This window comes from Streptomyces sp. CA-251247, from assembly GCF_050952975.1.
Lineage (GTDB): Bacteria > Actinomycetota > Actinomycetes > Streptomycetales > Streptomycetaceae > Streptomyces > Streptomyces achmelvichensis.
Genome location: NZ_CP191861.1, coordinates 284,299 through 341,763, shown reverse-complemented (window position 1 = coordinate 341,763; position 57,465 = coordinate 284,299). Strand labels below are relative to the sequence as shown.

Sequence of the window (57,465 nt, the reverse complement as noted above, 5' to 3'; positions counted from 1 at the left end):
ACTGCCCATCGGTGCCACCCTCGCCTTCGGCCCCGCAGCCGACCTGCTGGGACCCGGCTCGCACGGCACCACCTTCGGCGGCAACCCGGTCGCCTGCGCCGCCGCCCTCGCCGTCCTGGACACCATCGCCGGCGACAACCTCCTGCCGCACGTCGTACGACAGGGCGAGACACTGCGCCGCGGCATCGAAGTCCTCGCCCACCCCTTGGTCGCCGGCGTCCGCGGAGCGGGACTGCTGCGCGCGATCGTGCTCACCGAGCCGCTCGCCGTGGCGGTGCAGCAGGCGGCCGAGGCCGCGGGCCTGCTGGTGAACGCCGTCGCCCCACAGGTGATCCGCCTCGCCCCGCCGCTGACCGTCACCGACCAGGAGATCGCCGCATTCCTGCACACCCTGCCCCGGGCCCTGGACCAGGTCCACGCCCGGTGGCAGCAGACGACCGGGGCCGCGGCGCCGGTCGCCGGGCAGCTCGCCCACCGGTGAGAGCCGTGCACAGCACCACGCAAGGTGGCCGTCGCGGACGGGCACCACACCAGTCCCGCAACGGGGGAGAAGTCATGACCGTACGAGCAGCAGTGGCAGGAGCAAGCGGATACGCCGGGGGAGAAGTGCTGCGTCTGCTCCTGGCGCATCCCGAGGTCGAGATCGGCGCCCTGACCGGCAACGCCAACGCCGGCCAGGACCTGGGAGCGCTTCAGCCGCACCTGTCGCCGCTGGCCGGCCGTGTCCTGGCGGAGACCACCGCCGAGGTTCTGGCGGGACACGACGTGGTCTTCCTGGCCCTGCCGCACGGCCAGTCCGCCGCCATCGCCCGGCAGTTGGACCCCGGCGTCCTGGTCGTCGACATGGGCGCCGACTTCCGGCTGGACAGCGCCGACGACTGGGAGGCGTTCTACGGCACACCGCACGCCGGGACCTGGCCCTACGGTCTGCCCGAACTCCCCGGCGCCCGCGCCGCGCTGGCCGGCACCCGGCGCGTCGCGGTCCCCGGCTGCTACCCCACCGCCGTCGCGCTCGCCCTGTTCCCGGCGTACGTCGGCCGGCTCGCCGAGGCCGACGCGGTGGTCGTCGCCGCGTCCGGGACCTCCGGGGCGGGCAGGGCCGCCAAAGCGCATCTGCTGGGGTCCGAGGTGATGGGCTCGATGAGCCCGTACGGCGTCGGTGGCGGCCATCGGCACACCCCGGAGATGTCCCAGAACCTCAGCGCCGCGGCGGGTGAGAAGGTCACCGTCTCCTTCACCCCCACTCTGGCGCCGATGCCCCGCGGCATTCTGGCCACCTGCTCGGTGCGGGCGAAGGCGGGCGTGACGCAGGAGACCGTACGGGCTGCCTACGAGAAGGCGTACGCGGACGAGCCGTTCGTGCACCTGCTGCCCGAGGGGCAATGGCCGGCGACCGCGGCCGTGTACGGCTCCAACACCGTGCAGGTGCAGGTCGCCTACGACGAGAACGCACAACGGATCACCACGGTCAGCGCCATCGACAACCTCACCAAAGGCACCGCCGGCGGTGCGGTGCAGTCGATGAACATCGCCCTCGGCCTGCCCGAGGAGACCGGCCTGCCGCTCACCGGAGTGGCGCCCTGACCTCCGCCCCCTGCGGGCGCCTCTCAACAGCTTCCGAGCCTCCAAGGTGCCCCGGCCCGGGGCGGCTCGGGCCGAACGCCGCCGCGTGCGGCCTCCCACAACGCGCCGTCATCCACGACGCAGTACCAAGGTGCCCGGCCACGAGCCGGGGCGCCGCAGCACGGCACCCCACCCACGGCGTGCCGCACGCGTGGCAGGCCGGCATCCGGATCGCACCACGGACCGGGTCGTCCTCCACCGCCGCAGTAGCCGTCGCCGGGCCCGGCTCGCAGGACCGGCCCCGGCGACGGCTGCAGGCCGTCCCGTCCCGGTCGGGTCACCCCGACCTCAGGGCGGGCCCCACAACAGCCGTCCACTGTGTGGTAGTTCGCACAGCGTTCGGAGTCTCACGACGGATGGCCGGAAGGGGACTGGCGGCTAGCTAAAAAACCGCGACGCTGGTTTTATATGTCTCAAGTTCCCCCCTGCGCGCGGCTCTTCGGCCGCACGGCCACACTGTTCGAGAGGTTTCCTGATGGAACGTCATCCGCGACGCTGGCTCATCCTGATCGTGCTCTGCCTCAGCACGCTGGTGCTGGTCATCGACAACATGGTGCTCACGGTGGCGGTTCCGCCCCTGGCGGAGGACCTGTCGGCGAGTGCCCAGGACATTCAGTGGATCATCGAGTCCTACATGCTGGTCTTCGCCGGCCTGCTGCTCTCCGCGGGCAGCCTGTCCGACCGGTACGGCCGCCGGAAGATCATGATCATCGGCCTGGCGGCCTTCGGCGCCGCATCGGTGCTGGCCACCTGGGCCGACAGTCCCGAACAGCTCATCCTCGCCCGGGTGTTGATGGGTGTGGGCGGTGCGCTGGTGATGCCGAGCACCCTGTCCATCCTCATCACCGTCTTCGACGACGAGGAGCGGCCCAAGGCGATCGCCGCCTGGAGCGCGGTGGCCATGGTCGGCCTGGTCGGCGGCCCGGTCCTCGGCGGTGTGCTGATCGCCCACTTCTGGTGGGGCGCCGTCTTCCTGATCAACATCCCGATCGCGGTACTCGCCATCATTGCGGCCCTGATCCTGATGGAGGAGTCCAAGGGGCCCTGGCGCAAGGCCGACCCGGTCGGCATGGTGCTCTCCATGGTCGGCATGGCCGCACTGGTCTGGACGATCAACGAACTGCCCAAGGACGGACTCGGCCACACGAGCACGCAGGCCTCGCTCGCACTGGCCGTCCTCGGTCTGGGGGCGTTCGCGATCTGGGAGAGCCGCGTCGAGTCGCCGATGGTCCCGCTGAGCCTGTTCCGCAACCGGATCTTCACCGGCGCCAGCTTCTCCCTGGTCCTGCTGACCTTCGCCAACGGCGGACTGATGCTGGTCCTCACTCAGTACCTGCAGTACGTCCTCGAATACACGCCCACCGAGACGGGCCTGGCCTTCACCCCGCTGGCGGTGGCGACCCTGGCCTTCAACGGCGTCGGGGCCGGCCTGATCCCCAAGACCGGCAACCGGCCCGTCGCGGTGGCCGGACTGCTCCTGATCGCAGCCGGGTTCGGCGTGCTGTCCACCCTCGCGGTCGGTGACGGCTGGGGACCGCTGATCACCGCCATGGTGCTGATGGGCGCGGGCAGCGGCCTGGCGATGCCCGCCGTCATCGCGGCCCTGATGGGTGCGGTGCCGGAGGAGCACGCCGGCGTCGGATCCGCCCTCAACGACACCATCCAGCAGGCCGGTGCCGCGCTCGGTGTGGCGGTGCTGGGCGCCGTCCTGTCGGGCACCTACACCGCCGCGATGCCGGGCTCGGCGCCCGGGCCCGCCAAGGACTCGATCGTCGACGCGCTCGCCATCGCCGCCCGCGACGGCAACACCACCCTGCTCGACCAGACCCGCGACGCCTTCTCCGACGCCATGTCCGCCAGTTTCCTGTCCGGCGCGGCCGGCGTCGTCGGCGCCGCCGTACTCGCCCTGTTCCTCATCAGGGGAGGCAAGGCGGCCGCCGCCGACACCGGGGCCGGTGCGCAGCCGGCCGGTACGGGGGAGGAGAGCGTGCAGAAGGAGGCGGCGGACAGCACGGCCGGCCGCTGACCGCCGCGGCCGCTCGCACGTATCACGGCTCGAATGGACGCTCCGTCACCGTGCCTGAATCTGTGACACACCGTCACCGAGTCTGAAACCCGGCCCGGTTCCGCCTCCCGCGGAGCCGGGCCGGCGGCCTGCCACGCCTTCCCGGACCGGATTCCGGAGGCGCGCTCGAGGCTCGCTGGAGGTCGCCTGGAGGCAGGCTCTCGGCGCTTGAAGCGCCCGGCACTCCCGCCCTACCCTGAGCGAAACCGCTTACGCGGTTTGTTCGCGTGTGCCCTGCCCGCATGTCCGACCCGCGCCGTCATCGTCCTCGTCCGTGTTCATGTCGTGTTCGTGTGCCTCGTGACGTGCGTGTCCGCGGGTTCGTGTGCCGCGCCGCGTTCCGTCTCCGTGCGTCCCCGCCGATCCCCATGGGAGTCCTTTCGCCGTGGCTACCTTCCTGTACAAACTGGGCCGTTTCGCCTTCCGGCGGCGCGGCCTGACCGCGCTGCTGTGGGTGTTGGTCTTCGGCGGGGCGGGCTTTGCGGCCTCCACCGCCCCACCGCCTCCCGCCGACACGTTCTCGATGCCGGGCACCGAGTCGCAGAAGGCCTTCGACCTGCTGGAGGACTCTTTCCCGGCCGCTTCCGCCGACGGTGCCTCCGCCCGGGTCGTCGTCCGCGCACCGGACGGCGGGAAGATTTCTGCCCCCGAGCACAAGGCCCGCGTCACCGCACTCGTCGCCGACCTGTCCAAGAGCCCGCAAGTGGCCCGCGTCAGCGACCCGTTCGCGGCGAACGCCGTGAGCAAGGACGGCACCACCGCCTACACCGTCGTCACCTACAAGGTCGCCGCCCCTGAACTGACCGATGCGGCGCACGATGCGCTCACCCGGGCGACCGGCACGGCCCGCACCGCCGGTTTGAGTGTCGAGGCCGGCGGTGACGCGGTCGCCGTGGACGCCACGATGAGCGGCACCGGGGAGAAGATCGGCATCGCCGTCTCCGCCGTCGTCCTGCTGATCACCTTCGGCTCCGTGATCGCCGCCGGCATGCCGCTGCTCACCGCCCTCATCGGCGTCGGCGTCGGCATCTCCGGCATCACCGCCCTCGGCACCACCCTGGGCCTGTCGAGCACGACCTCCACCCTGGCGCTGATGCTGGGACTCGCGGTCGGCATCGACTATGCGCTGTTCATCGTCTCCCGCTACCGCGCCGAGATCGCCGAGGGGCACGAGCGCCAGGAAGCCGCGGGCCGCGCCACCGGCACCGCCGGCTCGGCCGTCGTCTTCGCCGGTCTCACCGTCATCGTCGCCCTCGCCGGCCTGACCGTTGTGAACATCCCGATGCTCACCAAGATGGGCCTGGCCGCGGCCGGCACGGTCGCCGTCGCCGTCCTCATCGCCGTCACCCTCGTGCCCGCCCTGCTCGGCTTCGCCCCGGTCAAGGTGCTGCGCCGCCGTGACCGGCGACAGCACTACGGCAAGCCGCTCTCGGCCCGCAAGCAGCGCAAGGCCGCCAAGAGGGCCGCGAAAGCCAAGCCCAACCTCGGTGCCCGCTGGGCGGGTTACGTGCTGCGCCACCCCGTGGCGGTGCTGCTCGTCGGGGTGGTGGGACTCGGCGCCGCCGCGGTGCCGGCCGCGAGCCTGGAGCTCGGACTGCCCGGCGAGGGCACGATGGCTCCCGACACCACCCAGCGCAAGGCCTACGACATCCTCTCGGAGTCCTTCGGCGACGGCTTCAACGGCCCGCTCACGCTCACCGTCACCGCGAAGGACGCCGCCCCCGCGGCCGAGGACGTGAGCCGGAAGCTGGCCGGTGAGGAGGGGGTTGCCTCGATCTCCCCGGCCGCAGTCAATGAGGCCGGCGACACCGCCATCCTCAACCTCATTCCCGACACCGGGCCGGGCGACGGCCGCACCGAGGACCTGGTCCGCTCGATCCGTGACGCCGCCGGCGGCCTGGAGACCGACACCGGCGCCGAGATCCTGGTGACCGGCCAGACCGCGATGTTCATCGACTTCTCCCAGACCCTCGACGACGCCCTGCTGCCCTACCTCGCCCTGGTGGTGGGCCTGGCGTTCCTGCTGCTGATGGTGGTCTTTCGCTCCGTCCTCGTCCCGCTGAAGGCGGCGCTCGGCTTCCTGCTGTCGGTGAGCGCGGCACTGGGCGCGGTCGTCGCCGTCTTCCAGTGGGGTTGGCTCGCCGACGTCTTCGGTGTCGATCAGCCCGGCCCGGTGATGAGCACCATGCCGATCTTCATGATCGGAGTGGTCTTCGGCCTGGCGATGGACTACGAGGTCTTCCTGGTGACCCGGATGCGTGAGGCGTACGTCCACGGGGCGCGCCCCGACGAGGCGGTCGTGACCGGCTTCCGGTACGGCGGGCGGGTGGTGGCTGCCGCCGCGATCATCATGGCGAGCGTCTTCTCCGGCTTCATCATGGAGGAGAACGACCTGATCAAGATGATCGGCTTCGGTCTGGCGATCGCCGTCCTCTTCGACGCCTTCATCGTCCGGATGGCGATCGTGCCCGCCCTGTTCGCCCTGCTCGGCAAGGCTGCCTGGTGGCTGCCCCGCTGGCTGGACTGGCTGCTGCCGAACGTGGACGTCGAGGGCGGGAAGCTGAGCCGCACCCCGCAGGCCCGGCGCGTGGCCTTCCCGCGCCGGGAACGCGAGCTCGTCGACTGAGACCCCTGCGCCCCCACTGTCTGCGGCCCGGCGGCCGGTGAGCCGCCGGGCCGCAGGCATGCAGGGGCACGTTCCAGTCCGTACAGCGTGCGCTCTTGCGTACATTGTACGTCATGGCATACGGTGTTCGTCAGGCCGGTGCGCTGCCGTCCCCCGTCGGCGCACCGGCCTGCTCGTGCTCCCGTTCCGCGGCGTCTGCTGGATCCGTATCGCCGGCATCGCCCTCGTCGAGGAGGGTGAGGGCGCCGGCGGGGCACAGGCCGGCCGCCAGACGCACCGCGGGCCGCTGCCCGGCCGGAACACGGGCGGTCAGCAGGACGACCCGGCCGTCCCCGGGATCCTGGTCGAACACCTCCGGCGCACTCAGTGCGCACATTCCGGCACCCTGGCAGCGTTCGCGGTCGATGCCGATCCGCATCGCGCTCACTGCCCGTCCCAGGCGACGGGCAGCCGGTGCACCCCGTGGATGTTCATGCCGGTGCGCAGCGGCACGTCCTGTGGCGGGACGGCGAGCCGCAGTGCGGGGAAGCGGGTGAACAGGGCCGGCAGGGCCACCCGCAGCTCCACGCGGGCCAGTTGCTGGCCCAGGCACTGGTGGATGCCGTGCCCGAAGGCGAGATGGCCGGTGGCTTTGCGGCGCAGGTCGAGGGTGTCGGGGTCGGCGAACTTCGCCGGGTCACGGTTGGCGGCCTGCACCGAGACGGTGACCGAGTCGCCGGCGCTGATCAGCCGGCCCTCCAGCTCGACGTCCTCCAGCGCCGCCCGCACGCCGGTGTGGGCGATGCTCAGATAGCGCAGCAGTTCCTCGACCGCCGTCTCGGCCAGGGCGGGGTCGGTGCGCAGCGCGTCGGCCTGCGCGGGGTGGCTCAGCAGCGCGAAGGCGCCGAGCCCGATCATGTTGGCGGTGGTGTCCAGGCCGGCGGCGAGCAGGAAGCCGCCGATGCCGGCGAGTTCGGCGTCGCTGAGGTCGCTGTTCGTCAGATCGCTGAGCAGGTCGTCGGTGGGCCGGGCCCGCTTGGCCGCCACCAGCTCGCGCATCGTGTCCTGCAGCGCGGTGCAGGCGGCGAACTGCTCCTCCTCGGTGACCTCCAGGCCGCTCACCGCGGCGGCCAGGGTCTGGAACGCCGCACGGTCCGCGTCCGGCACGCCGAGCAGCTCGCAGATCATCAGAGCCGGGACGGGGTGCGCATACGCCTGCACCAGGTCCACCGGCCCGCCATGGCGTTCCATCGCGTCGAGATGGTCGGTGGTGATCTCCTCGACGCGTGCGGTGAGTGCGCGCATCCGCCGGACGGTGAACCGGCCGGCGAGCAGCCGGCGGTAGCGGGTGTGCTCGGGCGGGTCGATCCCGGTCAGGTCCCCGACCGGCGCGGGCGGCAGCTCGCTGACACCCGCGCCGGGGAAGGGGTAGTGCAGGAGCTCGTAGCGGGAACTGAAGCGGGGGTCGGCGGCTAACGCGCGGACCGCCGAGTGGCCTGTGGCCAGCCAGCCGATGTGCCCGTCGGGGTAGCGCATCGGGCGCAGCGGGTCCTGTTCGCGGAGCCGCGCCAGTTCGCCGGGCGGGTCGAAGGGGCAGCCCGCCGGGCGGTCGATGGGCAGCTGGACCGGCTCGGCGGCGGGAGCCGCGTCCGTTTCCCGGGAGTTCGGCAGGTGTCGCATGGTGTCCTCCGGTGCAGCGTGAGGTGACGGTGCACCGTGCGGTGCACCGCGGTCGGAACAGTGCGGTCGGATGGGGCGTAGCCGGGGAGCAGGCATGGCTGTCCCGTCCCCCGGCATGAGCGGGTGGTGTCGCAGGTGGTGTGAGGTGGCGACGTGAATGAGCTGAGGCGGCGGCGGTCCGCCTGATCGCAGTCGGCCCTAGCGGACCCGGCTCGTGCAGTCCGGCCGCCCCAGGTGCCGGTCGAGTCCGGCCGGCCGACCGGACTCGGGACCCGTCAGGGCGCCGGCAACGGCTCGCACCAGCCACGCATTGACGGAGAGGCCTTCCTGCCCCGCCGCGCCTTCTATTCGGTCCTTCAGCTGGGCGGGCAGGCGGAAGTTGATCCGCGCCGTAGCCCCGTCCTCCGCGTCCGCCGGAGCGGGCGTCGGCGCCGTGCGCACTCCGGGCTCGTGCTGATGCAGGTCTTGGTGTATCTCGTGGGCGGGTGGCGCGGTCACCACGAACTCGGGGTCGAGCCCCCGCAGCCGTACGTCGACCGAGCCCGGCGCCAGGTCACGGGTGACCTCGGCCATGGCGGCGGACAGGGCGTTCAGAAGGGTGAGGCGGGTGGCCGACTCCAGCGGTGCGGTGAGCCGTTCCGCCACGGCCCGGACGTCGTCGCCGCCGGCCTCGACGGTGACCGCGAGCTCGTGGCGGAGGTGGTCGACGTAGGGCGTGAGATCCATAACGCCATAGTGGCACCACTATGGCGTCATGGCAAGCGTGTCATGGCGTCGTTGTGGTGCCGCGGTGCCTTATGGCTGGATCGGGTACGGCACAGGGCCGGGGGAGAGGCGGTACCTGTGCGGCTGCGCACCCGGAGTCGTAACGCCCGGTGCTGCTACCGGAGTTGACGCGTTGACGATTGCCCGACCTGCCCTGCCTCGGCCTGGGTCACGGAACCGGGGGTCCGGGTGCTGGTCCGGTGGGTTCTCGGCCGGGTCAGGCGGCGGTGCCTTGGGGGAAGTGGCGGGCGGCGCCGCCGATGGCGAGGCCTGTGTCGGGTGTGGCGGTCAGTGGGGTGCCGGTGATGTGGAGGAGCCGGGTCAGGTGGTCGGGGATGTTGCGCACGGTGAGGTGGGTGCCGCGGCGGGCGGCGGAGTTTTTCGCGGCGACGAGTGCGCCGATGCCGGAGCAGTCGCAGAACGCGAGGTCTGTGAGGTCGATGACGACGTGGCGGTATGCGGTGACTGCTGCGGCGAGTGCCGCGCGGATGTCTCCGACGGTGGAGATGTCCAGCTCTCCGGTCAGTTTCATTACGGCGTGCCCCGGGCCCGGCCCGGCAGTCGTCGTGATGTCCATGTGACTGCCTCCCGCATGTGCGCCGTGGGGTGGCGCGTGACAGCCGTCGTCCAAGGCCGTGGCCTGTGTCGGACGACCGCTCGACATTCCGACGTGGCATCCATACAAACCGGGCCAGAAGTGATTTGTCCAGAGGTGACGGGCCGGTGCTGTCCGGGGGGTCGATATTGGCATCCGGTGCCGGTCAGCTCTCGGTTCCGGCACCGGATGCCAGGCTGTGTGGGGTGCGGGTGACGTGTGCCCCGGCTGCGTCGGCGAGGTGGGCGAACGCCACGGCGTCACGGACCGCGGCCCCTCCCGGTCGTGGCGGGTCAGTGGCCGGGCGGGTCGCCGGTCACGTCGTCTTCGTCGACGTCCACGCCCCTCACCGAACTCGCCCAGTACGGCGCCTCGCCCCAGGCCGGTCCTCAGCCGACCAGGCGGCGGCGCCACTCCAGGGGCGTGACGGTGATGGCCCGGCCGGGGTCACGGTCCCAGTCGGCCCGGAGACCGGCCGCTTCCAGTGCGGCCACGACCTCGTGGCCGATGGTTGCGGTGGTCTCGGCCGAGCCGTCGAAGCCTCCGTAAAGGAGCATCAGACCGTGACCCGCAGCCGCGGAGTCGGTGCACTGGGAGTGGAAATAGACGAAGCCGCGGGCGTCGGGCCCGCCTTCGGCGCCGATCTCGGATTGGCCGCAGCTGCGGCAGCAGGTGAAGTTCTCGCGGGCGGTGATACCGACGTCCTGGAGGCCGGTGAACGCGCGGGTGAGCCGTTCCGGGTCCGTCTCGCCCTGCCATTCGCTCTGCTCCGCGACGCGCTCCAGCCACATCCGGTCAGCCAGCGCCTCCGCCTGCTCCCGCGATACCGGCCGCCGGTCAGCGGTGACCAGGTACTCCTCGGCGAGCTCAGCCAGTTCGGCGCGGTCGGCGTAACCGCCGACCAGTACCTCGCGGATGCGCTTCTCCAACTCCGAGCGCTCGTCGTCGTCGAGGTCGAGCGGTGGGACGTTGCGGGCGGTGGGGCCCATGTCCAGCAGCGACCAGGCCAGATCCGTGCCCCAACCGGAGTCCCGCCGGGCCCAGCCGGTCATCGCCGCAATCACGGCCTCGGAATCGTCGACCAACACCTGGAAGTGCCGGTCGGCGGCACCGTCGCGGTGCTCCAGCGTGTAGTCCCCGCCGGCCTCGTGCCAGACCTGAGCGAAGACGTCGGGCAGGTCGGGTATCCGATGGGCCACCAGGAACCGGTCACCATCACCGCCGATGCGCCGGACCAGCCCGGCCAACTCCTCGGCGGACACACGAACGCGCCGATCCCCGTCCTCCGACTTCACCACGATCTCGAGCATGCGCCGACTCTGGCACACCCCTGTGACAGCAGAGACGGTGCCCCAACGTCATTCCGGTCCCAGTCGCAGCCCGCCGACGGCTCGTTCGAGTTCCGCGACGCGATCGGCGAGGGTGACGGCATCGAAACCGCTGGCTTCGCGCAACAGGAGCTCGATCTGGGTCAGTTGTTCGCCGATCCCGGCCAGCCTTGCCTCGGTCCGTTCAGTCGCGGCAGGCGGTGATGGCGTTCCCTTCTCGCGGCGTTGGGCGGTGCCTTCGGCCGCCTCCGTACGGCCGCTGAGGGCGGTGACGGCCCTGGCCTCGGCGAAGAGATGCCGCAACTGCTCGGCCTGGGCGGCCAATTGGCGGTTCTTCCGAAACAGGTCGAGGAAGACGCAGATCTTGGTACGCAGCAGCCACGGGTCGAAGGGCTTCGTGAGGAAGTCTGCTGCGCCGACCGAATACCCGCGGTAGGCATAGTCCGTCTCGACCTCGGTGCCGGTCAGGAGGATGATCGGCACGTCTTTGGTCTGGTCCAGACGCTTGATGTTCGCGGCGGTCTCGAAGCCGTCCATGCCGGGCATCAGGACGTCGAGCAGTACCACGGCGAACTCCTGCCGCAGCATGGCTTTCAGGGCTTCCTCGCCGGAGTGGGCGCGCACCAATTCCTGATGGAGCGGTCCGAGCAGGGCTTCGAGCGCGACGAGGTTCGCCTCGATGTCGTCGACGATGAGGATGCTGCACTTCTCGGGCGTGTGTGTGCTCATGGCTTCTGCCTCGACGTGTCTTCGTCGGCGACGTCCGGCGCCTGCACGGGCCGCGGCCCGGCGGGGCGCCCCTGCGGGTCGAGCAGATCACAGGCCACGGACAGCAGGTGGTCCACGTCCACGGGTTTCGGAATGTACTCCGAGGCGCCCGCTTCGAGCGCCTTCTCCCGGTCGCCCGGCATGGCCTTGGCGGTCAGCGCGATGATCGGCAGGTCGGAGAGGTGGGGCGAATCCCGCACAGCGCCGATCGTCTCGTACCCGTCCATCTCGGGCATCATGATGTCCATCAGGACCAGAGAGATGGCAGGAACACGGTCCAGCATCTCCAGACCTTCGCGTCCGTTCTCGGCGTACTTGACGGTGATGCCCACGCGGCCCAGTACATGCATGAGCGCGAAGACGGCACGGATGTCGTCGTCCACCATGAGAATCGTGCGCCCGGCCAGCACTCTGTGCGGCCGGCCGGTGATCCACTCCTTGAGCCGCGTTGTCTCCGGCCAGCTCGATGTGTCCCTGCCGGTGGCCGCTGCCGCCATGTCGGCGGGGAGCTCGGGGGTGCTTGTCGGGCGGGGCGCCGGGGGAGCGGCAAGCGGACCCGCCGGCAGCAGGGGGACCGTCGACGGCGTGTTCTCCGCCCTGGGGCCCGCAGGGATCGCCGGGGTTTCGGTCATGGGCGCAGACGCCTCGGTGTGGTGCGCGGGCACGTACAGCGTGAACCGGGAGCCGACGCCGGGTTCGCTGTCCGCGACGATCCGGCCTCCCAGCATGCTGGCGATCTCCCGGCTGATGGAGAGCCCCAGCCCGGTGCCGCCGTACTTGCGGCTGGTGGTGCCGTCGGTCTGCTGGAACGCCTCGAAGATGACGCCCAGCTTCTCCCGCGGGATGCCGATGCCGGTGTCCTCGACGCAGAACGCGAGGATCGGCTCGCTCGTCGGCATCGCCGTCCCCTCGATCTCCTGGTCCGCTGCGCGCTCGACCCGTAGCACCACGCTGCCCGACGAGGTGAACTTCACCGCGTTCGACAGCAGGTTCCGAAGAATCTGCTGGAGCCGCTGCTCGTCGGAGTACAGCTCGCTGGGCACGCCCTCCCCGACCGTGACATCGAAGGACAGTCCACGCTCGCCCGCGAGGGGCCGGAACATGGCATGCATGTAGTTGAGCAGCTTGGACAGTGGGAGTTTCCTCGGATGGACGTCCATGCGGCCCGCCTCGATCTTCGACAGATCCAGGATGTCGTTGATCAGCTGGAGCAGGTCCGATCCCGAGCGGTGAATGGTCGCCGCGAAGTCCACCTCCTGTTCGGCGAGGTTCCCGTCCGGATTGTCGGCCAGTAGCCGCGCCAGGATCAGCAGTGAGTTGAGCGGGGTGCGCAGCTCGTGCGACATGTTGGCCAGGAACTCGGACTTGTACTGGGACGAGCTGGCCAGCAGAGTGGCCTTGTCCTCCAGTTCCGCGTTGGAGCGCCGCAGTTCCGCGGTGAGTCGCTGGGACTCGGAGAGCAGGGCCTCGGTGCGCGCGTTGGAGAGAATCGTGTTGATCGAGACGCCGATGGTGTTCACGAACTGGTCGATGAAGGCCAGATGGACCTCGTTGAACCTGCTGAACGAAGCGAGTTCGATGACACCGAGCACCTTGCCCTCGAACAGGATGGGGAAAATGACGATGCTGGTCGGCGGTGCCGAGCCGAGCCCGGACTCGATGCTGATGTACCCAGCCGGAACCGCATCGACGAGAACGCGCTTCTTCTCCAGGGCCGCCTGGGCGATCAGCCCTCGAACCGGCTTGCTGGTGTCGTTGTTCGGGCTGTTGTCCGGGCCCTCGGCGCAGCCGTAGCCGGCGATGAATTGCAGGCCCCGGCCGGGTTCGGCACCGGCCTCGGCCATGAAGAACGCTCCGAACTGCGCGTTGACCAGTGGGGTGAGCTCACGCAGGATCAGGTCCGCCACCTCGACCAGGTCGCGGTGGCCCTGCATCAGGCCGGCGATACGGGTGAGGTTCGACTCGAGCCAGTCCTTGGCCCGGGTGGTCTCGCGGAGGGTGGAGACCATGAGATTGACGTTGTTCTTCAGCTCGTTGACCTCGCCGCTGGCCTCGACGGCGATGGAGCCGGTCAGGTCGCCCTGGGCCACCGAGCTGGCGACTTCGGCGATCGCGCGCACCTGGGTGGTCAGGTTGAGGGCGAGTTCGTTGACGCTCGTGGTCAGCCGCTTCCAGGTGCCGTAGACGCCCTCGACCCGTGCCTGGCCGCCCAGTTGTCCCTCGCTGCCGACTTCGCGGGCCACACGCGTGACCTCGGCGGAGAACGAGGACAGCGTGTCGACCATGGTGTTGATGGTCGTCTTGAGTTCGAGTATCTCGCCGCGTGCGTCCACGTCGATCTTCTTCGACAGGTCGCCCTGGGCGACGGCGGTGGCGACCTGGGCGATGTTGCGGACCTGGGAGGTGAGGTTGTCGGCCATGAAGTTGACGTTGTCGGTGAGGTCCTTCCAGACGCCGGAGACGCCGCCGACCTGGGCACGTCCGCCGAGTTGCCCGTCGGTGCCGACTTCGCGGGCCACGCGTGTCACCTCGTCGGCGAACGCCCGCAGCTGGTCGACCATCGTGTTGACGGTGTCCTTGAGTTCGAGGATCTCGCCGCGTGCGTCCACGGTGATCTTCTTCGAGAGATCCCCGTCGGCGACGGCGGTGGTGACCTGGGCGATGTTGCGGACCTGGCTGGTGAGGTTGGACGCCATGAAGTTGACGTTGTCGGTGAGGTCTTTCCAGACACCCGAGACGTCCCGGACGTGTGCCTGGCCGCCGAGTTGTCCTTCGGTGCCGACTTCGCGGGCCACGCGTGTCACTTCGTCGGCGAAGGCGGACAGTTGGTCGACCATGGTGTTGATCGTCGACTTCAGTTCCAGGATCTCGCCCTTCGCCTCCACGGTGATCGTCTTGCCGAGATCGCCGGTGGCGACGGCGGTGGCGACCTGGGCGATGTTGCGGACCTGACTGGTGAGGTTGTCGGCCATGAAGTTGACGTTGTCGGTGAGGTCCTTCCAGACGCCGGAGACGCCGCGGACCTGGGCGCGTCCGCCGAGTTGTCCTTCGGTGCCGACTTCGCGGGCCACGCGTGTCACTTCGTCGGCGAAGGCGGACAGCTGGTCGACCATCGTGTTGATCGTCGACTTCAGCTCCAGGATTTCGCCCTTCGCGCTCACGGTGATCTTCTGACTCAGGTCGCCGGTGGCCACGGCGGTGGTGACCTGGGCGATGTTGCGGACCTGGCTGGTGAGGTTGGACGCCATGAAGTTGACGTTGTCGGTGAGGTCCCGCCAGACGCCGGATACGTCCCCGACGTGTGCCTGGCCGCCGAGTTGTCCTTCGGTGCCGACCTCGCGGGCCACGCGTGTCACCTCGTCGGCGAACGCCCGCAGCTGGTCGACCATCGTGTTCACCGTGAGCTTGAGTTCCAGCACCTCACCGGTGGCCTCCACCGTCACGTGCTGCGTGAGGTCGCCTCGTGCCACCGCTGTCGTGACGACGGCGATGTCCCGGACCTGGGACGTCAGCCGGGACGCCATCGTGTTGACCGCCTCGATCACCAGACGCCAGTCGCCGGACAGGCCGCGGGCGTGGGCGCGCCCGCCCAGCCGGCCTTCGGTGCCGACCTCGCGGGCCACCCGCGTCACTTCGCCGGTGAACAGTGACAGCTGGTCGACCGTGCGGTTCACGCAGAGCGCCAGCCGCCGCAGATCGCCCCGGAGCTGGCGGCTGCCGTCGTGCAGGTCGACGCGCTGCGTCAGCTCCCCGTCCGCCACTGCGTCCAGGACGCGCGTGGCGTTCGACACCGGAGCCACCAGGGCTTCGAGCAGCGTGTTCGCCGAGTCCACGCCCGTCACCCACGAACCCTGCCCCGGGCTCGCCGAGAGCCGTTCGTCCAGCCTGCCGTGCCGTACGACCTCGCGGCGGACCCGCTGCAGTTCGCCGATCAGATGCTCGTTGCGCACGGCGATCTGATTGAACATGCCGGCGATCTCCGTCAGGATCCCCTCCTCCGCCCTGTCCACGCGGGCGGTGAAGTCTCCGTCGCGCAGTGATTGCAGAGCGTTGAGCAGGGGGCGCAAATCGCTGCCGCGCACCCACGTGGGGTCCGACGGCGCGGAGGGCGGTGCATGTTTCGTGGGCTCGGCCAGACGTGAGGGGTCCGCTGACTCGGTCGGGTCAGCGGCCGCGGAAGGGGGGTCGGCAGAATCCGGGTCGAGCGCCATGACGTTCCACCCCTATCGCCTATATGGGTAGATACGTCACACTATAAGTGTTTGGTGAAGAACCTGAAGCAAGATCGCTGAGGACCTGAATGGCCACTCTGTCTCCTTGGTCGGCTCTTCCTCCTGGCTCGGCCCTGATCTCGCCCCCTGACAGGTACCTGTCGCGGACGACGCTCCAGGCGAGCCAGCGGGCGGCCTCCGAGGCGCGCGCGTTCGTGCGCGCGACCCTCGCCGAGCAGGCCGCGGCGTTCGTGGCCGGGTCGAAGGTGATCACCCAGGAGTTCGAAGAGGTCAGCGGGGATGCCGAGCTCCTGGTCAGCGAGCTGACCACCAATGCCGTCATGCACGCCGGTACGGACATCCACATCATTTGCGCTTTGGAACGGGGCCGGAGCCATTCGCGCACGCAGGCGGAGCCCGGTCCCGTGGCACACGCGGAGGACGCGGACGCACCCGTCGCCGTGATCATCGAGGTTGCCGACCACCACCCCACCCGGGCGCTGCGCGTCCACGAGGACATGCCCGGCCGCCAGTGCCTCGGGCTGCGGATCGTGGGCGCGCTGGCCACGTCATGGGGGGTGACCTACGACCACGACCAGAAGTCTGTGTGGTTCCGCCTGGAGGCCTCGGGGCAGGAGCGGCGGCCCTCCGAGCCCGCGGCATCGCCACGGGGCGTTCCGCGGGCCTCCGGGGCGTCGACAGCGCCCGGCGCCGGTGACGGTCTCATCGCGGAGTGGCCCGGCCAGGCGGGTCCCACCTTCCTCGCCGAGGGCAGCGAGCTTCTCGCGGGCCAGCTCGACGAGGATCTCGTCGCCGCACTCGCAGGACAACTGCTGGTGCCCCGGCTTGCCGACTGGTGCGGGGTATGGCTGGCCGAGGACGGCGGCGGTATGCGGCTGTCCCAGGTCTGGCACGCCGAAGAATGGCGCATCGACGCGCTGCGGCAGGAGCTGGTGAGAGAAGTGCCGCCCGGCATTCTCAGTACGGCGAGCATCCCCTGGCCATGGCCGGAGACCGCCGGGGACGCGGGCAGCCGGGGCTCGGCACTGGCGTTCCCCTTGGTTGCCGGCGGCGACTGCCAGGGCGTGCTCCTCCTGGGCAGGTCCGGGCAGCTCCGTATGACCGACAGCCTGGCGAACGTGGTGCAGGACGTGGTGCGGCGCATCGCGCAGTCATTGGTCACCGCCCGCCGGTACACCCGGCAGAAGACGATCAGCCGGGCCCTCCAGCGCAATCAGCTGCCCGAATTCCTGGCCACCATCCCGGGCGTCGACACGGCGATCGTCTACGAGCCGCACGGTGAGGGTCAGACCGTCGGCGGCGACTTCTACGACCTGTTCCCGTTGAGGGAACACTGTTGGGGTTTCCTGCTCGGCGACGTGCAGGGCAAGGACCCCGAGGCGATGTCGGTCACCGGCCTCGCCCGTTACCTGGTCAGACTGCTGGCACGCGAGGGCCACGGCGTCGAGTCGGTGCTGCGAAGGCTGAACGCCGCCTTGGCGGAGGAGAGCGAAGAAGCCGTGGCGAACGGCGGCGAACGCGCCCGCCCGCGCCTCTTGAGCATGCTGTACGGAGAGCTGCAACTCGGCCTCGGCACCGCCGGACCCCGCTGCACGATCGCCAGCGCCGGGCATCCGTTGCCGCTGCGCCTCCTGACCGATGGCTCGGTGGTCGCAGCGGCGGAGCCGCAGATGCTGCTCGGTATCGACAACGGCGCGGACTTCGAAGCCCGCTCCTTCAGCCTCGCCCCCGGAGAGACGCTGCTGTGCGTGACCGACGGTGTCACGGAGCGCCGATGCGGTCATCGGCAGCTGGATGACCGGGACGGCCTGTCGGCGGTGCTCCGGGAATGCACCGGGCTGGGCGCGAAGGCCGTGGCCGAGCACATCCGCCGGACGGTGCACGGTTTCGGTCCCGGTCCCGTCGAGGACGACCTCTCGGTGCTGGTGTTGCAGGCACTGCCCGTCGCGGGTGCGCTCACCGGGGAGCGCCGACCGGCTCGCTGAGCGGCCGCAGGAGTCGGCGAGCAGCACTCCGGGCGCCGTGGGCGGGCCGCGCGGCCGGCCTGGCAGTGCCTCTCGCAGGGCAACGCCGCCGGCCTCTGGCTCGCCATGGGATCCGCATCCGGTGACCGCCCTCCCCACCCGCGGCGATCCGGCCCCTCACGCCTTCCCCGGTGTCCTTGCCGCTGTCATCGAGCGCCCGAGGGGCCGGGGGAGGGAGCGAGTCGGCCATGCGTGCTTCGCCCTTTCCGACCGCGACACGGGTGTCGTCGCACGCATCGGCACCGGCGCGAACGGTGCCGACCGTCGTCCACCGGCGAACGGGGGCGGGAACGTCGTGGCGACGTCCGCTACCGTCTCGGTCCCGCGATCGCGTAGGCCGCGGTGCCGGCGACCGCGAGAACCACGGCCGTCCAGGTGCCCGTCGTCGTGCCGGGCGGCAGCAGCATCCAGCCCGCCACCTCCAACGGAGGACTCGTCGGGGAGGGGGCGAAGAGCGAGAACGACATCCAGCCGATCGGCAGCGTCCACGCCAACTGCGCCCCGCATACCGCCGCTCCGAGGGCGACAAGGCCCATCATCCCTGCGCTGTCGCGGACGATGAACGCGGTCGTGGCCACGTCGTCGCCGATACTCTGCACCGCCAACAGCACCGCGCAGACGACCGTGCCGATCAGCAGGACGTGCGCCGCCCTGCGGGGTACCCATCGGATGGCTGCCGTTCGGTCGAGCGCAGGGTCCTGTCCGCCGAGTCCCATCGAGGCGGCCGTCGCGCCCGCCGTGAGGGCGAGCACGGACAACTGCGGATCACCGGGGCCCCCGCTGCCGTTCTGCGCGAGGGCCACCACCGTCAGTGCGCTGAGCAGCACCGCGGCGAGCGACGCAGGCACCTGTCGCGAGCGCGCGTACAGCGTCAGCCACCTCACTGGGACGCACCGCCGTTCAGCGCGGAGAACCCATCGTCCTTGCACGAGAGCGCGGCGGCGTGCATCGCCTTGATCCGCGAGAGCTGTTCGGCACGCGGCAGCGCCGTGAGCTTCTTCCAGACGGGTTCGGCCAGTTCGAGCTGGTCCGCAACAGAGTGGACGGTGCCGACGAGCGGCTTGAGGCCCCCGAGGACCCAGCCCGCCGCGATGCTCTGCGTGGCGATCTCGTACATCTGGCCGCTCTCCCTGTCGCTGCGCGCGTTGCAATGCGGTGCCATGCCCTGGGCGAGCAGGGCCCGGGTCAGGTCCTCTCCCGTCGCGGTGGCGATCATCCCGTCGTCGAAGTCGACGAGCACGGCCGTGCGGGACCGTTCCGGCGTGCCGCCCTGCTCCCGTGGGGCGGTGCTCTCACGGATGGAGTCCGGCGCCTGGCCGCCCAAGGTGTCCCGGAGCAGGCGCAGCGTCTTCTTCCCGGGACCCGCGAGGTCGGCGAGTCGTGCCTGGTGCGTCGTCGTCACGCACACCGGGCCGTCGCACACCATCGCCGCTGCCGCTTCGTCGACGACGTACGTCCGGCGAGGATCGGAGGGGAGGACGAGCAGGGCGATCGCGGCTCCCGCCAGGACGGGGGACAGGGCGAGCAGCCGGGTGCGCGGGGTCGCGGCGACGAGCAGCGCAAAGCCCGTTGCGGCCAGGCCGAGCAGCCACACCGTCTGCCCGACGTGTACGGAGGGGGACAGCGTGAGGAGCACTTCGCGCACCTGCGCGACCGAAGGCGACAGCAGCGAGAGGCGGTTCGGCACGGCCGGCTCCGGCACGGCCGGTTCACTCGCCGCGCGCAGGACGTTGGTGAACACAAACGCACCCACAGCCATCACCGGCGGGGTGAGCGCGGACGGCAGGGCGCGCCCGACCCCCATGCCCAGCAGGGCCCCCGCGACGAGGGAGAGCACCCCCACCAGCGAGATCGGCAGCCATCCGAGGTGCGCGTACTCGGCGTCGGCCAGCACCTGGGCCGCGCCCAGGAGCACGAGGAACACGAAGGCCGAGGCGGTGGTGAGTGCCGTCGCGCCCGCCAGGGTGGCGGCACGGTGCTGGGCGGGCCGCGGCGTGCTGGCCAGCAGTTCGGCCATCCTGGACCGGTGGTCACGCAGCCCCTGGAGTGCCCCCAGCCCGACGACGAGCGGCCACAGCAGGACGAGCAGAGAACGGGTCCACATGGCCATGGACGTCCACTGGGCCGTCCACCGCACGCTGCCGTTCCACCACAGTCCGGGAAGCAAGTACAGGAACGACAGCGCGCCCGCCAGGATCACCACACCGGCCCAGGGGGCGACCGAGCGCCTCAACTCGGTACGCAGACCACGGGTGTTCACCAGGCGTTCCTTCCCTGCGCGGGGTTGAGCAGCATCGCCGAGTAGCCGCGCTCGAGCGGACTGTCGCCCACGTGCTCGGGACCGCCGACCGAGGCCAGTTCGTCCGGTGGCCCCTGGAAGACCAGCCGTCCCTCGGCGAACAGCACCACATCGGTGCAGGCGGCGGCGACATCCTCCACCAAGTGGGTGGAGACCACCACGCAGGTGTCCTTGCCCAACTCCTGCAGCAACTCGCGAAAGCGCAACCGCTGCGCCGGGTCCAGGCCGACGGTCGGTTCGTCCAGGAGCAGGATCGTGGGGTCGTTGACGATGGCCTGGGCGATGCCGACGCGTCGCACCATGCCGCCCGACAGGGCCTTCATCCGGTCGTCGGCGCGGTCCGCCATACCGACGCGTTCCACGGCTCGCTGCACCGCTGCGGGGATGTCCGCCTTGGGCACCTCCTTCAGCCAGGCCATGTACTCGACGAACTCGCGCACGGTGAAACGCTTGTAGTAGCCGAACTCCTGTGGCAGGTAGCCGATCCGGCGACGCAGCGCACGGTGCTCGCCCACGCCGCCCACGGGCTCGCCGAGCATTTCCAGGGTGCCCTCGGTGGGACGCAGGACTGTGGCCAGTGCCCGGATGAGGGTGGTCTTGCCCGCCCCGTTGGGTCCGAGGAGGCCGTGCACACCGGTTCCCAGCGACAGGTCGAGCCCGTCGACGGCCATCCGCTTTCTGCCGACTCGGACCTTCAGCCCGGTCGCCTGGATCTCCCAGGCGTAGGCAGTCGGTGCGATCTCGGCCGCGCTCACCGCGCGCATCATGTGGTGTTCCTTCCCGATGGTCAACGATGGGCTCCCAGCACGGAGTAGGCGCCCCGGCGGGCGACAACGATTCCGATGCCGAGCGCGAGGATCAGCGCCCATACGGGCAGACCGGCTGTCTGCAGGGCGACGGCGGTTCGGCTGGCGGCCAGCGTCGGCGCCACGATCACGGCGGCCCACACACCGACCAGCCCGATGGCGGCGCGGGTCACTCCGACGATGCCGCCGAGCGCCAGGGTCGCGGAGGTGAAGGCCAGGCAGGGCAGCAGCCACTGCGCGGCCATCACTCCCGTCACCCATCCACTCACCAGCAGGGCGGGGACGACGACGGCGAGCACGGATGCGGTGCGCCGCAGCACCAGATAGAGCCCGGCTCTGGGGACAGAGGCCGTCAGTTCGTACGCCGGGTCGAGGCCGTGCGACCACGACGCCGCCACCCCGAGTACGGGCAGGACCGGGGCGAGCAGCAGCACGAACGACACGTCGCCGGGGCCGGTGCCGACCACGTCGAGCAGCAGCGCGATGAGCGTCACGCTGACGGCCATGGCCAGCCACGGCATCATCGCGGGTGTCACCCACCTCGACAGCCACGCCGGCCAGGGTCGTTGATGCGGTACCGCGGCGTCCAGGTGGGGTTCGAGGCCGGACCACACGGTGTCGACCAGCGCCGCGACGGCGGGGCCCTCGGCCCTGACGGAGGCCGACAGCCGGTCACGGCACAGTCCGCACGCTTCCAGATGGGCCTCCAGGGCCCACAACTCGTCGGCGGCGATGTCCGTGTCGCCGCGCGCATAGCGGTCGATGTTCTGCATCGACGCGTGTTCCACACTCATGACAGCGCCTCCCGCATCGCGATCCGGGCCCGGCGGGCACGGGTCTTGACCGTCCCCTCGGGCAGTCCGAGCAGGACCGCGGTCTCCCGGACGGACAGCCCGTCGAGCACCATGGCCTGCAGTACTTGTCTGAGCTCCGGCGCGAGGCGTCGCAATGCGTCTCCGACGTCACCTCCGACGGTTGCCGCGAGCGCCTCCTCCTCCGCGGCGGGCGCCAGTGGCTGTGAGGCCGCCGCAGGCGGCGGCTCCGCATGGTGGGCCCTGCGCCGGAAAGCGTCGACGAGGCGGCGTGCCGCGATCGTCCACAGCCATCCGACCGCCGTCCCGCCGGCCACCGTCCCGGCGAACGCGTCCGCCGCCCGCCACACCGCGAGATACGTCTCCTGCATCACCTCGGCGACGATCTGCTCGTCCGCGCAACGGCGGCGCAGCCGCACCGCCATCCACGGCGCGGTGCGCCGGTACAGCTCTTCGAACGCGGCGCGGTCGCCCTTGGCCACCAGCCGGATGAGACGCTCCTCATCCAACTCGCCCGCTACCTTCCTGACTGATCTCACACCTGCTAGACGCCCGGCACGCACCGCAGGTTTTCTCATCGTCGTGACCCCTGTCACACCCCGGGATGAAGGCCTCGGTATTGCGATGCGGCGTCGACGCGGTCCCCGGGGCAGGGTAGTTGGCGAAGGCGGTGTGCTCGAGGTGACCGCGATGGATGGGGAACCCGGCTCGGTCGAGCCGGCCGGACGGACTGTGTCCGCGGTGGAGGTGGGGTTCTGACCGTCCCGAACTCCCTTGCAGGCCGGCCCTGTTCGGGCATGGGAGGTCCCCACCGCCGTCCGCGGGCTCGTGGACCGCGCCCTCTGCGCCGGCGTCGGATGACGCGGCTCAGTCACCCGGCGCCCTGCCGGGCCGGGCACCGCCGGCGGTCTCGCCACCGCCGTCGCGCACCCGCGGGCAACCCTGTTCCCAACTGCCAGGGCCAGTCACAGCGGCTCTGGCTGAGGGGCGTCGGTGACCGACGGGGGCGTACGGCAGAATCACGCTGTGATGTCCATCGGGGTCCTGGCCGAGTTGCAAGCCGGCATGGCAGAGCTGTCCACGCCCACGCGGGTGTACATCGCGGCCGGGCGGTTCACCGAGCCGGATCCCGACCTGCCGGAGCTGGCGGCCCGGATCCGCACGCTGCTGTTGGCGGTTGCGGCGGACGAGGCCTGGCAGCGCTACCTGCCCGGGTACAACGCGCCGTCCGTGCCTGAGATCTGCGCCGCTCTGGAGCCGATGGAGACGCACGAGGCCGCCTCGTTCCTGGCTCAGGTTGCGGCCGTCGACCTGGTCTGGCGGAGCCACCGGCACCTGCCGCTCGAGACCGCCGAGCGCGCGGCAGACCGGGTGGTGTCCACGCTCGGATCGGAGGCCAGTTGGTGGACGAACCACGATGTCGAGTGCGGGGCAGTGAATGGACTCACCCCACTGTTCGACAGTCTGCTCGCAGGTACCGATGGTGAGCACTTCGCGCTGGCCCTGCAGATCGCCGACGACTGAGTGCCCAGCCGGCCTTCAGGAGAGGCGGGGAATCTCCTTGGCCGGACGGCCGAGTGTCGGTTCTGAAGGGAGGCGTTCGTCGTAGGGTGAGAGGCGGCCGAGGGAGGCCAACGGCCGAGGGAGCCATGTATGACGCGGTACCTGATCTCGTTCGACGACGGCGCGATGGCGTTCCCCGAGGAGGAGTTGCCCGAGGTTGCCGAGGCATCGCACGAGGTGGTGCGTCAGGCTCAGGAAGCCGGTGTGTGGGTTTTCGGTGGTGGACTCGAAAGGCAGCAGGCGAACGTCGTGGCCACCGACGGGACCGTCACCAACGGGCCGTACCCGGAGACCAAGGCGGTGCTCGGCGGGTTCTCCATCATCGATGTGCCCTCACGTGAGGACGCGCTGGAGTGGGCTGCCAAGATCGCTGCCGCGTGCCGCTGTGCGCAAGAGGTCCGGGAGATCATGCCCGACGTGTCCGTCTGAACGAAGACGAGCCGCAGCGGCTGGGGCAGTACCCGCAGGCGCCCCCGAAGCAGAGGCCACCCGCGGGTCGCACGTGCGGGTCAGTCGGGGGCGGGGTAGTAGGCGCCGGCCTGGGCGTCGGCGAAGAGCGTGAACTGTACCTGCGGCTCGGCGTTGGCGGCGTCAAGCTCCACGGGCTCCGCGTTGACAAGGACGTAGTCGCCGTAGTCCTCGAAGTCACCCGGCGTGTCGGCTACGCCGACGTGAATCGGTGTCTCGTCAGGAACATCCGCGAGAACCTCACGCAGGCGCCCGACGGTCCACACCTGCGGCGCGTGATCGAACATGTCAGCCATGCGGTGAGAGTAGAACCAGGGCCCTCGGGATCGTGTACGCCGCGCCGTGCGCCGGGAACCGAGGCCCGCAGGGGTTCCCTTCGGATCGGACCGTGCTTCAGTTGTCGAACTGGCCGGCAGCGGCTGCGAGCAGGGTGTAGACGTTTCCGTACGCTGCATACTTCTCCATCGTCCGGCGCCGACGAGGTCGGGGGCGGAACTGCTGTGAGCCGTTGCCTGGTCGAAGTCTTCGATGTAGCGCCGGCTCTGGTCGAGAATGCGTCGAGCGTGGTCGTCGGGTGCGTCCGGGTCCTTGTGGCCGGTGATGATCTTTTCCGGTCGCAGGGAGGCCAGAGCGTCGAGCGTGGCGAGCCACTCGGTCCGGGTTTCCGGTGTGGAGCGCCACAGCCACATGTGGATGTTGTTGTAGGTGACGTCGCCGGAGACGACGGTGGCCAGGTCGGGAACGTGGACCACGCTGTTGATGACGCCGTCGCTCCGTCCGAGGGCAAGCAGCCGCACGATGTGGCGGTCGATCTCGAGTTCGTCGGACGTCAGGGCCGTGGGAATGGCTGCCTTCTCGTCGAACTGCCCACCGAGCCATATTGCGGCGCCGTCCAGCCGGGCGGGTTCGGAATCGGCTTGTAGCCACTGTTGAACACATCGATGGACAAGGGCATCGTGTCCTCCTCGCGCGAGATGACGCCGGTGCGGCCTTGCCGGACCGGTACACCTGGCTTCTTTGAGTTTCGGTGGCGTTGGTGGCCGACGCGCTTCGGCAGCCGTGGGCGAGGGCCCTCATGGACGAAACCGTTCACTAAAACGAACGCAGAGTTTACTGCCTGCCGCGTGTTCGGTATAGTGAACGCATGGTTCATCTCGGGAGGGTCTACGCGTCAACGGACGGGTCAGCACCCACCTCGATCACCGAAACGCACAGGAGCCTTTCATGACGCCCCCGCCTTCCGGCCGCCTGCCGGTGAGCAGCACCGCAGCCGCGGTCGGCGCGAAGATCCGCCTGCGCCGCCAACAGCGCGGTATGAGCGCCGCGGAGATGGCGCGGCGCGCCGGACTGAGCAAGGCCACGCTGTCGCAGCTGGAGGCCGGCAACGGCAATCCGACGATCGACACTCTGGATGCGATCGCGATCGCCCTGCGCATTCCGATCGCCGACCTGTTGGCCCGTGATGCCGACACCGGGCCTGTTTTCCGGCCGGCCACGGACATGGAGCCCGGAGAGGTCTCCCGGGAACTGCTGCGCCGCATCAGCAGCGGCAACAGCCTGGAGATCTGGCGCCTGCGCATTCCTCCGGAGACGGAGCTACCCGGCGTCCCGCACGCCACCGGCACCATCGAGCATCTGCTGATCGCCACCGGCCGTGTCACCGCCGGCCCCGTCGACGCCCCGCAGGAACTGGCCCCCGGGGACATGCTCGCTTTCGCCGGGGACGCGCCGCACTTCTACCGCACCGGGGTCGAGGAAGTGGACATCACCGTCGTCTTCGCCTCCCCCATCAGCACCTGAGACCAAGGAAGACCCCTCATGAGCACCACCCTCGCCACCACCCCCTCCGGTCGTGCCTTCATCAGCGACAACATGGCCGGAGCATCCCCGCAGATAGCCCGCGCCGTCAGCGACGCGGCCGCCGGGCAGGTCCTTCCCTACGGCAACGACCCCTTCACCGACAGCGCCCGCCGCAAGCTCGGCGAGATCTTCGAGCGGGATGTCGATGTCTTCCCGGTCTCCACCGGGTCCGCCGCCAACGGCCTGAGCCTGGCCGCGCTCACCCCGCCGTGGGGCAGCGTGCTCTCTCACCCCGACAGCCACATCAACCACGACGAATGCGGCGCTCCGGAGTTCTTCACCAACGGTGCGAAGCTCGTCGGCGTCCCAGGGCCGGACAGCAAGATCGACCCCGCATTGCTGGAGGTGGCGGTGCGCCGCCGGGCCGGTGACGTGCACAGCGTTCAGCCGTCCGCGGTGAGCCTCAGCCAGGCCACCGAGAGCGGCAGCGTCTACACCCTGGACGAGATCCGCCGCCTGTCCGCCATCGCCAAGGACGCGGGACTGCGCGTCCACATGGACGGTGCGCGCTTCGCCAACGCCCTGGACCATCTCGGCGCCACCCCCGCCGAGATGACCTGGAAGGCCGGTGTCGACGTCCTGTCCTTCGGCGCCACCAAGAACGGCGCGATGACCGCCGACGCCATCGTGTCCTTCGACCCCGCACTCGCCACCGAGCTCGCCTTCCGCGCCAAGCGCGCCGGCCAGCTCACCTCCAAGATGCGTTTCCACACGGCCCAGATCGACGCGTATCTCACCGACGGACTGTGGCTGCGCAACGCCCGCCAGGCCAACGCGATGGCCACCCGGCTCGGCGACGGCCTCAAGGCCATCCCCGGCACCGGCCTGCTGGCCACGCCGCAGTCCAACATTCTCTTCTGCCGCCTGCCCCAGCAGGTCACCGAAGGACTCCTCGCGGAGGGCTACGCCTTCTACCACGACCGCTGGGAGGCGGGGATCGTCCGGTTCGTCACCGCCTTCTCTCACAGCGCCGACGACATCGACCAGCTCCTCGACGCGGTGCGCCGCCACAGCCACTGAGCTCGCGGCCGGCGAAACGCCTCGGTGGTACGGAGGCAGGCGACCGGGTCCACCGATCAAAGTGCCTGCTGCGACAAATCCGCAGGCAGGGGGGCTTGATCACGCAAGCACGACGCAGGGATGTGTCGCCGACCGTACGGGCAGGTCACCGCCGCGGCACTGTCATGTGCATCCGCAGGTTGCCGCCGCCGCCGGGGGGGCGTCCCATGGAGGTAGGAACGAGCCCGGCGGCAGCGGGCCCGCACGTGCTACCGCGGCCAGACCGGGCGGATGCAGCCCCGACCGTGCACACACGGCGCCTTGCGGGTCGGCTGTGTGTGTGCCATCCGGTCCATGAGATGCCCTGACTCCCGGTCGGCCGGGGGTGGGGCGAGAGGGAGCCAAGTGTGTCCAGCTCCGACATTTTCATCGGCGAGCTCATAGGCACCGCCGTACTCATCCTGCTCGGTGGCGGCGTGGTCGCCGCTGTCGTACTCAAGCGCTCGAAGGCACAGGGTGCCGGCTGGGTGGCAATCACCTTCGGGTGGGGATTCGCGGTCATGACCGCGGTCTACATGGTGGGCTCGCTCTCCGGCGCGCACCTCAACCCGGCGGTCACGCTCGGTATCGCGATCGCGAACGATGACTGGAGCAACATCTGGGTCTACTTCGCGGGGCAGATAGTGGGCGCCATGATCGGTGCCGCGCTCGTCTGGATCGCCTACTACGGACAGTTCCATGCCCACCTCACGGACCGCGAGATCCTCGCGGCCCAACCGGAGGTGGAAGGGCTGGTCGACCAGAAGGCAGCGCCCAAGGCCGGCCCGGTTCTGGGAATCTTCTCCACCGGTCCTGAGATCCGTGTGGTGTGGCAGAACCTGGCGACCGAGATCATCGGCACCACCGTGCTGGTGCTCGCCGTCCTGACCCAGGGCCTCAACGACAGCGGCAAAGGTCTGAGCATCCTCGGCGGGCTGATCGTCGCCTTCGTCGTTGTCAGTATCGGCCTCTCGCTCGGCGGCCCGACCGGCTACGCCATCAACCCCGCCCGTGACCTGGGCCCGCGCATCGTGCACGCCCTGCTGCCGCTGCCCAACAAGGGCGGCTCGGACTGGACCTACGCCTGGATCCCTGTGATCGGTCCGCTGGCAGGTGGCGCGCTGGCGGCGGGTATCTACCAGCTCGCGTTCACCTGAGGCGTCCTACGACCTCGCAGGAGCACTCCGGTGACCGACGCACACACCAGCGGCCCCTTCTCCCCGCCCACATCGGGACGGGCAGGGGACCAGGGGCCGCAGGTGTGTGCGCCGGTGACACCGCGCGCAACGTGCGCTCTCCCTGCGGCTGCCTGATCAGGCCGACCCATCAAGGCAAGGTGCAGACCTCATGACGACCCCCATGACCAGCACACGGCTGAGCCGCGTCGAGACCCGTGAGCGGCTGTCCATGGCGACGTACGACCTCCTGGTGATCGGCGGCGGCATTCTGGGCATCTCCACCGCCTGGCATGCCGCGCAATCCGGGCTGCGGGTGGCTCTGGTGGACGCCGGCGACTTCGCCGGCGCCACCTCCTCCGCCTCCTCCAAGCTCCTCCACGGCGGTCTGCGCTACCTGCAGACCGGCGCGGTGAAGCTGGTGGCGGAGAACCACTTCGAGCGCCGTGCGGTCTCCCGCCAGGTGGCCCCCCACCTGGCCAACCCGCTCACCTTCTACCTGCCCATCTACAAAGGCGGACCGCACGGCGCGGCGAAGCTGGGAGCGGGAGTGTTCGCGTACTCCGCGCTCTCCGCCTTCGGTGACGGCGTCGGCCACCTGCTGAGCCCGGAGAAGGCGGTCCACTCAGTGCCGGAGCTGCGCACCGAGAACCTCCAGACCGTGGCCGTGTACGGCGACGACCAGATGAACGACTCGCGCATGGCACTGATGACGGTTCGCGCCGCTGCCGAGTCGGGTGCCACCGTGCTCAACCACGCCGAACTGCAAGGGCTGCGCTTCACCGGAGGCCGGGTCACCGGCGCGGAGCTCAAGGACCGTATCGACGGCACCGAGTTCGGTGTCGATGCGCGTCTGGTGCTCAACGCGACCGGACCGTGGGTGGACCACCTGCGCAGGATGGAGAACCCGAACGCGGCTCCCTCCATCCGGCTCTCCAAGGGCGCCCATCTGGTGCTGAAGCGCACCTCGCTGTGGAGGGCGGCCCTGGCGACCCCGATCGACAAGTACCGCATCACCTTCGCCCTCCCCTGGGAGGACATGCTGCTGCTCGGCACCACCGACGAGGAGTTCGTGGGCGACCCGGCGGACGTCGCGGTCAATGAGAACGACACCGCCCAGATCCTGGACGAGGCCGCGTACTCCATCCGCGACCAGCAGTTGTCCCGCGATCTGATCACCTACTCCTTCGCCGGTCTGCGGGTCCTCCCCGGCGGCCCCGGCGACACCTCGACAGCGAAGCGCGAGACGGTGGTCACCGAGGGAAGCGGCGGCATGCTGTCGGTCGCCGGCGGCAAGTGGACGACCTTCCGCCACATCGGCCGCACTGTGTTGCAGAAGCTGGAGTCGCTGCCCGGCCACCCGCTGGGAGAGGGGTACGAGCCGGTCTCCCGGCTCCCGAAGGGACTGCCGCTGCCGGGTATCGCCAACCCGCGGGCCGTCACCCGCGGGCTGCTCACCGACAACACGGCCCAGGGCCCGCAGATGGCCGCCGACACTGCCCGGCACCTGGCGACCCACTACGGAACCCTCGCCTACGAGATTGCCTGTCTCGCTCACCGGGATCCCGCCCTGGCCGAACGCATTCACCCCGACGCCCCCGAGATCTGGGCGCAGGTCGTCTATGCCCGCGATCACGAATGGGCCGAGACCGCCGACGACGTATTGCGACGCCGTACGACTCTCACCATCCGCGGTCTCGCGACGGACGAGATCCGCGCCAGGGTCGAGGCAATCCTCGCGGAGACGGCTCCCTGACGGACCTCGTGCGGTTCCGGCGCCTCGGCCCGTGCGCCGGCCACACCATGCCGGGGTCGACAGATACGCCTGGTTGCCGAGCAGATCGATGAGGTGAGCGCCGCATCGGATTTCCAGGTCGCCTTCCTGCTGCCAACCCGCCGGCGGACAGGGCGGCGACGCGCAGCCCCGGGGCCCGCGGTCGTGTCGTGGAGGGATGCCGTGACCACAGGCCTTATCGTCCCTTGAGGGTCGGCCGGTGCTCGCGCACTCCCCGGGCGTGGACTGCCGAGACACCGCGTATGCGGCCCCTGCGTCACAGCCAACACCGCCGCAGCCAGGTCCGGAGAGCGCAGGACCGTGTCCCTGATGGAGTGTCATGACCTCAGCCGGTTCCGGGGAGCAGCCATCGCTCGTACGCGCCTCTGCTGTAGCGCGTCACGGAAAGCTCTGGCTGGTGCCGACCATCTTGTGTGCGCTGGTGGCCGTGTGCCTGACGCTGCTCTACATGGGCGGCATCCTCGACCCGAACGGGAACCTGCGCCAATTGCCGATCGCCCTGGTCAACACGGATCAGGGCCCGATGCAGCCGGGGCAGCACCAGACCGTGGGCACCCAGGTGAGCCGGGCGGTTGTCGCCAAGACCCCAGCGGACACCGTGAGGTGGCGCCACCTCAGCCGAGCCCAGATGCAGGATCAAATGGCGTCGGGCAAGATCTACGGCGCCCTGGTCATCCCGCCCGACTTCACCACCTCGGTGACAGCGCTGACGACCCCGCGGGCCACGGCACGGCCCGCGCTCACCGTCCTGACCAACCCCGGGCTGGGCAGCCTCGGCTCTGCCCTGGCCACCCGGATCGCTCAGAACGCGGCTCACCAGGCATCCCTGGAGATCGGCCGGCAGCTGACGGCCCAGGCTCCCGCCCAGGGCGCCGACACCACGACCCGGGCGCTCCTGGGCGACCCGATCACCGTCACCACTCAGGTGGGCCACCCCATCGGCAAGCACAGTGGCCTCGGCCTGACTGCCTTCTACTACACCCTGCTCCTGGTGCTCATCGCGTTCGTCGGCGGCAACATCATCAACAGCGGCGTCGATGCGGGGCTGGGCTACACCGACAACGAAATCGGGCCGTGGCACACCCGGCACCCGACGGTGCCGATCAGCCGCACGCAGACGCTGCTGCTGAAGATGGTCATGACGGTGGGAATCACTGTGCTCACCACCAGTCTGCTGATGATCGCCGCGATCGCGATCCTGGGCATGGACGCCTCGCACCTGCCGCTGCTGTGGATCTTCTCCTTCTGCGCGAGTCTGGCCGTGGGCCTGGGAGTTCAGGCCATCAACGCCGCCTTCGGCGGGATCGGCCAAGTGGTATCCATGTTTGTGTTCATCGCCCTGGCCCTGCCGTCCTCGGGGGCGACGATTCCCCTCCAGGCCGTTCCCGACTTCTACCGCTTCCTGGCGCTGTTCGAACCGATGCGGCAACTGAGCGACGGAGTACGGGCCATCCTCTACTTCGACGCCCGGGCCGATGCCGGGCTGATGCGAGGGTGGGGCATGATCGCGATCGGCGTCGCTCTGGCCCTGGTCTTCGGGTTCGCCATGACGCTCTACTACGACCGCAAGGGGCTGCACCGCCTGGGTCCGCTGCGTGCCGAAACGAGCCGGCAGGCACCGTGATTGCATCGACAGCCGCACGACTGCCCTCGTTCTTCTGGTCGGCCACCCCGAGCCGGCAGTGGCGATCGTCAAGTCCGTCTGCCGCGACCCACGCCTCGCCGAGATCCGACGTCCGGACCGAGCTCAACCCCGGGCCCTCGGTGACCATCCCGGGCGCGACGTCTCCGGGTTCCCTTCGGCTACCGCTTGACGCGGCCGCGGACGGCGAGGAGGGCGAGACCGAGCAGGACCGGTTCCGAGAGCCGAGAGGCCATCTCGGTGTATGTACCGATGGTGGTCAGCCCCTGGCCGCTGCTGCGGAACACCACGGAGTTGATGACCACGCGCAGTGACTTGTCGAACCGTTCGGTCGTCAGCCGCTTCCGGTACGGCTCATCGGGATTCGCCGGATCCGGCGTATCGGTCCTCAAGGTGATGCTTCGGCCGGTGAGGGTGCCGGTACTCTCAGGCTTCGGGTCGTCCTTCGGCAGGCCCCACAGCATCATCACGGACACGGTGGCGATCATGGCCACCAGGAGCCATCCGAGGGCGCGCGAGGCCCGCAGACCGTACCCCGACACCGCCCAGTACAGAGCAAGCAGGCCCCGCTCGGCACGCGGAGTGGCCGGGTCGTGGCGGCGCATCTCCATCTCGCCGTAGTAGAAGTCGGCGGCGCCCGGCTCGTTCTTGCCGTCTTCGAATGCTTTGCGCAGTTGCCGGTACACCGCGGCGAGTGCACCCGGGTCCAGTGCGCTCTCCCCGTCCGCAGGTGTCCAGCCGTCCGCGGCGGTGTCGTGGGCGGCACGCCAGTGATGTTCTTCGGCCAGTGTCTTGCGCGGCGTCCAGCGCACCGGCCACGGGCCGCGCCGCCGTACCCCGGAAGGGGCGGTGGCCAGGACGCACCGTCCCTCCATCCGCAACTGGTCGAGGTGGACGGCCCCGGCGAAGCGGCAGTCGGTGAGGTCGACATCGGTGAGCACCAGATGCGCGGCGTCAACGCCGCGCAATGAGTGGACGCGCACGCGGGGGTCCGTCAGGCCATGTCCGGCGACGTCCTCGTCGATCACGACGAAGGGCCAGGACTGGGCAGCGATACTCACCGGGTACTCCAGGACCGCATCGCTCAGATCCACACCCGCGTACCGCAGGCGCAGTGCCGCGGTGGAGGCCCAGCGAGTCCGGCGGCAGACCAGGCCTGCGGTCGCTGCCTCGATCGTTACGGCGACGTCGAACACAGCCTCGGACAGGACCAGTTCTCCCACGCACACGAACGGTCCCATGACGGCAGCGCGTGCAAAAGCAGCCCTGTTGAAGTGGGCATTCCTGTGGAACTGCGCCCCGAAGAACCTTGCGTCACCGCCGAACTTCGCCCCGTTGAACCGGGCATCGAGGCCGAACTTCGCCTGGTTGAACTCCGCGTCGCCGCCGAACTCCACCCAACGGAACCTGGCTTGCTCATGGAATGTCGCCCCGTCGAACCACGCGTCGCGGCCGAACGTTGCCCTGGGGAACCCCGCGTCGCCGGCGAACTCCGTTCCGCCGAACCCTGCGGTGCCCTCGAACTGTGCGCCGTCGAATCTGGCGTCACCGGTGAACTTTGCCCCGTTGAACCGGGCTTCGTCGCCGAATTCCACCCCGTCGAACCTCGCCTCACCGGCGAACTCCGCCCGGCTGAAGGACACTTTGCCGGTGCGGGACCGGTCTGTCGCAGGGTCGTGCAGCCGGGCGAGAAGCTCGGTCAGCAGCTCCTCACTCAACGAAGTGCCACGGTGATCGAGGTCGGCACCGGGCAGCAGACCTGCCAGGTGGGCGGCGCGGTCGGTGGTGCTCAGATGGGCCAGACACTCGGCATACGGGTCGACCCGGCGGCCGCGGCAGCCCACGGCGTCGGCTGACGGATCGGAGCCGTGCCCGCAGCAGGGCCAGTCAGGAGCGCTCAGGGGCGACGCGGCGGGGGCGTTGGCGGTCACGCCCGATAGTACGTCGGATGACGGGCGGTGGAAGTCCAACACCGAGCACGACAAGGGGGAGTGCACCGCCGCCGAGGTCAAGGTGTTTCCCTGCCGCTCCCACCTGATGCGCGGTCGACCGTCATCCAGCCGTCCGCCTGCCGTGAGGCGGGGGATGACGCGTCCGTCGTCCCCCGCCCCCGGTCCTCGGCTACGCGTACAGCTCGATCACATCGGCCTGGTCGTTGGCGGACACCAGGGCCTCGTACCTCCCGCCCGGCCCGCCGAAGATCCACTCCAGGCCGCCGAGGTCGGAGTCCCAGTTCCTGCCGACGATCCAGGCGCCGCCGGTCTGCGCGTTGTAGTAGGAGCTGACCTTGTCCTGCCAGCTGGAGCCGTCAGGCATCGTGTAGTTGGACAGCGTGTAGGAGCCGTAGTAGTAGAAGTCCAGGCGGTAGCCGGTCGCGTCGCGGTGCTGCCACACACAGGCGTAGCCGGTCCGGCAGTCGCCCGTGCCGTCGGCCGCCGCTCGGGTGGACGGTACGACCGTCATCTCCACGCCCGGCGCCAGCCGCACCCGGTCCTTCCCGACGCGCTCGGCACCCTCGTTGTGCTGCAGCAGCCCCTCGATCTGCCGCTCCAGTCTGGTGTCCGCCGTCCGGGCCGGCGAGGCGGAATCGGCCGGCGCGGCGGCCGACGGGGTGGCCAGAGCCGTGGTGAGCACGGATGTGGCGACCAGTGCGAGGGCGAGCGAGGTACGGCGCGTGCTCAGCGAACTCAGCAGCTTCAGTGGATTCATGCGTCTCTCCCGTTGGTGTGTAGGCGGAACCGGTGCTCCTGCGACGCCCTCTTCATCAGCGGCGTCACCATCCGGTGCCGCTCGGAGCGGTCAGTTGCTATACGCGCGAAACGGGGGCCAGGTTGCACAGGAGTCGCGCGCCCGACGAGGGCGACCGGGTCGGCGTTCCGTACCGGAGTCGGCGAGATGTTCCTGCCGGGGCGGCGTTTCCTGTTCGCTGTGGTGGCGGGCAAGGGGTCGATCGCTGGATTCGAGGTATCCATGATCGGAACGACGAGTATATTCCGCTAACATGTTCGAGCTCATAATGATCGTCGTGAAATAAGACAAAGCGGCTGAAAAATTGATAACTAACCTAACGCGAGGACTTTCGCGCGCAGGCGGCAGCTCTCGCTCGGCTGCGTGGCGTCAACCGACCATCGTGCTGTGGGTCGCGGTGAGTGTGGTGGGCCTCGGATTCCTCGTGGCGCTGGAGATCGCCGCGCGCCGGTACGGCGAGCCGGGGCCGATCACGGACCAGGCGCGCGAGGTCGTATTCGCCCCCAAGTCGGGGACGGTGCTGTACGTCAGCATGGCGTTGATGATGGTGGTCCTCACCTGGCGGCAGCGATTCATCGCGATAGGCGCCGCGATCGGCATCGACATCGTCTTCTGGCTCGTGCGGTGGGCTGCCGGTGCCGAGATGATGTACGGCAACGGAGCACTGTGGGTGACGTTGGCCTGTGGCGTCATCGCCCTCACGCGCCGCACCGGCCAGGACCGCGTCCTGCTCCTGAAAGGTGTCGGACTCGCCCTGCTGCTGGTGGCCGGCCGCAAGACCGGCTACACCTGGCTGCTGATCACGTCGAAGACCCGCCCGAAGGTGCTCGACCCGTACGTGGCAACCGCCGATCACGCATTGGGCAACCCCTCATGGCTGGCGGGCCGCATTGTCGCGGCCACCGGCACGGTGGGCGAACACGTCCTCGACTTCGTCTACATCCAGCTCGCGGTGGCCGCGGTCCTCGTCGCGCTGTACCAGCTGCGCAATGTGGCGGCCGAGGGCCGCTTCCCGGGCCACCATCTGGTGCGCACCTTCCTCGTCATCGGCTTGCTCGGGCCGGGCATTTACATGATCTACCCGGTGGTCGGGCCCGTCTTCGCCTACGGTGCCGACGGGGGTGCCTGGGCGGTTGCCAACCTGTGGCCGGACATACCGCCGCCGGTCGGAATCCCGCGCCCGATACCCTTCGACGAGATCACCCCCCGGAATTGCATGCCCAGTCTGCACACGGCGTGGGCTACCGCGATCTTCATCCATTCCCTCAAGGGCCCCCCGATTCTGCGCTTTGCGGGCGGCTTCTGGCTGATCGCCACACTCGGCGCAACGCTGGGCTTCGGGTACCACTACGGCGCGGACATCGTCGCCGGTGTGGTGTTCACCGTCACCATCGAGGCGGCGCTGCGCTCGCTCGACCGGGGCTGGGACCGACGGGGAATCCAACTCGTCGTCTACGGCGCAGCGGTATTCACCGCACTCCTGGCGTCGTATCGCTATCTGCCGATGGAAATGGCCGCACGTCCGTGGCTGTTCGGCCCGCTGATCATTGCGGCGATGGCCTCCGTGATCTACGGCTACGTACGGACCACCCAGCTGTGGGATCGGAAACCCGAGCCGGTGCATCTGCCCCAACCGCGACGCGAACAGCAGCCCGAACTGGTCTGAGCCGCGCTGCACCGGGTTGCAGGGCCTCGACGGGCGGTTCCTCGAACACCGGCAGGAGCCGCTCGGCGACGTCAGGCCGCGCGGCCCCTCCGGAGGAGTCAGCCGATCACGGCGGCTCGCCAGGTTTCGTCGTCGGCGTCCAGGAGCGCGGCGACGACTTCGGGGTCCGGCAGCGGGCCGTGGTCAGCCGCGACTCTCAGCGCCGAGGCCGCGGTCAGATGGCCGAGGCGCAGGGCGCGGTCCACGGGCAGCTGCCGCAGCAGGCCGCTGAGGAACCCGGCGGCGAAGGCATCGCCCGCGCCGACGGGTTCGGCGACGCGCACCTTCAAGGCGGGCACGCTGTGCGCGGCGGCTCCCACGAAGGCGGTGGCTTCGCGGTCGCCGTCCTTCACCACGAGGATCTGCGGACCGGACAGGAGTTCACGAATCCCGTGGGCGTCGGTGATTCCGTCACCCCACAGGGCCTGCGCCTCGTCGAGGCCGACGAGGACGATGTCGGCCCGGTCGGCGAGCGGTCGCAGGACGTCGCCGGCGGGGCGGCCGGTCCACAGGGCGGGGCGGTAGTTGACGTCGAAGCTGACCGGGCAGGGGCGATCGGGGCGCAGTGCCCGCTCGACGAGGGCGTGGCAGCCGGGGGAGAGGGCCGGGGTGATGCCGCTGAGATGGAGGAGCGCGGCGCCCGCCACGGCTGGGTCGTCGAGGAGCTCGGGGGTGAGGGCCGAGGCGGCGGATCCACGGCGGTGGTAGTGGACGCGCGTGCCGTTCGCACCCGGGTCCTTCAGGAGCAGTCCGGTGGGCCGGTCCGGGTCGGTGCGGACGCCGTCGACGTCGACTCCGCCCGCGGCGATCCGGTCGCGGACGCGCCGGCCGAAGGGGTCGTCGCCGACCGCGGAGAGCCAGTGCGTGGGGATGCCGTGGTCGGCGAGGTAGAGGGCGACGTTCGACTCGGCGCCCGCGATGTCGACCCGCAGCAGGTCGGCGTCGTCGAGCGGCCCGAGGGGCTCGGGGGCGAGGGCGGCCATGGTCTCGCCGACGCAGACGACGGGGCCGGGGCGCAGGTGCCGGGGGGTGCTCATGGTGGGTCCTACGGTGAGTCGGGACGGACTGCGGTATCGCCGGCGGCGTCGGGGTCCGCGGGGGCCGGGCCCTTGGTGCGCTCCGGGCGGTACGGCGCTGCCGGCGTCCCGGGTACGTCGACGCGGAACGCGAAGACGGCGCCGTCCAGCGGGCCCGGCCGGGACAGGCCGATGCGGGCGCTGGTGACGAGGAGGGTGCGGCCGTCGGGACCGCCGAGGCAGAGCCCGGCGGGCTGGGCGGCAGGCAGTTCGACGATCCGGTCGAGGGTGCCGTCGGGGTGATAGCGGTGGGCCTGGCCGGCGCCCCAGACCGCGATCCAGAGGCCGCCCTCCGCGTCGGTCGTCATACCGTCGGGACTGCCCGTGGAGAAGGTGATGTGGGGGACCGGCTCGCCCACGTCGCCGGTGACCGGGTCGACGGGGTAGCGCCGGACGAGCCCTCGGGCGCTGTCGGCGAGGTACATGACGGTGCCGTCCGCGGTGAAGGCCGGGCCGTTGGGCACGGTGATGTCCCGCAGGATCCGGGTGACGCGCCCGTCGCGGTCCATGCGGTAGAGGGAGCCCGCGTCCTCGGTCGCCTCGTACGCCATGCTGCCCGCCCAGAAACGGCCCTGCGGGTCGGCGACGCCGTCGTTCATCCGCATCGGCCCGGGTGCGTCGTCCTCGGGGCGCGCGATCCAGTCGACCCGGCCGGCGGGGTCGATGCGGCAGATGCCGGTGCCGGCCGCCGCGATCCAGTGACCGGGCCGGTCCTCGATCGGGGCCACTGCCCCCAGTGGGCAGGGGAGTTGGGTGATGCGGGCGAGCGGTGCGGCGGGACGGCCGGGGGCGGACAGGAGACGGCCGGAGAGGATGTCCGTCAGCACCGCGCGGCCGTCCGCCCACCGGATGCCCTCGCCGAGTTCGAGGCGGTCGGTCCCGATGACCGTGGGCATGGTCATGGCCGGACCTCCGTGCGCACGACGTCCAGAAACGCGCGGGCCCGCTGGCGCAGGGCGGTGAGACTGCCGCCCGAGGCCGCGTCGCCGACCAGGGGCGAGCCGACACCGACGGCTGTGGCACCGCTGCCCAGATAGTCGGCGGCTGCCTGGGCGTCCACTCCACCGACGGGTACGAACGGCAGGCCGGGGAAGGGGCCGCGCAGGTCCCGGAGATAGCCCGGGCCTCCGGCGCTGCCGGCAGGGAAGAGTTTGAAGACCGCGGCACCCAGGCGTTGCGCCTGGAGGACGTCGGTGGGGGTCATCACGCCCGCGAGCACCGGGAGTCCGAGCTCCAGGCCGGTGGCTATGCCGTCGCTGACCGCCGGGGTGACGAGGAAGGCGGCTCCGGCTCTCTGAGCGGCGCGGGCCTCGTCGGAGGTCAGGACGGTACCGGCGCCGAGGGCTGCGTCAGGGCCCAGTGCGGCACGGGCCCGGGCTATGACGTCGAGCGCGTCACGTCCGCTGAGGGAGACCTCGACGAGGGAGACGCCTTCCTCGACGAGGGTGAGCACGGTGGTCAGCGCGGCGTCCGGATCGCTGCCGCGGACGATGGCGAGCAGCCGGTGGGCGCGCAGCGCGGCGAGCAGGTCCATCGGGGATCCCTTCTGGTGGTGGGTGTCAGGCGCGACGGGTGGCGGTGACGGTGAGCCGCCAGGTGACCTCCCCGGTCGCGGGCACGACGGCGGTGTCGCCGTCGTCCCCCGTCGCCCGGTCGAAGACGCGGCCGAGCATGGGCTCGACGCCGATCGACCGGTACGGCGCGTGCTCGGGGAAGCCGCGGAGGTTGCGCCACAGGGCGACGGAGTGCGGCTGTCCGTCGGCCTCGACGGACAGGTGGAGGGAGTCCGGGCCGTCGTGCACGGACACCTGCGAGGTGAGGACGACTGCTCCGACCGCGCTCCCGTCGTCCGGGCCGAGCCGGTCCAGCGGGATGCCGTCGACGGTGGGCCAGGCGCCGGTGACCCAGCGGTCGCCCTCGTCCGGGTAGAGCCGAGTGACCGCGGGGCCCTCGATGCCGACCCGGGCGGACGGAGAGAGATCCAGCAGGGCGTGGGCGGCCCATACGAAGCGGTAGCCGGGTTCGGCGGTGAGCGTGTAGTCGGCGACGGCTGTCCCCGCGTCGTCGCGGATACGGCGGGTCAGGCGGAAGTCCGAGCACTCCACGAGGTCCACCTCCCCGTCCCGCCGCCACCGCCGCGACCAGGCGTCCCCGTGGTCCGGCAGTCCGCGCACGGTGGGCGCGCACTCCTCCAGGCCCCCGGCGTCGGCGAAAACGTCACCGGGGGAGACGTGCGCGCGGCGCGGCTCGTCGCGGTGCCAGAGCCATTCGCGGTCGCCGGCGGTCAGCGAGGTCCAACGGCCGCCCAGCTCCGGGTCGGTGACCACGGACACCGGCAGCCGGCTCCCGGTCACCATTCGGCGAAGGAGCCGTCGGCGTGCCGCCAGACGGGGTTGCGCCAGGCGTGGCCGGACCGGTCGGCCGCGCGCACCGCGTCCTCGTCGACGGCAATGCCGAGTCCCGGCACTCCGGTGCGATGCGCCTGGCCGTCGACGAAGCGGAAGGGCTCGGTGTCGACGAGGTAGGACAGCAGGTCGGCGTCCTTGTTGTAGTGGATGCCCCGGCTCTGCTCCTGGATCAGGAAGTTGGGCGTGGCGAAGGCGACTTGCAGGCTGGCGGCCAGTGCGATGGGGCCGAGCGGGCAGTGCGGCGCCAGATGAGCCCCGAAGGTCTCGGCGAGTGACGCGATCCGGGTGACCTCCGAGATCCCGCCGGCGTGCGACAGGTCCGGCTGGGCCACGGCGACGCCGGCGGTCAGGGTCGGAAGGAAGTCGGCGCGCCCGTAGAGCCGTTCACCGGTGGCGAGCGGCACCGACGAGGCGGCGACGAGGCCCGGCAGCAGGTGCGCCTGCTCGGGCAGGACGGGCTCCTCCACGAACAGCGGGTGCAGGGGGGCTATCGCCTGGAGCACGCGCCGCGCGTTGGCGGCGCCGAAGCGGCCGTGGAAATCGACGGCGACGTCCCGGTGAGGACCCAGGGCCTCGCGGGCCGCCGCCACGCGGTCGACGACGGCAGCCGTCTCGGCGGGGCTTCCGATCGGCGGGGTGCGTCCGGCGGCGTTCATCTTGACGGCGGTGAAGCCGGCCTCCACCTGGGCGGTCACCTCCTCCTTGATCCGGTCGGGCTCGTCGCCGCCGACCCAGGCGTACACCCGTACCGTGTCGCGGACCGGTCCGCCGAGCAGCGTGTGCACCGGCACCCCGAGTGCGCGGCCGGCGATGTCCCACAGCGCCTGGTCGATGCCGGCGACGGCGCTGGAGAGGACCGGGCCGCCGCGGTAGAAGCCGCCCTTGCTCAGCACCTGCCAGTGGTCCTGGATGCGCAACGGGTCCTGGCCCACCAGGTATTCGGCCAGCACCTCCACGGCCGACCGGACCACCTCGGCCCTGCCCTCCACCACCGGCTCGCCCCAGCCGACGACGCCGTCGTCGGTCTCGATCCGGCAGAACAGCCACCGGGGCGGGACGAGAAAGGTCTCGACGCGCGCGATCTTCACTGTGCCTGGCCGTCCTTCTTCTCGGAGGAACCGTCCGCCTTCTCGGATGAACCGTCCGCGTCGTCGGACGCGAGCGGGCCGCTGACCTTGTCGAGATCGCGCGTCGCCTGGTCGAGCAGGGCGCGCATGGCGTGTTCCGCGGCGTCGGGGTCACGGTCGCGCACGGCGTCGAGGACGGCACGGTGGCTGGGTACCGGGTCCTCGCTGTGCGGAGCGCTGTGCACGAGCTGGTCGCGCTGAGCGAGGCCCGACTCGATGACCATCTCCATGCGTTCCAGCAGTTCGTTGTGGGTGGCAGCGAGCAGCGCCCGGTGGAAGGCGAGGTCGGCCTCGACGGCGTGACTCGCGCCGCCCTCCTGACCCATCGCGCTCAGGGCCGTCTCCAGCGCCTCGAGGTCGGTGTCGGTACGCCGGTCCGCCGCGAGGCGCACGGCCGCGGGTTCGATGATGCCGCGGACCTCGCCGAGGCTGCGGAGCAGCGCGGGGTCGGCACCGGAGCCGCTGTTCTCGGAGAACTGCCAGCGCAGCACGTCGGCGTCGAGGAGGTTCCAGTCGGAGCGGGGCCTGACGAACGTGCCGCGCTTCTGCCGGGCGTCGACCATGCCCTTGGCCGCGAGTACCTTCAGGGACTCGCGCAGCGCCGTCAGGCTGACGTCCAACTCGCTCTGCAGCGCCGCCATGTCGAGCGTCGCTCCTTCGGGGATCTCGCCGGTGAGCACCCGTCGGGCGAGGGTCTCCACCGTCTGGCCGTGCACTCCGCGGCGTGCGTATGGCGTCATGTCTATGCCCTTCTTGCTGTTCGATCGGTGGCCGGGACGGTCGTTCTGTCAGGCCGAGGCCTTCGAGACGCTCCAGCCGCCGTCCACGAGCAGGCTCGATCCGGTGATGTAGGAGGCTTCGTCGGCGGCGAGGAAGGCGACGGCGGCGGCGACCTCCTCGGGGGTGCCGAAACGGCGGGCCGCGGTGCCCGCGACGCTGAGCTCGCGGTCGGCCTGCGGCACCCGGTCCCACGCGGCGGTCAGGATCGGCCCCGGCAGTACCGCGTTGACCCGGACGTCCGGGCCGTACTCGACGGCGAGTTGACCGCACAGCGACAGCAGGGCGCCCTTGCTCGCCGCGTACGCCGGATGGCCGGGGATGCCGCGGTGCGCGTGCACGGAGGACACGAGCACCACGGCCCCGGAGTTCGCGCGCAGATCCGGCAGCGCCGCCCTGACTCCGAGGAAGGCACCGGTGAGGTTGACCGAGAGCTGCCGCTCCCAGGAGGCGAGACTGGTCTCGTGGGCCGGTGCGACGGCCACCGTGTACGCGTTGCTGACCAGGACGCCCACGGGACCGAAGCCGTGCGCGGTGGTGATCACCCGCTGCCAGTCGTCCTCGCTCGCGACGTCGGCGGCGACGAAGACGGCCCGGGCCCCGTCCTTGCGCAGCCGCTCGGCGGTCTCCTCGCCGCGCTCGGCGGCGATGTCGACGAGGACGACGGCCGCGCCCTCCGCGGCGAGGCGAGCCGCGGCGGCCGCGCCGATGCCCGACGCGGCGCCCGTGACGACGGCGACGCGGTTGGTGAAACGGGCGGCTGGATTCATGGGGTGGATCTTCTCCTGTTCGTGAGGCCGGTGGGGCGCAGACTGTCCGATGTCGTCACTGACGGGCCAGCACCGTCAGCTCCGCGTCGTGTTCGCGGCTCCAGGTGAACGGCAGCCCCGAGTGCAGCAGATACGCCCCGCTGTAGCGGGTTCCGGTGTCGGTGTCGATGTATACGGATTCCGGGGCGAGGGCCCGCAGGCGGAGCCGGGCGGGCCGTCCGGACAGCAGGGGTGCGCCGTCCAGCGGTCCGGTGTTCCATGCCGTCACCACCACACGGGCACCGCCGCGTTCCTCGAACTGGACGCCGCACGTCGGGTCGGCGGGGGTGCCCAGCAGATGGACCTCGCCGTGGTGGACGACGTCCCGGATCTCCTTGTAGCGGGCGATCCACCGCGTGGCCTCGGCACGCTGCTCCGGTGCCCAGTGGCGGATGTCGGCGCCGACACCGAGCACGCCCGCCATGGAGTTGACGAAGCGGAAGGCGAGCGAGCGCGGCCGGGGGTCGAAGATGCCCGGGGCGTCGGTGACCCAGGAACTCATGGTGTGCGGGGCATGCGCGTGGAGATAGCCGTACTGGATGCGCAGCCGGTCCATGGGCGCGGTGTTGTCGCTGGGCCACACCACGTCGGTGCGGGCGATGGTGGCGTGCTCGACGCGGGCGCCGCCGCCGGCGCAGCCCTCGATCGTGACGTGCGGGTGGGCGCAGCGCAGGTGGTCCAGAACGCGGAGGTAGCCGGCGACGTGCGCGGCGTCGAGGTCCTGCCGCTCCGGGTCGTGGCCGGCCGGATGTCCGGGGCGGCCGCGTTCGGTGGGCGGCCGGTTCATGTCCCACTTCAGATACCTGATGGCGTGAGAGCCGAGCAGCCGGTCGAGCGTGCTGATGACGAAGTCCTGGACGTCTTCACGGCCGAGGTCGAGCAGGAGTTGGTTGCGCACGAGTGTGGCCGGGCGGCCGTCGATCCGGTACACCCACTCCGGGTGCTCGGCGTACAGCTTCGAGCGGGGACTGATGCCCTCGGGTTCGACCCACAGACCGAAGTCCATGCCGAGGGCCCCGACCTGATCGATGAAGCGGTCGAATCCACCGGGAAATGCGGCCGGGTCGGGGTCCCAGTCACCGAGCCCGCCGGTGTCGTCGTGCCGCCCGGTGAACCAGCCGTCGTCGACGACGAAGAGTTCGGCGCCCAGCTGTGCGGCTGTCCTGGCCAGCTCCAGCTGTTCGTCTGCGTCGACGTCGAAGCCGGTGGCCTCCCAGGAGTTGTAGAGGACCTTGCGGGGCCGGTCGATGCGCTCGCCGGTCAGCTGCCGCTCGTAGCGGTGCCAGACGCGAGCCAGTCCGTCGAGACCGTCCGGGCTGAAGGCACAGGCCAGGCGTGGTGTGACGAGGGTGGTGCCGGGGGTGAGTCGCACGGCGCCCTCGTGCGGTACGCGGCCGGCGCGGACGCGCAGTGCACCGCCGGGCTCGGCGTCGGCGGTGATGCGCCAATTGCCGGACCACTCCAGGGCGATGCCGTAGGTGGGGGTGGTTCCCTCGGCGGGAGCGTCGGCGGACTGGATCGCGAGCCAGGGGTGGTAGGCGTGGCCCGCCGAACCCTGGGTGCTTTCCATCTCGAAGCGCCCACGGTCCAGTTGCAGGTGATGGAGTTGGAACTCCTGCGACCACTGGCCGGCCAAGTACGTCAGCCGAGCGCCGCCCTGGACAGGCACATTGACGGCGGCGGAGTCGAAGCGTTCCAGTCGCACCTCGTCCTCACCGGTGCAGGTGAGCTCCGTCCAGCGCAGGACGACGTCGGTACCGGGCACCGTCTCGTAGTACAGCGTGGTGCGCAGCCCGAGGAGTTCGTCGGCGAACTCCAGGCGCAGTGTGTGGTCGCCGTCCTGGGTGGCGCCGTCGAAGTGCCACCAGCTGCCGCGGTCGCCGCCGGGACGGGAGGCGATCAGGTCGGCACCGGTGAACGGCCGCAGCCCGTACGGGATGTACTCGGCCGGGGCGGCGTCGGCGGGGGTGATGAAGTGGGTGCGACGCGACCCGTCCATGGGCGACGGCCCGGCCTCGGCACCGTGCGGCCCCCAGGCGGCGAGTTCGGCCCAGCGTCCGTCGTTGCCGAGAGTGACGGCGTAGGTGGTCGTGTCGGTGCGCAGCAGCCACCGGTCGGGCGTGGTCACTTCACGGCTCCGAGGTTCAGTCCGGCCACGAAGTGGCGCTGGAAGCGGAGGAAGACGGCCACCGTCGGGGCGGCGGCGATCACCGAACCGGCGGCGATGACGTTCCACATGGACACGTACTGGCCCTGCAGTCCGATCAGCGAGGCGGTGATGGGCATCTGGCTGTCGGTGCGCAGCACCGTGATGGCCCAGAGCAGATCGTTGAAGATCCAGGTGAACGACAGGGCGGTCAGGGCGGCCAGTGCCGGGCGGGCCAGGGGCAGGATGATCCGCCAGTAGATCTGCCAGGGGCTCGCGCCGTCGATGACGGCGGCCTGCTGGATCTCGGTGGGGATCGCCCGCATGAAGCCGTGCAGGACGAAGACGTAGAAGCCGACGCCGAAGCCGACCTGAACCCCGATCAGCGCGTACAACTGGTCGTAGATTCCCAGCACTTCGCTCAGCTTGGAGACGGGGATCAGCAGGATCTGCGGGGGCAGCAGGTTGCCGGCGAGCATCAGCAGCAGGAGGACGCGCCGGAACGGCAGGTCGTAGCGGCTGAGCGCGAAGGCCGCCATGGAGGCGAGGCCGAGCGAGAGCAGTACGGTGGGAATCGAGACGATCATGCTGTTGATGAGCGCCTGCTGCTGACCGCCGTCCACCCACGCCTGGCGGAAGCCGTCGAGGGTGAACGAGTGGGGCCAACTGCCGACCCCGTGGGCGGCGATGTCGTCGAAGGTGCGGGTGCTCGTGACCAGGACGAGGGCGATCGGCAGCAGCCACAGCGCTGACAGCAGGCCCGCCGTGAGGTGGAAGCCGGTGGTGCGCAGGGCACGGCCGCGGACGACGGGCCGGCGGGGAGCAGGCTGCGGGGCCGTGTGCGCCGTGCCGGGCGCGTTGCCCGAGTCCTTGCCGACGGGTGCGGAGGCATGGGTGGCGGTCATCAGTCGGCCTCCCGGAAGGCGCGCACGAGGTAGCTCGCGATGACACCGAAGGCGAGCACGAAGATGACGACGGCGAGCGCGGAGCCGTATCCCAGACGCAGCGACTGGAACGCGGTGGAGAACATGTAGGTGCTCAGCAGTTCGGAGGAGTGGTAGGGACCGCCGCGGGTGAGCGCCCAGACGACGTCGAACGAGCGCAGCGAGTCGATGACGATGACCGACAGGACGACCGCGTTCACGCTGCGCAGCTGCGGCAGGGTGATGTGACGGAACTGCTGAATGCGGCTCGCACCGTCGACCTTGGATGCCTCGTACAGGACGGGATCGATTCCCTTGAGGCCGGCGAGGTAGAGCACCATGACGTAGCCGACCTGGCGCCACAGGGCGGGCACGATCACCGCGTAGAAGGCGGTGTCCTGGTCGGCGAGCCAGGCGTGCCGCCAACTGTCGAGGCCGACCGCCGACAGCACGTTGTTGATCAGGCCGTCCGGCTGGTACATGGCCTGCCACACCAGCGCGGTGGCGACCAGCGAGAAGACGACCGGCAGGAAGAGCGCCGCCCGGTAGAACCCGATGCCGCGCCGCTCCTGCTGGAGCAGCAGCGCGGCACCGAGGCCGAGGGCGGCGGAGAGTCCGCCGAAGAGCAGCAGCCACAGGACCGTGTTGATCGCGGCGGTACGGAAGACCGCGTCGTGCGCCATCTCGCTGAAATTGCCGAGGCCGACGAACGCGGGGGCCGACAGGCCGTCCCACGAGGTCAGCGACAGGTAGAAGCCCTGGATGGCGGGCCAGAAGACCCAGAAGGCCTCGACGAGCAGCGGGAGGAGAACGAAGGCCAGGACCACCGGGGGCACGCGCGTGGCCCTGGACCGTCGTGTGGAGCCGATCAGCGCCATGGTCACTGGTTCCAGATCTTCTGTGCGCTGCGCTGCCACGTGGTGAGGATGGAGCCGATCTGCTTGGGTTTGGCCAGGTAGTGCACGAGCGCGGTGTCCGCGGACGGCTGGAGGGCGTCGCTGGAGTCGCGGTTGAAGAACTGGGTGAGGTCGGTGGCGCTCTCGATGAGCTTGCGGCCCTTGAGCACCAGTGGTGTGCCCGAGTCCTTGGCGTCGGGGTGGGTGGGCAGCGTGGTGCCCGAGCCGCTCTTGAGGTAGAGCTCCTGCGACTCGGCGGTGGCCAGGTAGCGCAGCAGTTCCTTGACACCGTCGGCGCGCTTCGTGCGGGCGCTGGCGAAGAAGCCGTCGGTGGGCGCCTCTTCGGCGACCGGGATCTTCGGGTCGATGATGGGGAACTGGAAGAAGTCCAGGTCGTCCAGGGCGTCCTTGGGGGCCGCGTCGGCGAAGAAGGTGCCGATCAGCATCATGCCCGTACGGCCCTGGAGGAGGGCGGTGGTGGCGTCCTGGAAGGGGATCGCCGTGCCGTTCGGGTCGAAGAACGGGCGCGCCTCGTCCCAGCGGTCGAAGACCCTGCGGACCTCCGGGTCGTCGAAGCGGTGCTTGCCGGCGAGGAGTTCACGGTGGTACGTGGCGCCGTTGACACGGATGTTGAGGTAATCGAACCAGGAGGAGGCGACCCAGGGGGTGTCGCCGCCGGCGCCGAGGCCGATGGGGGCGACGCCCTTGCTCTTGAGCTTGTCGCACAGGTCGAGGAACTCGTCCCAGGTCTTGGGCTCCTGAACACCCCACTTGGCGAAGTTGGACTTCCGGTAGAACATGCCCCACCAGTAGTAGCTGGTGGGCACGAAGACCTTCGTGCCGCTGGAGGCGGAGGTGCAGAGCTTCTTCAGCGCGTCGGAGTAGCCGGCGAGCTCGGGCTTCTCCCAGATGTCGTCGAGGTCCAGGAGCAGGTCCTTCTTCGCGTACGACTCGGCGACGGAGCCGGGGTACCAGGTGTAGACGTCCGGCGGGTTGGCCGAGGTCAGATAGGTCGGCAGCTGCGTGCGGAAGGTCTCCGAAGCGACGGTGTTGAGCTGCGCCCTGGTGTCCCCGCGCTTGGCGAAGGCGGCGACGCTCGCCTGTATCGCGCTCTTGGCCTGCGGGGAGGAGAGGTTGGACTGCAGGGTCACCGGGCCGCCGGACTTTCCTCCGGAGGCGGACGGGCTCTGGGTGACGCAGCTGCTGAGCAGTGCGCCGGCGCCGACTGCGCCTGTTCCTACGAGGAATCGGCGGCGGGTGGCGTTGAAGGCGGTCATCTGTGCACTCCCTTGGTGCCCACGGAACGGAACTTGAGGCCCCCTGACGGCCCGGCTCCGGGCGCGGCAGGCACAGCTTGGCGCAGTGCCGGAAGGACCGTCAAGATTAATTACTAATTTATTGTCCAGAGGCTGTGCCCCAGGGCCGGAGAAGGCCCCGGGGCACAGCTGTCACGGAGCGGCGATACCGGACCGAGCGTGGTGCGGCGGAACGGATCGACGCAGGTGGTGCCGGGTGGAGCGGGTCGGTGCGGGCTCAGAGCCCGCTCTGGTGGACGCGCCCGTCCACGCCGCGGAAGGCGGCCAGAACCTCGCCATCGGGCCCGGCCACGGCACCGAGTGCACCGTCGAAGGCACCGCTGACGAAGTCGTCGTTCTTGCTCCAGCCCGCCCAGCTGCCGGAAGCGGTCCAACTGCGGGTCCAGAGCGTGTAGTCACCGGCGCGGGCGTACAGATGCACTGTCCCGCCGGAAGCCACCAGCGTCGGACTGCCACTGACCGTGCCGCCGAGGGCCGCCCAGTCCGACCAGGTGCCGGAGGCGTCACGGGTCCGCGTCCAGACCGAGTCGTCGGGAGTGCGCACGGCCACGTGCAGCCTGCCGTCGTCGTCCACGACGCCCGACGGACGGCCGTAGAACGCCTTGTCCTGCGGGGCACCCAGCGGGGACCAGCCGGCGGCCGGGCCGCGTGACGACAACGTGCCGTCCGCACCTCGGGCGAAGAGCGTCCAGTCGTCCGGACCCGCGAAGGCCACGGTCGGTGCGTCCGTCAACGTGCCGCCCAAGGACTGCCAGCGACCCCAGTGCCCGTTCGTGAAGACGCGCCGGTAGGCGCTGTTGTCGGTGCCCCGCACGAAGACGTCGATCCGTCCGCCGGCGGAGGCGTACGCGGCGGGCTGGCCGAGGATACGGCCGTGCGTCGGGCCACCCAGCTCGGTGGTCCGGGCCTTGGACCAGTCACCGCCCAGGGCGGTCTGAGCGCGCAGGCTCCCGTCCGTGCCACGGGTGAAGGCGGTCAGGGTGTCGCCCTCGCGCGTCAGGGCCGGGCTCGCCGATGAGTGGCCGGGCAACTGCGTGCCCGGGGCGTCGTCGGTGCCGGTCAGCTTGAGGAACGCGGTGCCATGGGCGGGGACACGCACGGTGTACGAACCGGTGAAGGTGCCGCGCGATGTGCGGGCCCGCAGGTCGCGGACGGCGACCTTGCCCGCCAGGCCGGCGTCCGCGAAGGTCACGGTGCGGTCCTGTGCCTGATCGGAGCGGTTGAGCAGGACGACCGCCCGCTTGCCCGCGCCCTGGAGGACCTTGCTGTAGACGTCGCCCACGGAGTCGGAGGCCACGCGGGCGCCCTGGATACCCAGCCGGTCCTGGTTGACGGCGATGATCTCGGGGTTGCGCAGGGTGTCGAGCATGGACCGCGACAGGGTGCGCGGATCACTGCCGAGCACCAGCGGCGAGGCCATCTCGGCCCACATCACGAACTGGGTGGTGGACTCCTCCTGGTTGAGCTCGTATCCACCGTCGGCGAGCTTACGCATCGGGATGAGGTAGTCCGGGTCGTTCCAGCGACCGGGACCCTGAGCCTCGGGGTGCCAGGCGTTGGCATCCATGTTGCGCAGGATGTTCGGCCACTCGCCCGCCGTCGGGGTACCCCAGGCGATGTCGGTACCGGTGCGCCAGGAGTCGGCGGTCGTCGGACCGTAGACGTAGGTGTTGTGCGCGTCCTGCTCGGGGGTGTGCGGCATGCCCCAGTCGTCGGTGAGCGGGTTGCACAGGTTGAGCAGCATCTTCCGTCCGGACTTGGCGACGGCGTCGCTGAACTCCTTGAAGGCCGGGCCCGGGTCGAGCCCGGCGCCGATGCCGCAGAGGAAGTCCACCTTGATGGCATCCACCTTCCAGCCGGCGAACTGGCGGGCGTCCTGCGCGTAGTGGCCGCGGCTGCCGAGCCCGCACCACTTGCCGCCGTCGTACTCGCCCGCGTCGGTGTAGATGCCGGCCTTGAGACCGCGCTGGTGAAGGTACGTCACGAGTGCGGGGATACCGGAGGGGAAGCGCGTGGGGTGGGCCACGAGCCGGCCCGTCTCCGGGTCGCGCGGCTGGTCGGCCTGCCAACCGCCGTCCAGCCACACGATGTTGTAGCCGCTGTCGCGCAACCCGCTGGTGACGAGGTGGTCGGCGACCTTTCTGACCTGGTCCTCCGTCGGGGCGCCGAGCCCGTAGTAGGTGTTCCATCCCATGTACGGCGTGGGGGCGAGTCCGCTGTCGTAGAACTGCGGCGCACCCTGGTCGTCCGCGGCGTGTGCCGCCGGAACGGCCGATCCGACCAGTACCACGGCGCCGAGCGCCGCCACGGTCCGCCGCACACGCACCATCTCTGCACGATGCGAAGCCACTGAAGTCTCCCGAGAGTTGGGGGTATCGGGCACCCCGCTCGGGTCGTACCGAGGGCCGGTGCCAGGCGGAAACTGTGCCCAGGCCCCTGATGCCTGTCAATATTAATTGCTAATTAACTTAAAAACTGGATCGCGGAGTGACGTAGTCACCGCTCACGGGAGGTACTCGGCTGCCCCGCCACCTGTTCAGGATTGGGGCACGGTGGGCCACGCCACCCGCCCCGCCACTGATCCGGACCGCAGAACGCCGTCGAGTCAATGCGCCAGACGGGGCACTTCGGCAGCGTGGTCGGACGCAGCGGGCCGCAGTGGTGCAGTGGCTCGGTAGGTTCCCGATCAGGTGCCTGTCGGCTGGATGCCCATGGGCAGCCATCGTGACAGCCCAAATGCGCGACCCGAGGCGAGGAGAGCGGCATGTCCCGACCCATCACCGTTGGAGTGGACGGCTCCGAAGGAAGTGTCGCGGCGGTGGACTGGGCCGCCGACGAGGCGGCACTGCGCGGGACCGCCCTGCGGCTGGTGTACGGCACGCGCTGGGCGCAGCACCAGTTGGGGGCAATGAAGGTGTCGCACGAGGACCGTCGCACCGAGGCGGAAGGAGTTCTCGCCACGACCGAGGAGCGTATCCGGGCCCGGATGCCGGACCTCGCCATGACCGCGGAGAGGATCGAGGACGCCCCGACACAAGTGCTCCTGGCTGCCGCCTCGGAGGCGGAGTGGCTGGTCGTGGGGTCCCACGGGCTCGGCGGCGTCCGCGGCTTCATCGTCGGTTCGGTGGGGCAGGAGGTCGTCGCGGATGCGAAGCGCCCCGTGGTGTTGGTGCGCCCGGGGTACGGCGAGGGTGAGTCCGGGGCCGCTGACGGAAGCAATCACCAGAAGGTGGTTCTCGGCCTCGATGTGAGTGAGGTGAAGAGTGAACTCCTGGACTTCGCTTTCGACTTCGCCGGGCGGCACGGCGTCCCACTGGAGATCGTCCACACGTGGCACTCCCCGTTCCGCCACCATCGCGGAGCAGCTGACGAGGCCGAGATGGCGTCGGCGCTCACGAGCGCGGTGAGCCCGTTCCGGGAGACGTACCCGGCAGTGGAAGTAGCCGAGGTGTCCGCTTCCGGGCGGGCCGCCGAGCACCTTGTCACGGCTGCCTCGGACGCGCGACTCGTGGTCGTCGGCCGGCGCAGGGCGGCCAAGGGCTCCCACATCGGATCGGTCACCCACGCCGTGATCCACCACGCCTCCTGCCCTGTGGCCGTCGTGCCGCACGCCTGACGGAGGATCACTCGCCCCTGCCCCAACGCACCTGGTTCGGTCGCCTGGGTGACAGAAGCCCCGCCGCTGAACGCCGGGCTCACATCCAGAGGCAGCCCGCCTCGATCCAGCATGCATGTCCTTCCCCTGCCTTCACCGATCCGCGTCCCGTCGGCGAAGGCCCTCGAGGATGACGTTCATCAGGGGCCTTGCCGTCGATTCCCATGCATCCCGGTCCAGTCGGCTCAGGTAGGCGATGAGCAGGAGCACCCCGGGCGCGTCCACGTCGGTGCGGAGGGAACCGGTCGCTTTTCCGGCGTTGAGCAGATGGCCGAGGGCGCTCTCGATGGGGTTCTGGCTGTGGGCCACCAGGTCCTGCCACGCCGCCGGCTCGAGCGCTGCCAGGACGCCGCGCTTGATCTCGGCGTAGTCGATCACTCGGTCGAGCCAGTGACGCAGGGCTTCCACGGGCTCGTGTTCCGCCAGCAGCGCGGAGGCGGCGGTCACGAGTTCTTCGACGTCGCGTCGGTAGACCTCGGCGAGGAGCGCCTCGCGGTTGGGAAAGTTCCGGTAGAGCGTTCCCTGTCCTACACCCGCGCGCTTGGCGATCTCGTTGAGGTGGACGTGGCTGGACTCGGCGAGTGCCGCGCGCGCGGCCTCCACGATGCGAGTCCGGTTCTGCACAGCATCCGGGCGTCGTGCCGGCGTGCTCATGGGCGTCTCCTGATGTCCGCCTCTGACAAATGGACACGTGTCCGGTAGGCTGATCCGTATACCGGACACGTGTCCACTTTACGGGAGGTGCAGTCATGCTTTCTCTTCACGACAAGACCGTCGCCATCACAGGAGCGAGCGGAGGCATCGGTGAGGCCACGGCCCGTCTGCTCGCCGAGCGCGGCGCCGCGGTCGTCCTCGCGGCGCGTCGCAGCGAGCGCATCGACGCCATAGCGCAGAACATCCGGGAGGAGGGGGGACGTGCTGCCACGTGCGTCGTCGACGTCACCAGCGCCGAGGATCTGCAGCGCCTCGTGGCGACCACCGTCGATCAGTACGGCCGTATCGATGTGCTGGTGAACAACGCCGGCATCGCCCCGATCAGTCCGCTGGCCGACCTCGACACCGAAGGCTGGTCGGCCATGATCGATGTCAACCTTCGCGGCATGCTCAACGGCATAGCCGCCGTGTTGCCCGTCTTCCGAGAGCAGGGGTCGGGCCACCTGGTGAGCATCGTCTCCGTGGCCGGCCTGACCGTGTCCCCTTCGATGGCCGTGTACGCGGCGACCAAGAACGCGGTGCGCACCGTGCATGAGGGTCTGCGCAGGGAGTCCACCGACGGCGTGGTGCGCACGACAGCCATCTCACCGGGCTACATCCGCACCGATCTCGCCGACTCCATGGGAGACCCGCACCTCCGCGAGCAGACGCGAAAGAACATGGATGCGGTGGGCATCCCGCCGGCAGCTGTTGCCCGCGCGGTGGCGTTCGCCATCGAGCAACCTCACGACGTCGAGATCGGCGAGATCAACGTTCGTCCCACTGTCCAGGCATGACACATCGGATGAGGTTGTGACCGGCCTGCGGACCGTATCCGACTGTAGTGTCGACACACATGACAGCAGAGTCACCGGCGCAGACCGTGCAACGTTTGTTCCCGCTGCTCGCCGAGGGGAAGAGTGCGGAGGCGGCGGCGCTGTTCGCCGATTCCGTGTCCTTCTCCATCCCGCACCCGCCGGGTATTCCGTGGGTACCCGAGGTCGACTCGCGGGAGGGCATGCGGACCTTCTTCGACCTGCTGCAAACCCATGTGGAGGCGAAGGAGTTCGAGCTTCGCCACATCATCGCAGCGGGCGACGACGTGGTGCTCATCGGGCACATGGTCTCCGAGGTCAGGGCGACGGGCCGGGACATCGACACGGCGTTCGCCCTGCACACCACGGTCCAGGACGGGCGGATTACCCGCTACCACCTCTACGAGGACTCGTACGCCGTGGCCAAGGCCTCCCTCGTCGACTAGAGGGCGATACACCCCCTCCGAAGAGGGCGCCGTCCGGGCGCCGGGTGCGGGACGGCGTACTCGCGCTCCATAATCCAGCTCTCAGGCGCCGGAACACGAGGCTGTTCCGGCGCCTGTGAGGGGTCATCAGGGTCACCTTGTGGACGAGGCGGCTTCCGCTGCCACGGGCGGCTCCGGTTGGTCCTTGCGCCGGCTGAGGTCTCCGGGCCACCAGGCCTTCGGTCCGATGTCCCGGACCAGCGCGGGGACCAGGAGGGATCTGACGACGAGGGTGTCGAGCAGTACGCCGAAGGCGACGATGAACGCGATCTGGACGAGGAAGGCGAGCGGGATGACGCCGAGGGCCGCGAACGTGGCCGCGAGGACGACTCCTGCCGAGGTGATGACCCCTCCGGTGGCCGTCAGTCCGCGCAGTACGCCTTCCCGGGTGCCATGACGGAGCGACTCCTCGCGCACCCGTGACATCAGGAAGATGTTGTAGTCCACGCCGAGCGCGACGAGGAAGACGAAGCCGTACAGCGGCACCGAAGCGTCGGTTCCCGAGAAGCCGAGCACCCCCTGGAAGACGAGCGCCGAAACGCCCAGTGTGGCAAGGAAGTTGAGCGCCACGGTTGCCACCAGGAGTACGGGCATGAGCAGCGATCGCAGCAGGCCGACGAGGATCAGCAGGATGATCGCGAGCACGACGGGCACGATCACCATCCGGTCCCGTGCGGACGTCTCCTGTGTGTCGTACCGCTGGGCGGTGTACCCGCCGACGAGCGCAGCGGATCCGGGTACGGCGTGCACGGCTTCGCGCAGCTGGGACACGGCGCGCTGTGCGGCGTCGCTGTCGGCTGCCTCTTCGAGCGTCGCGTTGACGAGCACCTTGCCGTCCACGACCAGCGGCTCTCCCCGGCCGGGACGTCCGGAGGCGGTGACCGGCGCGACGGAGGCGATGCCCTCCGTCCGCTGCGCTGTCTGGACGGTCTCACCCAGCCGGTCGGCGTCGGTGATGATCACGGCGGGGTTGCCGGACCCGCCGGGGAAGTGCTTGCTCAGCGTGCTCTGAGCGGCCACCGAGGGCGCGTCATTGACGAAGATTTCGTCGAGGGGGACGCCCTTGGAATTCAGCGTGGGTGCGAACGCGGCGCAGGCGAGCAGGCCGGCGAGCGTCACGGCCCAGACCGTGCGTGGGGCTCTGTCGACGAGTGCCGCGATCCGGTGCCAGACGCCCTTGCTTCCCTGGGCGGCGCTGCCCGTGTCCGCAGGCTTGGGGCGCGCCGGCCAGTAGGCGCTGCGGCCGAGGAGAACGAGTACGGCGGGGAGGAAGGTGAGGGAGCTCAGTACGGCGCAGACGATGCCGATGGCGCCGACCGGTCCGAGGGCGCGGTTGTTCGTGAGATCGCTCAGGAGCAGCGCGATCAGGCCGAGGGCGACGGTGGCGGCGCTGGCGACGATCGGACCGGCCGACTGCCGCAGTGCGGCACGCATGGACGTCATCCGGTCACCGTGCCGGGCGAGTTCTTCGCGGAAGCGGGCGGTGAGCAGCAGGGCGTAGTCCGTGGCCGCTCCGATGACGAGGATGGAGAGAATGCCCTGGACCTGGCCGTCGACGCGGACGACGTCGCGGTCGGCGAGCGCGTAGACCACTGCGCACGCCAGGGCGAGTGCGAGGACCGCGCTGATGATGATGACCAGCGGCAGGAGCACACTGCGGTAGACGAGCAGCAGAATGATCAGCACGGTGACCAGTGCGACGCCGAGGAGCAGGCCGTCGATCCCGGCGAACGCGTCGGACAGATCGGCCTGGCTCGCCGCGGGCCCGGCCATCTGCACCGTGGTGCCAGGCACGGTGGACGCTGCCTCCTCCACCTCGTCGAGTACGACAGGGAGTTCCTCGCCGAGGTCGGGCTGGACCTGGACGATGCCCTGGAGGGCTTGCCCGTCCTTCGAGAGCAGGGCGGGGGAGGAGCGTCCGGCGGTGCCGGACGCACCGTCGAGATTCGCGAGGGCCTTGGTGGCGGCAGCGCGCTGCTCTGCGTTCACCCGCCCACCGTCCTCCGCGGTCCAGACGACGATGGCGGGGAGTGTCTCGTCCTCCGGGAATGCTTTCTGAGCCTCGATGACCTCGGTGGATTCCGCGTTCTGCGGGAGGAAGGCGGCCTGATCGTTGGTCGCGACGTCACCGAGCTTGCCCGCGTACGGGCCCAGCCCTCCGCCCACGCCGAGCCAGGCGGCGAGCAGGACGACAGGCACGAGCCGGCGTACGAGCCGGGTGGAGCTGAGCATGGCACTCCCAGGTGCGGACGGCGAAGATCCTTCAACCGTAATGTATCTCAATCATCAAGATATATTTCGGCGGTGAACCCATGACAGGGAAAGGGCTCGCCACAGAGTTCCGTCGGCAGGGCCGATCCGGATGCGTTGCCGGTGCGCTTCTTCGGCCGGCAGCTCCAACTGCCCCGCAGAGCCGAGGTCAGTGGGGTCAGTGCCTCTTGTTCAGGCTTTCGAGCTCGTCGCTCACGGCGCCGAGGAGGCGCAGGGCGCTGAGCAGCTCGTCGGGGGTGAAGCCTTCCTGGGCCCGCGCGGTCGCCTCGGCCAGTGGCAGGAAGTGCGCCCGCGCCGTCGTTCGTGCTTCAGGCAGGTAGTGCAGATGCACGACGCGCCGGTCCGGACTCTCCCGGACCCGGCGAATGTGGCCGGCCCGCTCCAGCCGGTCGAGGCAAGCGGTCACCGCACCGGAGGTGAGGCCGAGGTGCTCGCCCAGGCGACCGGGAGTCAGCGGAGACTGCGCGTCCATGATCGCGCCCAGTGCCTGGACGTCCGTGGCGTGCAGGCCCTGATGCGCGGCGAACTCGTGGGCGAACCTGTTGATCTCGCCTGTCAGGCGCCGCAGTTGAACCGCGAATGCCTGAAGCTCGAAACCTTGGACGCCCTGCTCGCCGGCCGGTGCCGCCTTCTTCCGTGTCGCTGCCACGTGGCCAGCCTATATACCGGACGGTCACTGCCGACCCGGGCTTGTTCCACCGGCCGGTTGATGTGCGGCGCTCGTGCTCGGCGTCCTGCGCGCCGAGCGGCCCCCCTCACCCTGAACCGGCCTCAAGCCTTCAACGCCCTCAAGCCTTCAACGCTCTCACCCGCGGCATGTCGCTGCCCGACGTCTTCACCGGATGGAGAGCCCGGCGCAGTGGTTCGCGAGCCCGACGCGGGCCAGGGCTGTGGCCCCGCGCGGACGTCAGCCCGGCCGCGTCGACCAAGGCGGCACAGCGCCTCACGTCCATCATGTGAGACCTCGGGCGAGACTGCGGAACGCGCTCTTGACGTGGCACGAAGGCTGCCTGAAACTCCAGAGCAGAGTTCCCTAGTGAATGGGTGGGAAAAAGATGGAGCGTCCGGGGTCGCCCGCCAACCGCGCGATGCGCGCCGGCCGGACGGCTTTCCTCCTGACCTCCCGCCGCCACATCGATCTCCTGCGTGTCTGCAGCGCGGCGGGCGCTCTGCGCTGAACCGGCGCGGTACCCGTCTGGTACCGCAAAGCTGCCGCGTACGGGTACGCGCCGACGTCGCGCGCCCATCACCCCCGTATGCGCCGCCCGTCGCAACCTCTGAGAATCAGCCGCCGGACCTGGCCCCAGGGAGAAACATGCCTGCCGTACCCCTGACCACCGTGCCGTCCCCCGCCTCCCCGCCGTCGTTCCGAGGCCGGATCGGCTGTGACGCCGGCAGTGGCTACTACGCTGCTGAGCGCCGCTACCGCCTCCACCTCTCGCTGTCCTGCTCCCACTGTCTGCGGATCGCTGTCGCGCACAGCCTCCTCGGTCTGGAAGAGACGGTCCCCGTGGTGCTGTTGCCGGCCGTTCCCGACAGGCCCCACGGCGGACACTCCGCCCTGCACCCCTTGTACGAGGCCAGTTCGCACGGGCATCCCGGACCCGCCGTCGCACCGGTGTTGAGCGACACCTGGACGGGACGGATCGTCAGCACGCACACCCCGGACATCCTGCGCGACCTGGCTCGGCGCTTCGGCGGTGACGAGCCCGACCGGCCCACGCTCTACCCGCACGACACCGAGGCGGAGATCGAGGCCCTCGAAAGTCTCTGTGAGGACCGCATCAACGAAGCCGCCCAGCGTGCCGGGCAGGTTGAAGCCGACGCCACCGCGCGTCGGACCGCCCTGGGTTCCCTGCTCCGCTTCCTGGGGTCACTCGAGTGGCGGCTCGCCCACCAGGACTTCATCCTGGGCGACCGCCTGACCGCCGGCGACGTGCATCTGTGGGTGACCCTCGTGCAGTTGGACACCGTGCACCGACATCACCTGGATGCCGCGGCCGTGCAGCGCATCGCCGACCATCCGCACCTGTGGGCCTACGCACGACGGCTGGCCGCCCACCCCGCCTTCGGCCGGCACCTCGACCTGGACGGCATCGCCCGCAGGCACCATGCCCGCTGCCGAGGACTGGAGGCCGCAGGGGCGGCCGTGCAGATCCTGGACTGGGCGGTACACATCGCGGACGGTCCCGCTCAGCCCTCCCACGGGAGTCCGGACGGTTTCATGAAACCGCAATACGCTCTCCACCTTCGCCCGTCCGGCTCCGCCTAGCCTGCGATGACATGGGCTTCCCTGCCCGAGCACGGCAGGCCACTGAACAAGCAGGCCAAGCGGCCGAACGAGCGGAGGTGACGGTGTTGTCCCCCGTTTCGCGCATGCTCGTCCCGGCTGTCGGGGTCCTCGTCGCGCGCGGCTGTGTCCGCCTGTACTCCCGGCCCCACATCGATCTGCAACGGGTGGCCGGCGCCCTG

The 57,465-nt window shown here is 70.1% G+C and carries 48 protein-coding genes (2 of these 48 cut by a window edge); 18 read left to right on the top strand and 30 right to left on the bottom strand.

Annotated elements, in window-relative coordinates; all coding sequences use genetic code 11:
* The 4 genes from ACQPWZ_RS01485 to ACQPWZ_RS01470 all read left to right on the top strand — a co-directional run.
* Positions 1–481, top strand: partial view of an acetylornithine transaminase gene (locus ACQPWZ_RS01485; RefSeq protein ID WP_433570357.1) — the end only. It extends 764 nt beyond the left edge of the window; only the last 481 of its 1,245 coding nucleotides appear in the window; the start codon falls outside the window, past its left edge; the stop codon is at positions 479–481.
* 74 nt (positions 482–555) lie between these two features.
* A complete protein-coding gene (gene argC / locus ACQPWZ_RS01480; RefSeq protein ID WP_433570356.1) occupies positions 556–1,584 on the top strand; it encodes an N-acetyl-gamma-glutamyl-phosphate reductase in 1,029 nt (342 codons plus the stop codon).
* Positions 1,585–2,098: 514 nt separating this feature from the next.
* Positions 2,099–3,649 (top strand): MFS transporter, encoded by a 1,551-nt coding sequence (locus ACQPWZ_RS01475; protein ID WP_356704500.1) that lies wholly within the window; start codon positions 2,099–2,101, stop codon positions 3,647–3,649.
* 424 nt (positions 3,650–4,073) lie between these two features.
* A complete protein-coding gene (locus ACQPWZ_RS01470) occupies positions 4,074–6,314 on the top strand; it encodes an MMPL family transporter (protein ID WP_433570355.1) in 2,241 nt (746 codons plus the stop codon).
* Positions 6,315–6,444: 130 nt separating this feature from the next.
* Here the strand turns inward: ACQPWZ_RS01470 and ACQPWZ_RS01465 are convergent, their stop codons facing one another.
* The 7 genes from ACQPWZ_RS01465 to ACQPWZ_RS01435 form a co-directional block, all read right to left on the bottom strand.
* A complete protein-coding gene (locus tag ACQPWZ_RS01465; RefSeq protein ID WP_433573750.1) occupies positions 6,445–6,732 on the bottom strand; it encodes a ferredoxin in 288 nt (95 codons plus the stop codon).
* Between the two features lie 5 nt (positions 6,733–6,737).
* Positions 6,738–7,973, bottom strand: a complete 1,236-nt coding sequence (locus tag ACQPWZ_RS01460) for a cytochrome P450 (protein WP_433570354.1) — start codon at positions 7,971–7,973, stop codon at positions 6,738–6,740.
* Positions 7,974–8,171: 198 nt separating this feature from the next.
* A complete protein-coding gene (locus ACQPWZ_RS01455) occupies positions 8,172–8,699 on the bottom strand; it encodes a hypothetical protein (RefSeq protein ID WP_405567333.1) in 528 nt (175 codons plus the stop codon).
* A gap of 256 nt (positions 8,700–8,955) precedes the next feature.
* A complete protein-coding gene (locus tag ACQPWZ_RS01450; protein ID WP_433570353.1) occupies positions 8,956–9,315 on the bottom strand; it encodes an STAS domain-containing protein in 360 nt (119 codons plus the stop codon).
* 407 nt (positions 9,316–9,722) lie between these two features.
* Positions 9,723–10,643, bottom strand: coding sequence for a DUF6891 domain-containing protein (locus ACQPWZ_RS01445; RefSeq protein WP_433570352.1), 921 nt, complete (start codon positions 10,641–10,643; stop codon positions 9,723–9,725).
* Between the two features lie 48 nt (positions 10,644–10,691).
* The gene (locus tag ACQPWZ_RS01440; protein ID WP_433570351.1) at positions 10,692–11,390 is read right to left on the bottom strand and encodes a response regulator; all 699 of its coding nucleotides are present in this window, start codon (positions 11,388–11,390) and stop codon (positions 10,692–10,694) included.
* Positions 11,387–15,640, bottom strand: a complete 4,254-nt coding sequence (locus tag ACQPWZ_RS01435; RefSeq protein WP_433570350.1) for a HAMP domain-containing protein — start codon at positions 15,638–15,640, stop codon at positions 11,387–11,389. Before ACQPWZ_RS01435 ends, ACQPWZ_RS01440 begins: the two co-directional genes overlap by 4 nt.
* Positions 15,641–15,855: 215 nt before the next feature.
* Here ACQPWZ_RS01435 and ACQPWZ_RS01430 point away from each other — a divergent pair, with 215 nt between their 5' ends.
* Positions 15,856–17,646, top strand: a complete 1,791-nt coding sequence (locus ACQPWZ_RS01430; RefSeq protein ID WP_433570349.1) for a SpoIIE family protein phosphatase — start codon at positions 15,856–15,858, stop codon at positions 17,644–17,646.
* 347 nt (positions 17,647–17,993) lie between these two features.
* Here the strand turns inward: ACQPWZ_RS01430 and ACQPWZ_RS01425 are convergent, their stop codons facing one another.
* From ACQPWZ_RS01425 to ACQPWZ_RS01405, 5 genes are read right to left on the bottom strand one after another with little or no spacing between them, the layout of a single operon-like run.
* Complete coding sequence (locus tag ACQPWZ_RS01425) at positions 17,994–18,569, bottom strand: hypothetical protein (protein WP_433570348.1); 576 nt, start codon at positions 18,567–18,569, stop codon at positions 17,994–17,996.
* A complete protein-coding gene (locus tag ACQPWZ_RS01420) occupies positions 18,566–19,945 on the bottom strand; it encodes a hypothetical protein (protein WP_433570347.1) in 1,380 nt (459 codons plus the stop codon). Before ACQPWZ_RS01420 ends, ACQPWZ_RS01425 begins: the two co-directional genes overlap by 4 nt.
* The gene (locus ACQPWZ_RS01415) at positions 19,942–20,751 is read right to left on the bottom strand and encodes an ABC transporter ATP-binding protein (RefSeq protein ID WP_328859467.1); all 810 of its coding nucleotides are present in this window, start codon (positions 20,749–20,751) and stop codon (positions 19,942–19,944) included. Before ACQPWZ_RS01415 ends, ACQPWZ_RS01420 begins: the two co-directional genes overlap by 4 nt.
* A gap of 20 nt (positions 20,752–20,771) precedes the next feature.
* Complete coding sequence (locus ACQPWZ_RS01410) at positions 20,772–21,584, bottom strand: zf-HC2 domain-containing protein (RefSeq protein ID WP_405567314.1); 813 nt, start codon at positions 21,582–21,584, stop codon at positions 20,772–20,774.
* The gene (locus ACQPWZ_RS01405; protein ID WP_313949130.1) at positions 21,581–22,084 is read right to left on the bottom strand and encodes an RNA polymerase sigma factor; all 504 of its coding nucleotides are present in this window, start codon (positions 22,082–22,084) and stop codon (positions 21,581–21,583) included. Before ACQPWZ_RS01405 ends, ACQPWZ_RS01410 begins: the two co-directional genes overlap by 4 nt.
* 547 nt (positions 22,085–22,631) lie before the next feature.
* Between ACQPWZ_RS01405 and ACQPWZ_RS01400 the strand changes: the two genes are divergently transcribed.
* The gene (locus tag ACQPWZ_RS01400; RefSeq protein ID WP_405567311.1) at positions 22,632–23,126 is read left to right on the top strand and encodes a hypothetical protein; all 495 of its coding nucleotides are present in this window, start codon (positions 22,632–22,634) and stop codon (positions 23,124–23,126) included.
* A gap of 129 nt (positions 23,127–23,255) precedes the next feature.
* Entirely contained in the window at positions 23,256–23,594 is a 339-nt protein-coding gene (locus ACQPWZ_RS01395; protein ID WP_405567309.1) for a YciI family protein, read from the top strand.
* Between the two features lie 80 nt (positions 23,595–23,674).
* Here ACQPWZ_RS01395 and ACQPWZ_RS01390 read toward each other — a convergent pair whose 3' ends face one another.
* Entirely contained in the window at positions 23,675–24,430 is a 756-nt protein-coding gene (locus tag ACQPWZ_RS01390) for a DUF6225 family protein (protein WP_433570346.1), read from the bottom strand.
* Between the two features lie 427 nt (positions 24,431–24,857).
* On the opposite strand from ACQPWZ_RS01390, the gene ACQPWZ_RS01385 reads away from it, so the two are divergent.
* The 5 genes from ACQPWZ_RS01385 to ACQPWZ_RS01365 all read left to right on the top strand — a co-directional run bounded on the left by ACQPWZ_RS01385 (position 24,858) and on the right by ACQPWZ_RS01365 (position 31,125).
* Positions 24,858–25,433: a helix-turn-helix domain-containing protein gene (locus tag ACQPWZ_RS01385; protein ID WP_328859462.1), complete on the top strand. Its 576-nt coding sequence runs from the start codon at positions 24,858–24,860 to the stop codon at positions 25,431–25,433.
* Positions 25,434–25,451: 18 nt separating this feature from the next.
* Positions 25,452–26,513: a threonine aldolase family protein gene (locus tag ACQPWZ_RS01380; RefSeq protein WP_433570345.1), complete on the top strand. Its 1,062-nt coding sequence runs from the start codon at positions 25,452–25,454 to the stop codon at positions 26,511–26,513.
* Between the two features lie 386 nt (positions 26,514–26,899).
* Positions 26,900–27,688, top strand: a complete 789-nt coding sequence (locus ACQPWZ_RS01375; protein WP_340471259.1) for an MIP/aquaporin family protein — start codon at positions 26,900–26,902, stop codon at positions 27,686–27,688.
* A 190-nt stretch (positions 27,689–27,878) separates the two neighbouring features.
* Positions 27,879–29,462 carry an FAD-dependent oxidoreductase gene (locus ACQPWZ_RS01370; RefSeq protein ID WP_433570344.1) on the top strand — a complete coding sequence of 528 codons (1,584 nt, stop codon included), beginning with the start codon at positions 27,879–27,881 and terminating at the stop codon, positions 29,460–29,462.
* A gap of 358 nt (positions 29,463–29,820) precedes the next feature.
* On the top strand, positions 29,821–31,125 hold the full coding sequence (locus ACQPWZ_RS01365) for a DUF3533 domain-containing protein (RefSeq protein ID WP_433570343.1): 1,305 nt from the start codon (positions 29,821–29,823) through the stop codon (positions 31,123–31,125).
* A 179-nt stretch (positions 31,126–31,304) separates the two neighbouring features.
* On the opposite strand, the gene ACQPWZ_RS01360 is transcribed toward ACQPWZ_RS01365, so the two are convergent.
* Positions 31,305–32,987 (bottom strand): pentapeptide repeat-containing protein, encoded by a 1,683-nt coding sequence (locus tag ACQPWZ_RS01360; RefSeq protein WP_433573749.1) that lies wholly within the window; start codon positions 32,985–32,987, stop codon positions 31,305–31,307.
* A 277-nt stretch (positions 32,988–33,264) separates the two neighbouring features.
* Positions 33,265–33,852: a peptidase inhibitor family I36 protein gene (locus ACQPWZ_RS01355; protein WP_340471244.1), complete on the bottom strand. Its 588-nt coding sequence runs from the start codon at positions 33,850–33,852 to the stop codon at positions 33,265–33,267.
* A gap of 421 nt (positions 33,853–34,273) precedes the next feature.
* Between ACQPWZ_RS01355 and ACQPWZ_RS01350 the strand changes: the two genes are divergently transcribed.
* Positions 34,274–35,557: a DUF5933 domain-containing protein gene (locus tag ACQPWZ_RS01350; RefSeq protein WP_433570342.1), complete on the top strand. Its 1,284-nt coding sequence runs from the start codon at positions 34,274–34,276 to the stop codon at positions 35,555–35,557.
* A 98-nt stretch (positions 35,558–35,655) separates the two neighbouring features.
* Here ACQPWZ_RS01350 and ACQPWZ_RS01345 read toward each other — a convergent pair whose 3' ends face one another.
* The 12 genes from ACQPWZ_RS01345 to ACQPWZ_RS01290 all read right to left on the bottom strand — a co-directional run bounded on the left by ACQPWZ_RS01345 (position 35,656) and on the right by ACQPWZ_RS01290 (position 49,403).
* Positions 35,656–36,633, bottom strand: coding sequence for a sugar kinase (locus ACQPWZ_RS01345; protein ID WP_328859450.1), 978 nt, complete (start codon positions 36,631–36,633; stop codon positions 35,656–35,658).
* An 8-nt stretch (positions 36,634–36,641) separates the two neighbouring features.
* Positions 36,642–37,574, bottom strand: a complete 933-nt coding sequence (locus ACQPWZ_RS01340; protein WP_433570341.1) for an SMP-30/gluconolactonase/LRE family protein — start codon at positions 37,572–37,574, stop codon at positions 36,642–36,644.
* The gene (locus tag ACQPWZ_RS01335; RefSeq protein WP_433570340.1) at positions 37,571–38,206 is read right to left on the bottom strand and encodes a bifunctional 4-hydroxy-2-oxoglutarate aldolase/2-dehydro-3-deoxy-phosphogluconate aldolase; all 636 of its coding nucleotides are present in this window, start codon (positions 38,204–38,206) and stop codon (positions 37,571–37,573) included. Before ACQPWZ_RS01335 ends, ACQPWZ_RS01340 begins: the two co-directional genes overlap by 4 nt.
* 25 nt (positions 38,207–38,231) lie before the next feature.
* Positions 38,232–39,029, bottom strand: coding sequence for a hypothetical protein (locus ACQPWZ_RS01330; RefSeq protein WP_433570339.1), 798 nt, complete (start codon positions 39,027–39,029; stop codon positions 38,232–38,234).
* Complete coding sequence (gene dgoD, locus ACQPWZ_RS01325) at positions 39,023–40,168, bottom strand: galactonate dehydratase (RefSeq protein WP_433570338.1); 1,146 nt, start codon at positions 40,166–40,168, stop codon at positions 39,023–39,025. Before dgoD ends, ACQPWZ_RS01330 begins: the two co-directional genes overlap by 7 nt.
* Entirely contained in the window at positions 40,165–40,947 is a 783-nt protein-coding gene (locus tag ACQPWZ_RS01320; RefSeq protein WP_433570337.1) for a FadR/GntR family transcriptional regulator, read from the bottom strand. Before ACQPWZ_RS01320 ends, dgoD begins: the two co-directional genes overlap by 4 nt.
* Positions 40,948–40,995: 48 nt before the next feature.
* Positions 40,996–41,754 (bottom strand): SDR family NAD(P)-dependent oxidoreductase, encoded by a 759-nt coding sequence (locus ACQPWZ_RS01315; RefSeq protein ID WP_433570336.1) that lies wholly within the window; start codon positions 41,752–41,754, stop codon positions 40,996–40,998.
* Positions 41,755–41,809: 55 nt separating this feature from the next.
* On the bottom strand, positions 41,810–43,921 hold the full coding sequence (locus ACQPWZ_RS01310) for an alpha-galactosidase (protein WP_433570335.1): 2,112 nt from the start codon (positions 43,919–43,921) through the stop codon (positions 41,810–41,812).
* Positions 43,918–44,844, bottom strand: a complete 927-nt coding sequence (locus ACQPWZ_RS01305) for a carbohydrate ABC transporter permease (RefSeq protein ID WP_328859442.1) — start codon at positions 44,842–44,844, stop codon at positions 43,918–43,920. The genes ACQPWZ_RS01310 and ACQPWZ_RS01305 overlap by 4 nt, the downstream gene beginning before the upstream one ends.
* Positions 44,844–45,740, bottom strand: coding sequence for a carbohydrate ABC transporter permease (locus ACQPWZ_RS01300; protein WP_328863314.1), 897 nt, complete (start codon positions 45,738–45,740; stop codon positions 44,844–44,846). The genes ACQPWZ_RS01305 and ACQPWZ_RS01300 overlap by 1 nt, the downstream gene beginning before the upstream one ends.
* Before the next feature lie 2 nt (positions 45,741–45,742).
* Entirely contained in the window at positions 45,743–47,035 is a 1,293-nt protein-coding gene (locus ACQPWZ_RS01295; protein WP_328859441.1) for an ABC transporter substrate-binding protein, read from the bottom strand.
* Between the two features lie 256 nt (positions 47,036–47,291).
* On the bottom strand, positions 47,292–49,403 hold the full coding sequence (locus ACQPWZ_RS01290; RefSeq protein ID WP_433570334.1) for a glycoside hydrolase family 27 protein: 2,112 nt from the start codon (positions 49,401–49,403) through the stop codon (positions 47,292–47,294).
* A gap of 435 nt (positions 49,404–49,838) precedes the next feature.
* Between ACQPWZ_RS01290 and ACQPWZ_RS01285 the strand changes: the two genes are divergently transcribed.
* A complete protein-coding gene (locus ACQPWZ_RS01285; protein WP_405567257.1) occupies positions 49,839–50,690 on the top strand; it encodes a universal stress protein in 852 nt (283 codons plus the stop codon).
* Between the two features lie 132 nt (positions 50,691–50,822).
* On the opposite strand, the gene ACQPWZ_RS01280 is transcribed toward ACQPWZ_RS01285, so the two are convergent.
* Positions 50,823–51,383: a TetR/AcrR family transcriptional regulator gene (locus ACQPWZ_RS01280; protein WP_433570333.1), complete on the bottom strand. Its 561-nt coding sequence runs from the start codon at positions 51,381–51,383 to the stop codon at positions 50,823–50,825.
* Positions 51,384–51,478: 95 nt separating this feature from the next.
* On the opposite strand from ACQPWZ_RS01280, the gene ACQPWZ_RS01275 reads away from it, so the two are divergent.
* On the top strand, positions 51,479–52,219 hold the full coding sequence (locus ACQPWZ_RS01275; RefSeq protein WP_433570332.1) for an SDR family oxidoreductase: 741 nt from the start codon (positions 51,479–51,481) through the stop codon (positions 52,217–52,219).
* 59 nt (positions 52,220–52,278) lie between these two features.
* Positions 52,279–52,683, top strand: coding sequence for a nuclear transport factor 2 family protein (locus ACQPWZ_RS01270; RefSeq protein ID WP_433570331.1), 405 nt, complete (start codon positions 52,279–52,281; stop codon positions 52,681–52,683).
* Positions 52,684–52,815: 132 nt separating this feature from the next.
* Here the strand turns inward: ACQPWZ_RS01270 and ACQPWZ_RS01265 are convergent, their stop codons facing one another.
* Complete coding sequence (locus ACQPWZ_RS01265; protein ID WP_433570330.1) at positions 52,816–54,954, bottom strand: MMPL family transporter; 2,139 nt, start codon at positions 54,952–54,954, stop codon at positions 52,816–52,818.
* Positions 54,955–55,150: 196 nt separating this feature from the next.
* Complete coding sequence (locus ACQPWZ_RS01260; protein WP_340471224.1) at positions 55,151–55,642, bottom strand: MarR family winged helix-turn-helix transcriptional regulator; 492 nt, start codon at positions 55,640–55,642, stop codon at positions 55,151–55,153.
* A 666-nt stretch (positions 55,643–56,308) separates the two neighbouring features.
* On the opposite strand from ACQPWZ_RS01260, the gene ACQPWZ_RS01255 reads away from it, so the two are divergent.
* Together ACQPWZ_RS01255 and ACQPWZ_RS01250 are read left to right on the top strand one after the other, a co-directional pair.
* Entirely contained in the window at positions 56,309–57,265 is a 957-nt protein-coding gene (locus ACQPWZ_RS01255) for a glutathione S-transferase C-terminal domain-containing protein (protein ID WP_433570329.1), read from the top strand.
* Positions 57,266–57,276: 11 nt separating this feature from the next.
* Positions 57,277–57,465 carry the 5' portion of a putative leader peptide gene (locus tag ACQPWZ_RS01250; protein WP_433570328.1) on the top strand. 12 nt of this gene lie beyond the right edge of the window, so the window shows 189 of its 201 coding nt (coding positions 1–189); it begins with the start codon at positions 57,277–57,279; its stop codon lies off the right edge, out of view.

Coding starts and splice junctions, on each gene's coding strand:
- ACQPWZ_RS01330 (WP_433570339.1), bottom strand. CDS start 39,029: ATGGTGACCGGGAGCCGGCTGCCGGTGTCCGTGGTCACCGACCCGGAG.
- ACQPWZ_RS01295 (WP_328859441.1), bottom strand. CDS start 47,035: ATGACCGCCTTCAACGCCACCCGCCGCCGATTCCTCGTAGGAACAGGC.
- ACQPWZ_RS01340 (WP_433570341.1), bottom strand. CDS start 37,574: ATGACCATGCCCACGGTCATCGGGACCGACCGCCTCGAACTCGGCGAG.
- ACQPWZ_RS01465 (WP_433573750.1), bottom strand. CDS start 6,732: ATGCGGATCGGCATCGACCGCGAACGCTGCCAGGGTGCCGGAATGTGC.
- ACQPWZ_RS01305 (WP_328859442.1), bottom strand. CDS start 44,844: ATGACCGCCACCCATGCCTCCGCACCCGTCGGCAAGGACTCGGGCAAC.
- ACQPWZ_RS01460 (WP_433570354.1), bottom strand. CDS start 7,973: ATGCGACACCTGCCGAACTCCCGGGAAACGGACGCGGCTCCCGCCGCC.
- ACQPWZ_RS01355 (WP_340471244.1), bottom strand. CDS start 33,852: ATGAATCCACTGAAGCTGCTGAGTTCGCTGAGCACGCGCCGTACCTCG.
- ACQPWZ_RS01450 (WP_433570353.1), bottom strand. CDS start 9,315: ATGGACATCACGACGACTGCCGGGCCGGGCCCGGGGCACGCCGTAATG.
- ACQPWZ_RS01345 (WP_328859450.1), bottom strand. CDS start 36,633: ATGAGCACCCCCCGGCACCTGCGCCCCGGCCCCGTCGTCTGCGTCGGC.
- argC (WP_433570356.1), top strand. CDS start 556: ATGACCGTACGAGCAGCAGTGGCAGGAGCAAGCGGATACGCCGGGGGA.
- ACQPWZ_RS01300 (WP_328863314.1), bottom strand. CDS start 45,740: ATGGCGCTGATCGGCTCCACACGACGGTCCAGGGCCACGCGCGTGCCC.
- ACQPWZ_RS01435 (WP_433570350.1), bottom strand. CDS start 15,640: ATGGCGCTCGACCCGGATTCTGCCGACCCCCCTTCCGCGGCCGCTGAC.
- ACQPWZ_RS01265 (WP_433570330.1), bottom strand. CDS start 54,954: ATGCTCAGCTCCACCCGGCTCGTACGCCGGCTCGTGCCTGTCGTCCTG.
- ACQPWZ_RS01280 (WP_433570333.1), bottom strand. CDS start 51,383: ATGAGCACGCCGGCACGACGCCCGGATGCTGTGCAGAACCGGACTCGC.
- ACQPWZ_RS01415 (WP_328859467.1), bottom strand. CDS start 20,751: ATGATGCGCGCGGTGAGCGCGGCCGAGATCGCACCGACTGCCTACGCC.
- ACQPWZ_RS01285 (WP_405567257.1), top strand. CDS start 49,839: ATGTCCCGACCCATCACCGTTGGAGTGGACGGCTCCGAAGGAAGTGTC.
- ACQPWZ_RS01255 (WP_433570329.1), top strand. CDS start 56,309: ATGCCTGCCGTACCCCTGACCACCGTGCCGTCCCCCGCCTCCCCGCCG.
- ACQPWZ_RS01320 (WP_433570337.1), bottom strand. CDS start 40,947: ATGACGCCATACGCACGCCGCGGAGTGCACGGCCAGACGGTGGAGACC.
- ACQPWZ_RS01400 (WP_405567311.1), top strand. CDS start 22,632: ATGTCCATCGGGGTCCTGGCCGAGTTGCAAGCCGGCATGGCAGAGCTG.
- ACQPWZ_RS01335 (WP_433570340.1), bottom strand. CDS start 38,206: ATGGACCTGCTCGCCGCGCTGCGCGCCCACCGGCTGCTCGCCATCGTC.
- ACQPWZ_RS01315 (WP_433570336.1), bottom strand. CDS start 41,754: ATGAATCCAGCCGCCCGTTTCACCAACCGCGTCGCCGTCGTCACGGGC.
- ACQPWZ_RS01385 (WP_328859462.1), top strand. CDS start 24,858: ATGACGCCCCCGCCTTCCGGCCGCCTGCCGGTGAGCAGCACCGCAGCC.
- ACQPWZ_RS01440 (WP_433570351.1), bottom strand. CDS start 11,390: ATGAGCACACACACGCCCGAGAAGTGCAGCATCCTCATCGTCGACGAC.
- ACQPWZ_RS01410 (WP_405567314.1), bottom strand. CDS start 21,584: ATGAGTGTGGAACACGCGTCGATGCAGAACATCGACCGCTATGCGCGC.
- ACQPWZ_RS01475 (WP_356704500.1), top strand. CDS start 2,099: ATGGAACGTCATCCGCGACGCTGGCTCATCCTGATCGTGCTCTGCCTC.
- ACQPWZ_RS01275 (WP_433570332.1), top strand. CDS start 51,479: ATGCTTTCTCTTCACGACAAGACCGTCGCCATCACAGGAGCGAGCGGA.
- ACQPWZ_RS01445 (WP_433570352.1), bottom strand. CDS start 10,643: ATGCTCGAGATCGTGGTGAAGTCGGAGGACGGGGATCGGCGCGTTCGT.
- ACQPWZ_RS01290 (WP_433570334.1), bottom strand. CDS start 49,403: ATGGTGCGTGTGCGGCGGACCGTGGCGGCGCTCGGCGCCGTGGTACTG.
- ACQPWZ_RS01455 (WP_405567333.1), bottom strand. CDS start 8,699: ATGGATCTCACGCCCTACGTCGACCACCTCCGCCACGAGCTCGCGGTC.
- ACQPWZ_RS01270 (WP_433570331.1), top strand. CDS start 52,279: ATGACAGCAGAGTCACCGGCGCAGACCGTGCAACGTTTGTTCCCGCTG.
- ACQPWZ_RS01395 (WP_405567309.1), top strand. CDS start 23,256: ATGACGCGGTACCTGATCTCGTTCGACGACGGCGCGATGGCGTTCCCC.
- ACQPWZ_RS01365 (WP_433570343.1), top strand. CDS start 29,821: ATGACCTCAGCCGGTTCCGGGGAGCAGCCATCGCTCGTACGCGCCTCT.
- ACQPWZ_RS01380 (WP_433570345.1), top strand. CDS start 25,452: ATGAGCACCACCCTCGCCACCACCCCCTCCGGTCGTGCCTTCATCAGC.
- ACQPWZ_RS01370 (WP_433570344.1), top strand. CDS start 27,879: ATGACGACCCCCATGACCAGCACACGGCTGAGCCGCGTCGAGACCCGT.